General features: G+C 40.4%; 43 protein-coding genes, 11 tRNA genes and 1 pseudogene. 52 read left to right on the plus strand and 3 right to left on the minus strand.

The features are described from left to right. The first annotated feature begins 26 nt into the window (after positions 1-26). The 18 genes from HT679_RS10015 to pcp all read left to right on the plus strand — a co-directional run bounded on the left by HT679_RS10015 (position 27) and on the right by pcp (position 9,122). Positions 27-97: transfer RNA gene (locus tag HT679_RS10015), tRNA-Gly, on the plus strand. A gap of 34 nt (positions 98-131) precedes the next feature. Then, positions 132-205: transfer RNA gene (locus tag HT679_RS10020), tRNA-Ile, on the plus strand. Positions 206-287: 82 nt separating this feature from the next. Continuing rightward, a tRNA-Ser gene (locus HT679_RS10025) sits at positions 288-377 on the plus strand. Between the two features lie 10 nt (positions 378-387). Then, positions 388-461, plus strand: a tRNA-Met gene (locus HT679_RS10030). A 3-nt stretch (positions 462-464) separates the two neighbouring features. Next, positions 465-537: transfer RNA gene (locus HT679_RS10035), tRNA-Phe, on the plus strand. A 12-nt stretch (positions 538-549) separates the two neighbouring features. Further along, positions 550-630: transfer RNA gene (locus HT679_RS10040), tRNA-Tyr, on the plus strand. Positions 631-634: 4 nt separating this feature from the next. Continuing rightward, a tRNA-Trp gene (locus tag HT679_RS10045) sits at positions 635-705 on the plus strand. A gap of 14 nt (positions 706-719) precedes the next feature. After that, positions 720-792, plus strand: a tRNA-His gene (locus HT679_RS10050). Positions 793-805: 13 nt separating this feature from the next. Then, positions 806-877: transfer RNA gene (locus HT679_RS10055), tRNA-Gln, on the plus strand. 9 nt (positions 878-886) lie between these two features. Beyond that, a tRNA-Leu gene (locus HT679_RS10060) sits at positions 887-970 on the plus strand. Between the two features lie 106 nt (positions 971-1,076). Then, positions 1,077-2,354 carry a glutamate-cysteine ligase family protein gene (locus HT679_RS10065; protein ID WP_173214441.1) on the plus strand — a complete coding sequence of 426 codons (1,278 nt, stop codon included), beginning with the start codon at positions 1,077-1,079 and terminating at the stop codon, positions 2,352-2,354. Between the two features lie 75 nt (positions 2,355-2,429). Continuing rightward, positions 2,430-3,914: a threonine synthase gene (gene thrC / locus HT679_RS10070; protein WP_173214443.1), complete on the plus strand. Its 1,485-nt coding sequence runs from the start codon at positions 2,430-2,432 to the stop codon at positions 3,912-3,914. A 60-nt stretch (positions 3,915-3,974) separates the two neighbouring features. Continuing rightward, positions 3,975-5,255 (plus strand): MATE family efflux transporter, encoded by a 1,281-nt coding sequence (locus tag HT679_RS10075; RefSeq protein ID WP_173214445.1) that lies wholly within the window; start codon positions 3,975-3,977, stop codon positions 5,253-5,255. A gap of 3 nt (positions 5,256-5,258) precedes the next feature. Continuing rightward, entirely contained in the window at positions 5,259-5,879 is a 621-nt protein-coding gene (locus tag HT679_RS10080; protein ID WP_173214447.1) for an HAD family hydrolase, read from the plus strand. A gap of 165 nt (positions 5,880-6,044) precedes the next feature. Continuing rightward, on the plus strand, positions 6,045-7,247 hold the full coding sequence (locus HT679_RS10085; protein WP_173214449.1) for a LysM domain-containing protein: 1,203 nt from the start codon (positions 6,045-6,047) through the stop codon (positions 7,245-7,247). A 319-nt stretch (positions 7,248-7,566) separates the two neighbouring features. After that, entirely contained in the window at positions 7,567-7,992 is a 426-nt protein-coding gene (locus HT679_RS10090) for a MarR family winged helix-turn-helix transcriptional regulator (protein WP_172581574.1), read from the plus strand. A 10-nt stretch (positions 7,993-8,002) separates the two neighbouring features. Next, positions 8,003-8,365 (plus strand): DUF1304 domain-containing protein, encoded by a 363-nt coding sequence (locus tag HT679_RS10095; protein WP_120164286.1) that lies wholly within the window; start codon positions 8,003-8,005, stop codon positions 8,363-8,365. Positions 8,366-8,477: 112 nt separating this feature from the next. Further along, positions 8,478-9,122: a pyroglutamyl-peptidase I gene (gene pcp / locus HT679_RS10100; RefSeq protein ID WP_120164285.1), complete on the plus strand. Its 645-nt coding sequence runs from the start codon at positions 8,478-8,480 to the stop codon at positions 9,120-9,122. Between the two features lie 25 nt (positions 9,123-9,147). Here pcp and HT679_RS10105 read toward each other — a convergent pair. Then, positions 9,148-9,246: pseudogene (locus HT679_RS10105) on the minus strand (beta-carotene 15,15'-monooxygenase); the annotation flags it as partial. Beyond that, a complete protein-coding gene (locus HT679_RS10110; protein WP_001108846.1) occupies positions 9,236-10,114 on the minus strand; it encodes a DUF975 family protein in 879 nt (292 codons plus the stop codon). The gene HT679_RS10110 and the pseudogene HT679_RS10105, both read right to left, overlap by 11 nt. A 116-nt stretch (positions 10,115-10,230) precedes the next feature. Here HT679_RS10110 and tgt point away from each other — a divergent pair, with 116 nt between their 5' ends. From tgt to gap, 28 genes are all read left to right on the plus strand, one after another. Beyond that, positions 10,231-11,373, plus strand: coding sequence for a tRNA guanosine(34) transglycosylase Tgt (tgt, locus tag HT679_RS10115; RefSeq protein ID WP_120164284.1), 1,143 nt, complete (start codon positions 10,231-10,233; stop codon positions 11,371-11,373). A 100-nt stretch (positions 11,374-11,473) separates the two neighbouring features. Beyond that, positions 11,474-13,291 carry an acyltransferase family protein gene (locus HT679_RS10120; protein WP_120164283.1) on the plus strand — a complete coding sequence of 606 codons (1,818 nt, stop codon included), beginning with the start codon at positions 11,474-11,476 and terminating at the stop codon, positions 13,289-13,291. Positions 13,292-13,442: 151 nt separating this feature from the next. Further along, positions 13,443-14,594 (plus strand): N-acetylglucosamine-6-phosphate deacetylase, encoded by a 1,152-nt coding sequence (nagA, locus tag HT679_RS10125; RefSeq protein ID WP_173214452.1) that lies wholly within the window; start codon positions 13,443-13,445, stop codon positions 14,592-14,594. A 162-nt stretch (positions 14,595-14,756) separates the two neighbouring features. Further along, positions 14,757-15,815, plus strand: a complete 1,059-nt coding sequence (locus HT679_RS10130) for a zinc-dependent alcohol dehydrogenase family protein (protein ID WP_173214454.1) — start codon at positions 14,757-14,759, stop codon at positions 15,813-15,815. 149 nt (positions 15,816-15,964) lie between these two features. Beyond that, positions 15,965-16,330: a DUF1033 family protein gene (locus HT679_RS10135; RefSeq protein WP_045606653.1), complete on the plus strand. Its 366-nt coding sequence runs from the start codon at positions 15,965-15,967 to the stop codon at positions 16,328-16,330. A gap of 76 nt (positions 16,331-16,406) precedes the next feature. Continuing rightward, the gene (comGA, locus tag HT679_RS10140; RefSeq protein WP_173214456.1) at positions 16,407-17,348 is read left to right on the plus strand and encodes a competence type IV pilus ATPase ComGA; all 942 of its coding nucleotides are present in this window, start codon (positions 16,407-16,409) and stop codon (positions 17,346-17,348) included. Then, positions 17,296-18,312 carry a competence type IV pilus assembly protein ComGB gene (gene comGB, locus HT679_RS10145; RefSeq protein WP_112445357.1) on the plus strand — a complete coding sequence of 339 codons (1,017 nt, stop codon included), beginning with the start codon at positions 17,296-17,298 and terminating at the stop codon, positions 18,310-18,312. The genes comGA and comGB overlap by 53 nt, the downstream gene beginning before the upstream one ends. A gap of 1 nt (position 18,313) precedes the next feature. Then, positions 18,314-18,637, plus strand: a complete 324-nt coding sequence (comGC, locus tag HT679_RS10150) for a comG operon protein ComGC (protein WP_112445359.1) — start codon at positions 18,314-18,316, stop codon at positions 18,635-18,637. Then, positions 18,600-19,034, plus strand: a complete 435-nt coding sequence (gene comGD / locus HT679_RS10155) for a competence type IV pilus minor pilin ComGD (RefSeq protein ID WP_173214457.1) — start codon at positions 18,600-18,602, stop codon at positions 19,032-19,034. Before comGC ends, comGD begins: the two co-directional genes overlap by 38 nt. Beyond that, the gene (gene comGE, locus HT679_RS10160) at positions 18,997-19,299 is read left to right on the plus strand and encodes a competence type IV pilus minor pilin ComGE (RefSeq protein WP_191994109.1); all 303 of its coding nucleotides are present in this window, start codon (positions 18,997-18,999) and stop codon (positions 19,297-19,299) included. The genes comGD and comGE overlap by 38 nt, the downstream gene beginning before the upstream one ends. Then, positions 19,262-19,723: a competence type IV pilus minor pilin ComGF gene (comGF, locus tag HT679_RS10165; protein ID WP_112445365.1), complete on the plus strand. Its 462-nt coding sequence runs from the start codon at positions 19,262-19,264 to the stop codon at positions 19,721-19,723. The genes comGE and comGF overlap by 38 nt, the downstream gene beginning before the upstream one ends. Next, positions 19,701-20,114, plus strand: a complete 414-nt coding sequence (gene comGG, locus HT679_RS10170; protein WP_112445367.1) for a competence type IV pilus minor pilin ComGG — start codon at positions 19,701-19,703, stop codon at positions 20,112-20,114. The genes comGF and comGG overlap by 23 nt, the downstream gene beginning before the upstream one ends. Positions 20,115-20,146: 32 nt before the next feature. After that, positions 20,147-20,734 carry a class I SAM-dependent methyltransferase gene (locus HT679_RS10175; RefSeq protein ID WP_164226417.1) on the plus strand — a complete coding sequence of 196 codons (588 nt, stop codon included), beginning with the start codon at positions 20,147-20,149 and terminating at the stop codon, positions 20,732-20,734. 60 nt (positions 20,735-20,794) lie between these two features. Further along, positions 20,795-21,748 carry a class I SAM-dependent methyltransferase gene (locus HT679_RS10180; protein ID WP_112445369.1) on the plus strand — a complete coding sequence of 318 codons (954 nt, stop codon included), beginning with the start codon at positions 20,795-20,797 and terminating at the stop codon, positions 21,746-21,748. A gap of 49 nt (positions 21,749-21,797) precedes the next feature. Then, entirely contained in the window at positions 21,798-22,988 is a 1,191-nt protein-coding gene (locus tag HT679_RS10185; RefSeq protein WP_173214458.1) for an acetate kinase, read from the plus strand. A 147-nt stretch (positions 22,989-23,135) separates the two neighbouring features. After that, entirely contained in the window at positions 23,136-23,507 is a 372-nt protein-coding gene (gene rnpA / locus HT679_RS10190) for a ribonuclease P protein component (RefSeq protein ID WP_112445373.1), read from the plus strand. Then, positions 23,482-24,306 carry a membrane protein insertase YidC gene (locus HT679_RS10195; RefSeq protein ID WP_262081173.1) on the plus strand — a complete coding sequence of 275 codons (825 nt, stop codon included), beginning with the start codon at positions 23,482-23,484 and terminating at the stop codon, positions 24,304-24,306. Before rnpA ends, HT679_RS10195 begins: the two co-directional genes overlap by 26 nt. 17 nt (positions 24,307-24,323) lie before the next feature. Next, positions 24,324-25,310, plus strand: a complete 987-nt coding sequence (jag, locus tag HT679_RS10200) for an RNA-binding cell elongation regulator Jag/EloR (RefSeq protein WP_050243354.1) — start codon at positions 24,324-24,326, stop codon at positions 25,308-25,310. A 50-nt stretch (positions 25,311-25,360) separates the two neighbouring features. Next, on the plus strand, positions 25,361-25,984 hold the full coding sequence (locus tag HT679_RS10205) for a ribonuclease P (protein ID WP_173214471.1): 624 nt from the start codon (positions 25,361-25,363) through the stop codon (positions 25,982-25,984). Between the two features lie 116 nt (positions 25,985-26,100). Then, positions 26,101-28,077 (plus strand): transketolase, encoded by a 1,977-nt coding sequence (gene tkt / locus HT679_RS10210; RefSeq protein ID WP_173214472.1) that lies wholly within the window; start codon positions 26,101-26,103, stop codon positions 28,075-28,077. Positions 28,078-28,193: 116 nt separating this feature from the next. Continuing rightward, positions 28,194-28,493 carry a preprotein translocase subunit YajC gene (gene yajC, locus HT679_RS10215; RefSeq protein WP_050223346.1) on the plus strand — a complete coding sequence of 100 codons (300 nt, stop codon included), beginning with the start codon at positions 28,194-28,196 and terminating at the stop codon, positions 28,491-28,493. Between the two features lie 46 nt (positions 28,494-28,539). Further along, positions 28,540-28,983, plus strand: coding sequence for a low molecular weight protein-tyrosine-phosphatase (locus tag HT679_RS10220; protein ID WP_112445379.1), 444 nt, complete (start codon positions 28,540-28,542; stop codon positions 28,981-28,983). Beyond that, positions 28,970-29,380, plus strand: a complete 411-nt coding sequence (locus HT679_RS10225; protein ID WP_020902388.1) for an MORN repeat-containing protein — start codon at positions 28,970-28,972, stop codon at positions 29,378-29,380. The genes HT679_RS10220 and HT679_RS10225 overlap by 14 nt, the downstream gene beginning before the upstream one ends. Before the next feature lie 298 nt (positions 29,381-29,678). Beyond that, the gene (adhE, locus tag HT679_RS10230) at positions 29,679-32,330 is read left to right on the plus strand and encodes a bifunctional acetaldehyde-CoA/alcohol dehydrogenase (protein WP_173214473.1); all 2,652 of its coding nucleotides are present in this window, start codon (positions 29,679-29,681) and stop codon (positions 32,328-32,330) included. A gap of 123 nt (positions 32,331-32,453) precedes the next feature. Continuing rightward, positions 32,454-33,374 (plus strand): XRE family transcriptional regulator, encoded by a 921-nt coding sequence (locus HT679_RS10235; protein ID WP_173214474.1) that lies wholly within the window; start codon positions 32,454-32,456, stop codon positions 33,372-33,374. A 315-nt stretch (positions 33,375-33,689) separates the two neighbouring features. Next, complete coding sequence (locus tag HT679_RS10240; protein ID WP_138701941.1) at positions 33,690-34,373, plus strand: ABC transporter ATP-binding protein; 684 nt, start codon at positions 33,690-33,692, stop codon at positions 34,371-34,373. Then, positions 34,342-35,643: an ABC transporter permease gene (locus HT679_RS10245; protein WP_173214475.1), complete on the plus strand. Its 1,302-nt coding sequence runs from the start codon at positions 34,342-34,344 to the stop codon at positions 35,641-35,643. The genes HT679_RS10240 and HT679_RS10245 overlap by 32 nt, the downstream gene beginning before the upstream one ends. Positions 35,644-35,819: 176 nt before the next feature. Next, a complete protein-coding gene (gene gap, locus HT679_RS10250) occupies positions 35,820-36,830 on the plus strand; it encodes a type I glyceraldehyde-3-phosphate dehydrogenase (RefSeq protein WP_000260662.1) in 1,011 nt (336 codons plus the stop codon). Between the two features lie 68 nt (positions 36,831-36,898). On the opposite strand, the gene HT679_RS10255 is transcribed toward gap, so the two are convergent. Continuing rightward, positions 36,899-37,774 (minus strand): RluA family pseudouridine synthase, encoded by an 876-nt coding sequence (locus HT679_RS10255; protein WP_345890111.1) that lies wholly within the window; start codon positions 37,772-37,774, stop codon positions 36,899-36,901. 86 nt (positions 37,775-37,860) lie between these two features. Between HT679_RS10255 and pbp2a the strand changes: the two genes are divergently transcribed. The 6 genes from pbp2a (at position 37,861) to HT679_RS10285 (ending at position 41,801) form a co-directional block, all read left to right on the plus strand. Next, positions 37,861-40,056: a penicillin-binding protein PBP2A gene (gene pbp2a / locus HT679_RS10260; protein WP_173214476.1), complete on the plus strand. Its 2,196-nt coding sequence runs from the start codon at positions 37,861-37,863 to the stop codon at positions 40,054-40,056. A gap of 52 nt (positions 40,057-40,108) precedes the next feature. After that, positions 40,109-40,261 carry a 50S ribosomal protein L33 gene (gene rpmG / locus HT679_RS10265; protein ID WP_001809375.1) on the plus strand — a complete coding sequence of 51 codons (153 nt, stop codon included), beginning with the start codon at positions 40,109-40,111 and terminating at the stop codon, positions 40,259-40,261. 9 nt (positions 40,262-40,270) lie between these two features. After that, positions 40,271-40,447 (plus strand): preprotein translocase subunit SecE, encoded by a 177-nt coding sequence (gene secE / locus HT679_RS10270; protein ID WP_001210991.1) that lies wholly within the window; start codon positions 40,271-40,273, stop codon positions 40,445-40,447. Between the two features lie 54 nt (positions 40,448-40,501). Beyond that, positions 40,502-41,038 carry a transcription termination/antitermination protein NusG gene (gene nusG, locus HT679_RS10275; RefSeq protein WP_000376734.1) on the plus strand — a complete coding sequence of 179 codons (537 nt, stop codon included), beginning with the start codon at positions 40,502-40,504 and terminating at the stop codon, positions 41,036-41,038. A gap of 119 nt (positions 41,039-41,157) precedes the next feature. Continuing rightward, entirely contained in the window at positions 41,158-41,637 is a 480-nt protein-coding gene (locus HT679_RS10280) for a sigma-70 family RNA polymerase sigma factor (protein ID WP_112445386.1), read from the plus strand. A 92-nt stretch (positions 41,638-41,729) separates the two neighbouring features. Further along, positions 41,730-41,801: transfer RNA gene (locus tag HT679_RS10285), tRNA-Glu, on the plus strand. The last annotated feature ends 216 nt before the right edge of the window (positions 41,802-42,017 follow it).

Consider the following 42,017-nt stretch of genomic DNA (forward strand, 5'->3'; position numbering starts at 1 on the left):
GTTCGATCCCGTTAACTCCCATTTTAGCGGGTGTAGTTTAGTGGTAAAACTACAGCCTTCCAAGCTGTTGTCGCGAGTTCGATTCTCGTCACCCGCTTTGAACTTTGTTCTTTGTACCAAGTTTTTGACTTGGGCGCGTAGCTCAGGTGGTTAGAGCGCACGCCTGATAAGCGTGAGGTCGGTGGTTCGAGTCCACTCGTGCCCATAGTGTTTAGTCCATTACTAGAGAATTGTAATATTATCTGTTCGCTAAGAGGACACGGGTTTATTCCCGTATAAACTATTTTGGAGGATTACCCAAGTCCGGCTGAAGGGAACGGTCTTGAAAACCGTCAGGCGTGTAAAAGCGTGCGTGGGTTCGAATCCCACATCCTCCTTTTGTATTAGCGCGGGATGGAGCAGCTCGGTAGCTCGTCGGGCTCATAACCCGAAGGTCGTAGGTTCAAATCCTGCTCCCGCAATAAGGCTCGGTAGCTCAGTTGGTAGAGCAATGGATTGAAGCTCCATGTGTCGGCGGTTCGATTCCGTCTCGCGCCATTTATATATTTTGGAAGGGTAGCGAAGAGGCTAAACGCGGCGGACTGTAAATCCGCTCCTTCGGGTTCGGGGGTTCGAATCCCTCCCCTTCCATTTTACGGGCATAGTTTAAAGGTAGAACTAAGGTCTCCAAAACCTTCAGTGTGGGTTCAATTCCTACTGCCCGTGTTAATAGAATTATGGCGGGTGTGGTGAAGTGGTTAACACACCAGATTGTGGCTCTGGCATGCGTGGGTTCGATCCCCATCACTCGCCTATTTTATATTATTGGGGTATAGCCAAGCGGTAAGGCAAGGGACTTTGACTCCCTCATGCGTTGGTTCGAATCCAGCTACCCCAGTTACTATTTGCCGGCGTGGCGGAATTGGCAGACGCGCTGGACTCAAAATCCAGTGTCCGCAAGGACGTGCCGGTTCGACCCCGGCCGCCGGTATAGTATAGCATTAAGGAACGTTGTAAATCTTCGTTCCTTTTTATATTATTTTTGGTATAATAATAGTTATTCAAAATTTATTTAGATTATGAAAGTGTAGGGAAGTATGTCTCGTTCTATCGATTTATTAAAACATCGATATTTGAAAAATATTAAAGAAAATCCTGAATTGTTTGTCGGGATTGAGCTGGAATATCCTGTTGTAAACTTGGAAGGAGCTGCTACAGATGTTGAAGTTACCAAGCACTTATTCCGATATTTAGTTTCTTCTTTTGATTTTACTATCGAAAAGGTAGATGATTTTGGGAATCCTATCCAGTTAGTAGATCCAGTAAGTCAGGATGCTATTTTATTTGAAGTTTCCTATACTACGATTGAGTTTGCATTTGGCAAGGCTGAAACGATTCAAGAGATCGAAAATCGTTTCAACAATTATATGGATGTAATTCAGAAAAAGTTAGCTGAATCAAACCATGCTATTGTTGGCTGTGGTATTCATCCCAACTGGGATAAAAATGAGAATTGTCCAGTGGCTTCCCCACGTTATCAGATGTTGATGGACTATTTGAATTTGAGTAGAAATGTTACTAAATCAAACTTACATCATTTCCCTGAATATGGTTCTTTTATCTGTGGGAGTCAGGTTCAGCTGGATATTTCAAAGTCTAACTACTTACGAGTGATTAATGCTTTTACCCAAATTGAAGCAGTTAAGGCTTATTTATTTGCTAATTCTGAGTTTACAGGTGCGGATTGGGATACAAAAATCTCAAGAGATATTTTCTGGGAAGAATCGATGCATGGTATATATCCAGAGAATGTTGGTGTCAATGCTAGCCTCTTTAAAGATGAGGATGATTTTTTTGATTATCTAGATCATTCTGCAATTTTTACTGCGGAACGTGATGGACAAACCTATTATTTTTATCCGATTCAGGCTAGGGACTATTTAGCTACACCTGAAATCCAAGCATTTGATCTTAATGGGGAAGAGGTTCTTATTTACCCTCAAGAGAAAGACTTTGAAACTCATCGTAGTTACCAGTACCAAGACTTAACGACTCGAGGAACAGTTGAGTTTCGTAGTGTGTGTACTCAGCCTCTTGATAGAACTTTTGCTTCTGCAGCTTTTCACTTGGGATTATTAGTTAATTTAGAGAAACTTGAATCTTACTTAGAAACAGCACCTTTCTTTAAAGAATTTGGGCGAAATTATAAGTTTTTAAGACGACAATTTTCTAAGAAGAAGCTTACAGATCAGGAAGAGACTGCGATTATTGAAATTTCCAAAGACTTACTTCTGTTAGCTGAGGAAGGTCTGAAGATGAGAAATAAACAAGAAATGATTTATTTAGAGCCTTTGAAGAAAGAATTGGGACTATAATTTCTTTTATAAAGGGAGAATTTTCTGAAAAATCATGATATAATGGAAGAGACTATAGATAAAGGATAGAGAGTAATGACATTAGTTTATCAATCAACGCGTGATGCCAATAATACAGTAACTGCTAGCCAAGCTATTTTGCAAGGTTTGGCGACGGACGGCGGTTTGTTTACACCGCTTACTTATCCAAAGATAGATTTGGACTTTGACAAATTGAAAGATGCTTCTTACCAGGAAGTTGCTAAGATAGTTTTGTCAGCATTTTTAGATGACTTTACAGCTGAGGAGTTGGACTACTGTATCAACAATGCCTACGATAGCAAGTTTGATACTCCAGCTATCGCGCCTTTGGTGAAATTAGACGGCCAATACAACTTGGAACTGTTCCATGGTTCAACGATTGCCTTTAAGGATATGGCCTTGTCTATTTTGCCATACTTTATGACGACTGCTGCTAAGAAACATGGTTTGGAGAACAAGATTGTTATCTTGACAGCGACATCTGGTGATACTGGAAAAGCTGCTATGGCGGGATTTGCGGATGTACCTGGTACTGAGATTATCGTCTTTTATCCAAAGGATGGTGTCAGTAAGGTACAAGAGTTGCAAATGACCACTCAGACTGGCGACAATACTCATGTTATTGCTATTGATGGTAACTTTGACGATGCGCAAACAAATGTGAAGCACATGTTTAACGACGTGGCTCTTCGTGAAAGATTAGCGGCCAACAAGTTGCAATTTTCATCTGCTAACTCTATGAACATTGGTCGTTTGGTGCCACAGATTGTCTACTATGTGTATGCTTACGCTCAGTTGGTCAAGACTGGTGAGATTGTGGCTGGTGATAAGGTCAATTTCACAGTACCAACAGGAAACTTTGGAAATATTTTGGCTGCCTTTTATGCCAAACAAATCGGTCTCCCAGTTGGTAAATTGATCTGTGCTTCAAATGACAACAATGTTTTGACAGACTTCTTTAAAACTCGTGTCTATGATAAGAAACGTGAGTTTAAAGTAACAACTAGTCCATCTATGGATATTTTGGTATCTTCAAACTTGGAGCGTTTGATTTTCCATCTTTTGGGAAATGACGCTGAAAAGACAGCTGAACTCATGAATGCTTTGAATAGCCAAGGTCAATATGAGTTGACAGACTTTGATACAGAGATTCTTAACCTCTTTGCAGCTGAATATGCGACTGAGGAAGAAACAGCGGCAGAAATCAAGCGTATTTATGAGTCAGATTCTTATATCGAGGATCCTCATACAGCGGTTGCTTCGGCAGTTTATAAGAAATACCAAGCGGCTACTGGCGATGTGACTAAGACAGTGATTGCTTCAACAGCGAGTCCATACAAGTTCCCAGTAGTTGCAGTAGAAGCGGTAACAGGAAAAGCAGGCTTGACTGACTTTGAAGCCTTGGCTCAATTACATGAAATCTCAGGAGTGGCTGTGCCACCTGCAGTTGATGGGCTTGAGATAGCTCCTGTTCGTCATAAGACAACAGTGGCAGCTGCTGATATGCAAGTAGCGGTTGAGGCTTATTTAGGACTTTAAGACAGAGGAAGTAAACTCGGTTGGGAAACCAACTGAGTTTCTTTTCATCAGGAGGAAGGATTGTTTAAGAAAAATAAAGACATTCTTAATATTGCCTTGCCGGCTATGGGCGAAAACTTTTTGCAAATGCTCATGGGGATGGTGGATAGTTATTTGGTTGCTCATTTAGGATTGATTGCCATTTCGGGTGTATCAGTAGCTGGCAATATTATCACGATTTATCAGGCTATTTTCATTGCTCTGGGAGCGGCTATTTCTAGTGTTATTTCAAAAAGTTTGGGGCAGAAGGATCAGTCTAAGTTAGCCTATCATGTGACTGAGGCCTTGAAGATTACCTTATTATTAAGTTTCCTTTTAGGAGCTTTGTCCCTCTTCGCTGGTCAAGAGATGATAGGACTTTTGGGGACGGAGAGGGATGTAGCTGAGAGTGGTGGACTCTACCTATCCTTGGTAGGCGGATCGATTGTTCTCTTAGGTTTAATGACTAGTTTTGGTGCCTTGATTCGTGCAACGCATAATCCACGTTTGCCTCTCTATGTGAGTCTTTTATCCAATGCCTTGAATATTCTTTTTTCAAGTATAGCTATTTTTGTTCTGGATATGGGGATAGCTGGTGTTGCTTGGGGGACAATTCTGTCTCGTTTGGTAGGTCTTGTGATTTTATGGTCGAAATTAAAGTTGCATTTTGAGAAACCGACTTTTGGTTTAGATAAGGAACTATTGACCTTGGCTTTACCAGCAGCTGGAGAGCGGCTTATGATGCGGGCTGGTGATGTCGTTATCATTGCCTTGGTCGTTTCTTTTGGGACAGAGGCCGTGGCTGGAAATGCAATCGGAGAAGTCTTGACCCAGTTTAACTACATGCCTGCCTTTGGCGTTGCTACGGCAACGGTCATGCTGGTAGCTCGAGCAGTTGGAGAGGATAATTGGGAAAGAGTCACTAGTTTGAGCAAACAAACCTTTTGGCTTTCTCTGATTCTCATGTTGCCTTTGACGCTTAGTGTCTATGCCTTAGGAATACCACTGACTCATCTCTATACGACTGATCCTCTAGCGGTGGAGGCTAGTGTTCTAGTGACACTTTTTTCACTACTTGGAACTCCTATGACGATAGGAACAGTCATCTATACAGCAGTCTGGCAGGGTTTGGGTAATGCTCGGCTTCCCTTTTATGCGACAAGTATAGGAATGTGGTGTATCCGCATTGGAACAGGATATCTGATGGGGATTGTGCTTGGTTGGGGCTTGCCCGGTATTTGGGCAGGAACCCTTTTGGATAATGGTTTTCGTTGGTTATTTCTACGTTACCGTTACCAGCGTTATATGAGCTTGAAAGGATAGAAAATGCAAAAAACAGCTTTTATTTGGGATTTAGACGGGACTTTATTGGACTCTTACGAAGCTATTTTATTAGGGATTGAGGAAACTTTTGCTCAGTTTTCTATTCCTTATGATAAGGAGAAGGTGAGAGAGTTTATTCTCAAGTATTCGGTGCAGGATTTGCTTGTGCAGGTAGCAGAAGAGCGAAAGCTAGATGTGGAAGTGCTAAATCAGGTGCGTGCCCAGAGTCTGGCTGAAAAAAATTCCCAGGTAGTTTTGATGCCAGGTGCGCGTGATGTGCTAGCTTGGGCAGAGGAATCAAGAATTCAGCAGTTTGTTTACACTCATAAGGGAGACAATGCTCTTACCATTCTAAGAGACTTGGCTTTGGAATCTTATTTTACAGAGATTATAACCAGTCAGAGTGGCTTTGCGCGCAAGCCTAATCCAGAAGCGGCTAACTATCTGATAGACAAGTATCAGTTGAATCCTGATAATACTTATTATATAGGGGATCGGACTCTGGATGTGGAATTCGCCCAGAATAGTGGGATTCGAAGTATCAACTTTTTAGAGTCAACTTATGAAGGCAATCATAGGATTCAAGGGTTAGCAGATATTACTTATATTTTTGAGAGCAAGTAACGAGAAGATTGTGTCAGTTTTGTGACAGAGACCTAACAAACTATTTCAAGTAACTGAGTTTGTTACAAGGAATAGACAGTTCTATTAAATAGGCCCGAGAGGGCTTTTTTTCTGCTCTTTTTGTGTTATCATAGACAGGTACTCATTTGAAAGGAATTTGAAAGAATGAAGAAAAGAATATTATTAGCCTCAACAGTAGCCTTGTCATTTGCCCCAGTATTGGCAACCCAAGCAGAAGAAGTTCTTTGGACTGCACGTAGTGTAGAGCAAATCCAAAACGATTTGACTAAAACGGACAACAAAACAAGTTATACCGTTCAGTATGGTGATACTTTGAGCACCATTGCAGAAGCCTTGGGTGTAGATGTCACAGTTCTTGCGAATTTGAATAAAATAACTAATATGGATCTGATTTTCCCAGAAACTGTTTTGACAACAACTGTCAATGAAGCAGAAGAGGTAACGGAAGTTGAAATCCAAACTCCTCAAGCAGACTCTAGTGAAGAAGTGACAACTGCGACAGCAGATTTGACAACCAATCAAGTGACCGTTGATGATCAAACTGTTCAAGTTGCAGATCTTTCTCAACCAATTTCAGAAGCTCCCAAAGCAGTAGAAACTACAAGTACAAAAGAAGTAGCAACAAGTTCAGAAGTTACAGAGACAGTGACTGCTGCAGAAGAAGTGACAACATCTACAGAGACTTCTGTATCAGAGGAGCAAACAGCCGAAACAAGCAGTGCAGTTGCAGAAGCAGTTTCTCAGGCAACGATTCCAACTGAGAAGCACGAAACACAAGCAAACACTCAAGCTGAATCAGCAGTGGAAGCAACTACAACGCCAGTAGAAGAAAAAGCAATCGAAACAACTGCAACAAGTTTAGAAGTAAAAGAAGTAGCATCATCAAGTGAAGCTACAGCAACAGTTTCTACTTATCAACCAGAAGAGACGAAGATAGTTTCAACAACTTATGTGGCTCCAGCTGCGACCGATTATGCTGGACTGGCAGTAGCGAAATCTGAAAATGCTGGCCTCCAACCACAAACAGCTGCCTTTAAAGGAGAAATTGCCAACTTGTTTGGTATCACATCTTTTAGTGGTTACCGTCCAGGAGACAGTGGAGATCACGGAAAAGGTTTGGCTATCGACTTTATGGTACAAGAAAGCTCAGAACTAGGGGATAAGATTGCGGAGTACGCTATTCAAAACATGGCCAGCCGTGGAATTAGTTACATTATTTGGAAACAACGTTTCTATGCTCCATTCGATAGCAAATATGGACCAGCTAACACTTGGAACCCAATGCCAGACCGTGGTAGCGTGACAGAAAACCACTATGACCACGTTCACGTTTCAATGAATGGATAAATCAGACTTTGTAATATCATTTTGGCGAATGAGATCTAGCTTTCGTGATAGGAAGTAAGTCTCGTTCGTTTTTTTCTTTGTCAGACTCTTCGAAAATCTCTTCAAACCACGTCAGTTTTATCTGCAACCTCAAAGCTGTGCTTTGAGCAACCTACGGATAGCTTCCTAGTTTGCTCTTTGATTTTCATTGAGTATCAATATGAATGGAAAATGGAAGTTACCATTTTGTAATGATTGAAGCAACATTCTTGCAATCTATTTTACTTTGTACTATACTTGATTAATCAACTATTGATGAATCAATAGAAAAGAGAAAGAAATGATAGAGATTCAAGATTTACTGTATCAACTCCGCTTGTCTGAGCAAGCGAGTACGCAATTATTTGAAAAAAGACTTGGGATTAGTTTGACACGGTATCAGATTTTACTGTTTTTACTGGAGAATTCTCCCTGTAATCAAATGGCGGTTCAGGAGCGTTTGAAGATTGATCAGGCTGCTTTGACCCGACATTTCAAAATTCTGGAAAAGGAAGGTTTGGTGGAGCGTCATCGCAATCCTGAAAATCAGCGGGAAGTGTTGGTAGAGACTATGAAATATGCGAAGGAGCAGTTAGTAGTGAATCCCCCTCTGCAACATATCAAGGTTAAAGAAGCGATGGAAAGTATCTTAACAGAGTCTGAAAAAACAGAACTCAGCCGTTTACTAAATAAATTGGTTTTGGGTATTGAAAATATAGAAATTTAAGGAGAAATAGATGTCAATTATGACAATCATTTTAGCAACGATTGTTGCTTTGGAGCATTTTTACATTTTTTATTTGGAAAGTATTGCAACGCAATCAGAAGCGACTAGTCGTGTCTTTAACATGGACAAGGAAGAACTGGCTCGTCCGTCGGTAAGTTCACTGTTTAAAAATCAAGGGATTTATAACGGTCTGCTAGGAGTCTTTCTCCTGTATGGGATTTATTTCTCGCAGAATTTAGAAATTGTGACTATTTTTGTCCTGTTTGTGATAGGTGCTGCGGCTTATGGCTCTCTCACAGCGGATAAGAAAATTATTTTGAAGCAAGGTGGGCCAGCTATTTTAGCCTTGATTAGTATTTTTCTCTTTAAATAAGTTCAAAGGTCAATCTTAGTCTCTCTAGTCCTTTTCACTCCAGAATAAGAGAAATATGTTATACTTGTTTTTAAGAAAAAAGTCTCATTGAATTAGTTTTGAGGAGTTAGAAATGAAAGTATTAGTGACAGGTTTTGAGCCCTTTGGAGGGGAAAAGGTCAATCCAGCTTTGGAGGCTGTTAAAGGTTTACCAGCTGAAATCCATGGTGCTGAGGTTCGTTGGCTAGAAGTGCCGACAGTCTTTCACAAATCGGCCCATGTATTGGAAGAAGAGATGAACCGTTATCAACCTGACTTTGTCCTTTGTATCGGCCAAGCAGGTGGAAGAACCAGCTTGACACCTGAACGAGTGGCCATTAACCAAGACGATGCACGCATTCCTGATAATGAAGGAAATCAACCGATTGACCTTCCTATTCGCCCAGATGGTGCTTCGGCCTACTTTAGTAGTTTGCCGATTAAAGCGATGGTTCAAGCTATAAAAAAAGAGGGATTGCCGGCCTCTGTTTCCAATACGGCAGGTACTTTTGTCTGCAATCATTTGATGTATCAGGTCCTCTATTTGGTAGAAAAGAAATTTCCACATGTTAAGGCGGGTTTTATGCATATTCCTTATATGATGGAACAGGTGGTGAATCGACCGACTACCCCAGCTATGAGTTTAGTGGATATTAGGCGAGGGATAGAAGCGGCAATCGGCGCCATTATCGAACATGGAGATCAGGACCTCAAGTTGGTAGGCGGAGAAACTCATTGATAGAAAAAAGCTTGAGGGAAAACCTTCAAGCTTTTGGACGTTTTCGAGCCAATACTGCTCGGTAAAAAATCATTTTATTGATTTGAATGTAGGGTAGGAGTGAGAAACTAGCCCTACCAGGGGTAGTTTAGTTGGTATTTTTTACTAAGTGCTGCTCTAAGTACTGCTCTATAAAAGCTGATTTTAGTACATTGGATATAAGGTAGGAGTAAAAAACTAGCAATGCCAAAGGTAATCCAATTGAGGAAGTACCAAGGAAGAAGCTGTAAATCTAGGACAAAGTGCTGGAACTTGTAGCCCTTCATAAAGGAACGGCTAGTTTTTAGGATTCGTCTTGGTGAGGCCTGTCCTAGGTCTAGACTATAACAGAGAAGAAATTCCACCTGTGAATAGGCATAATACTGTGGAATATAGAGGATATTTCCTACAATGATCAAGATGAGACTTGCAAGAAAGTAGAGTCCAAAGACCATGAGGAAACGCTCGGTTTCAACTGATGAGAGATCTAGATTTGGAAACTCAGGATGTAGGGTGACGAATTTTTTGGCTAAAAAGCTACTATAAAAGAGGAAGTAAATCCCAAGTAAATTAGGGATACTCCATAAAAAGAGATAGAAACGTTTGAGAAGTAGGGTCAAAAAGGTTTGAGAAAAGCGCTCCTCATCAAAGAGAGCTAGGCTGTTTTTTACAGATGGCTCCGTTTTAGAATCTTTCATGAGTGTCAGTGTTGCATAGACGGAACTGGTCAAAAGAATAGTCCCGATAAAGGAGACTAGTAGAGGAAAAAGGTAGGCTTGAAGTATTTGACCAAGTATGCTGAAAAATGGCTGTTCTAAAACAGTCCCGTGGATCCGAGATAAGGGATTAAGAAAACCAGATAAGATGACCAGCATACTGGGAAGGATATAGAGGAGAAAGAGACGGGGGGTGTCAGCCTGAAAATGTTTTGACTCCTGACGAATTGTTTTTAAATCAATTTTTGGATAGTTCATTCTCTTATTATACCATAGTTCGTGACAGTTCCAGCTTTTTTTGATAAAATCATACAGTATGCCCTTGGGCACAAAGTATGAACTGGGACTGTTTTTCCCAGCTTCGGAGGTAAAAAATGTCAGATTCACCAATCAAATACCGTTTGATTAAGAAAGAAAAACACACAGGAGCTCGTCTGGGAGAAATCATCACTCCCCATGGTACCTTTCCGACACCTATGTTTATGCCAGTTGGGACACAAGCCACTGTCAAAACTCAGTCGCCTGAAGAATTGAAGGAGATGGGTTCGGGAATTATCCTGTCAAACACTTATCATCTCTGGCTTCGCCCTGGAGATGAACTCATTGCTCGCGCAGGTGGTCTCCACAAGTTCATGAATTGGAACCAGCCTATCTTGACAGATAGTGGTGGTTTTCAGGTTTATTCCTTAGCAGATAGCCGTAATATCACAGAAGAAGGTGTAACCTTTAAAAACCATCTCAATGGTTCTAAGATGTTCCTATCGCCAGAAAAAGCCATCTCTATTCAGAATAATTTGGGTTCAGACATCATGATGTCCTTTGACGAATGTCCTCAGTTTTATCAGCCTTATGACTACGTTAAGAAATCAATCGAGCGTACCAGTCGTTGGGCTGAGCGTGGTTTGAAGGCTCATCGTCGTCCGCATGACCAAGGATTGTTTGGGATTGTGCAGGGGGCAGGATTTGAAGATCTTCGCCGCCAATCGGCTCATGACCTTGTCAGCATGGATTTTCCAGGCTACTCTATCGGTGGTTTGGCAGTGGGAGAAACCCATGAAGAGATGAATGCAGTCTTGGACTTTACAACTCAATTGCTACCTGAAAATAAACCTCGCTATTTGATGGGGGTCGGAGCACCAGATAGCTTGATTGATGGTGTGATTCGTGGGGTGGATATGTTTGACTGCGTCCTGCCGACTCGTATTGCTCGTAACGGAACTTGTATGACCAGTCAGGGGCGTTTGGTTGTCAAGAATGCCCAGTTTGCTGAGGACTTTACGCCACTGGATCCTGAGTGTGATTGCTACACATGTAAGAACTATACACGCGCCTACCTTCGTCACCTGCTCAAGGCCGATGAAACCTTTGGTATCCGCTTGACTAGCTACCACAATCTTTACTTCTTACTCAACCTGATGAAGCAAGTGCGACAAGCCATCATGGCTGACAATCTCTTGGAATTTCGTGAGTATTTTGTGGAAAAATATGGCTATAATAAGTCAGGACGCAATTTCTAAAATGGAATTGATATAAGCTAAAAATCCTAAGTTTTCTCTTAGGATTTTTCTTCTTTTTTTGATAGAATAAAGTGTACAATGAAAGGAAGAATAAACTCGTATGCGCATTAAATGGTTTTCCTTGATTAGGATTATAGGTTTACTTTTGGTACTCTTGTATCACTTCTTTCAGACCATCTTTCCTGGAGGTTTTTTCGGGGTAGATGTCTTTTTCACGTTTTCAGGCTTCCTGATTACGGCTCTACTCATCGAAGAATTTTCTAAGAATCACGAGATTGACTTGATTGGATTTTTTAGGAGACGCTTTTATCGGATTGTTCCACCTGTGGTTTTGATGGTCTTGGTAACCATGCCCTTTACTTTCTTAGTTCGACAAGATTATGTAGCTGGAATTGGGGGTCAGATTGCAGGTGTCTTAGGCTTTATGACCAACTTCTATGAACTTCTAACAGGTGGGAGTTATGAATCTCAGTTCATTCCTCATTTGTTTGTTCATAATTGGAGCTTGGCCGTTGAGGTTCACTACTATATTCTTTGGGGATTGGCAGTTTGGTTCTTATCTAAACAGGCTAAATCAAATGGTCAGTTGAAGGGGATGGTTTTTCTTTTATCTGCCACTGCCTTCTTGATCAGCTTCTTCTCCATGTTTATTGGTAGTTTTCTAGTAACCTCTTATTCCTCTGTTTACTTCTCCAGTTTAACTCATGTCTATCCATTCTTTTTGGGAAGTATCCTAGCAACTATTGTAGGCGTTCGTCAGACGACTTCCCTCGTCAAGCAGTTGGATAAAATCTGGGATTTACGAAAGACCCTGTTGATTTTTGCAGGAGGTTTTGCCTTCTTACTCATTTTGACCTTCTTTGTCAAATTTACCTATCTCTTTGCCTATCTTATTGGCTTCTTGCTTGCCAGCCTTGCAGCTCTTGCTATGATTCTGGCGGCGCGTGTCTTACATGAAAAGACTCCTAACGTGCAGGAGCCAAAGATGATCAGCTTTTTAGCGGATACTAGCTATGCGGTTTATCTTTTCCATTGGCCTTTCTATATCATTTTTTCACAGTTGACATCAAATCTTCTTGCTGTATTACTGACTTTGATTTTTTCTTATGGCTTTGCTAGCCTATCATTCTATGTATTGGAGCCGTGGATTGCAGGCAAGAACACACCTATTATACAAACTCTTCGTCCCCTGCCTTATATTCACGCAATTCTTGCAACAAGTACAGGAATCTTGGCCTTCATTGTCTTCTTAGTAACTCTGTTGGCACCACAAGTGGGAGCGTTTGAGACAGATTTAACTGTCAATGGCTTGAAGCAAGCTGCAACAAATATTGCCCAAACAAAAGTGATGGCAGAACGAGCAGAAGCTGATAGTTTGGGGATTGCTGATGGTACTATGTTAATTGGTGACTCAGTGGCTTTAAGGGCAAATACAGCTTTGCAGACAGCCCTTCCAGGAGCACAGATAAATGCTCAGGTCAGCAGAACAACCAAGAATGCCAATGAAATCATGCTAAACAATAGCCAGAATAAATTTTTACCTAAGATGGTGGTCATTGCGACTGGGGTAAATAATCCTGAAAATTACAAGGAAGACTGGGACAGTATCGTGAAAAATCTTCCTAAGGGCCATCATATGGTTTTGGTGACTCCTTATGAGGGAGATAAGACAAAAGAGACCTATGCCATCGTTGAGAAGGCGGCTGCCTATATGAGAGAATTGGCAGAGAAGACACCTTACATTACGATAGCAGATTGGAATCAAGTTGCGAAAGAGCATCCAGAAATCTGGGCAGGAACAGACCAAGTCCATTTCGGAAGTGACACTAGCACTATTGAAGTAGGAGCAAAATTGTATGCAGATACCATTGCTACAGCCTTGCAAACAGCTCAAGACAAACCAGTCAAATCAAAATAACCTGTATTACAGAGAAAAGAGTTGGAGAAATCCAGCTCTTTTAAAATATCTCTAGAAAATAGGTCTATACCATTTACAAATAAAAAAGAAAGGTTTATAATGTAATTGACATAATAAATTGTAGAATCAATCTTTTAAGGAGGTTAACATTATGCCTAACTATATTAAAGCAGATCAATTTTTCTACCCACACGGGGTTCGTCGTGGTGGATACTTGGAACTTGTGGACGGCAAGTTTGGAAAACATGTAGAGCAAATTCCTGAAGGAGCAGAGGTGATTGACTATACAGGTTATAGCATTGCACCAGGTCTTGTGGATACTCATATTCATGGATATGCAGGTGTAGATGTGATGGACAACAACATTGAAGGGACATTGCATACTATGAGTGAAGGACTTCTTAGTACCGGTGTTACCAGTTTCTTGCCCACAACTTTAACAGCCACTTATGAGCAATTGCTTGCAGTCACTGAAAATCTTGGAAACCATTATAAAGAAGCAACAGGTGCTAAGATTCGTGGGATTTATTATGAAGGTCCATATTTCACAGAAACTTTTAAGGGGGCACAAAATCCAACTTATATGAGAGACCCGGGTGTTGAGGAGTTTCATTCTTGGCAGGATGCTGCAAAAGGGATGCTAAATAAGATCGCTATTGCACCAGAACGTGATGGGGTGGAAGATTTTGTACGTACTATTACAGGTGAAGGTGTGACAGTTGCACTTGGACACTCAGATGCGACATTTGAACAAGCTAAGAAGGCAGTTGATGCTGGAGCTAGTGTATGGGTACATGCCTATAATGGGATGCGTGGTTTAACACACCGCGAACTCGGTATGGTAGGAGCTATGTATGAGCTCCCACATACTTACGCAGAATTGATTTGTGATGGTTATCACGTAGATCCAAAAGCTTGTGAGATTTTACTTAAGCAAAAGGGGACAGAAAACATCGCTCTTATTACGGACTGTATGACAGCTGGTGGGCTTGAAGACGGTGACTATATGTTGGGAGAATTCCCTGTTGTAGTAGCAAATGGAACTGCACGTCTCAAATCTACTGGTAATTTGGCAGGTTCTATCCTCAAACTTAAAGATGGTATGAGAAATGTAGTCGAGTGGGGTATTGCAAATCCACACGAAGCGGTCATGATGGCCAGCCTCAACCCAGCAAAATCCGTTCACATCGATGATGTCTGTGGTCAAATCCGTGAAGGCTACGATGCTGACTTTATCGTACTAGATAAAGATTTGGAATTGGTAGCAACCTACCTAGACGGTGTGAAACGTTATCAAGCATAAGAGAGAAGGCAGAAGTTAGAGACTAGCTTCTGCTTTTTTATCTATATTACTTTACCGGTAAATGAAAAAGTTAAAAATATCACAAAAAATCTTGAACAAGCAAATGAAAAGGTTTACAATTATATTATAAATAGTACAAATAAAAAAACGGAGGAGTGCTTTATGAAAGCCTATACTTATGTTAAACCAGGACTTGCTTCTTTTGTTGATGTAGACAAACCAGTTATTCGTAAGCCAACAGACGCTATTGTGCGTATCGTAAAAACCACTATTTGTGGAACAGACCTCCATATTATCAAAGGGGATGTTCCTGCTTGCCAAAGTGGTACCATTCTTGGTCACGAAGGGATTGGGATTGTTGAAGAAGTTGGGGAAGGAGTTTCGAACTTCAAAAAAGGCGACAAGGTCTTGATTTCTTGTGTCTGTGCCTGTGGTAAATGCTACTACTGTAAAAAAGGAATTTATGCCCACTGTGAAGACGAAGGGGGCTGGATTTTCGGTCACTTAATTGATGGTATGCAGGCTGAATATCTACGTGTCCCTCATGCAGATAATACTCTTTACCACACTCCAGAAGACTTGTCAGATGAAGCCTTGGTTATGCTATCAGACATTCTACCTACTGGATATGAAATTGGTGTCTTGAAAGGGGAAGTAGAACCTGGTTGCAGCGTAGCCATTATTGGTTCAGGTCCAGTTGGATTGGCTGCTCTTTTAACAGCTCAATTCTACTCACCAGCTAAATTGATTATGGTGGACTTAGACGATAACCGCTTGGAAACTGCTGTATCATTTGGTGCGACTCACAAGGTTAATTCTTCAGACCCTGAAAAAGCCATTAAAGAAATTTATGATTTGACAGATGGCCGTGGTGTAGATGTCGCTATCGAAGCTGTTGGTATTCCTGCAACATTTGATTTCTGTCAAAAGATTATTGGTGTAGACGGAACAGTTGCCAACTGTGGTGTACATGGTAAACCAGTTGAATTTGATTTAGACAAACTTTGGATTCGCAACATCAATGTAACAACTGGTTTGGTATCTACAAATACAACTCCACAATTGTTGAAAGCACTTGAAAGTCATAAGATTGAACCAGAAAAATTGGTAACTCACTATTTCAAACTCAGTGAAATTGAAAAAGCCTATGAAGTCTTCAGTAAGGCAGCAGACCACCATGCAATTAAGGTCATCATCGAAAACGATATTTCTGAAGCCTAGGTAGTAAAAAGATTTTGGAACACAAGCAAATAGAAATTCAGTCATCCATCAGATGACTGGATTTTTTATCAAAAAATTAAGAATGAGCATATTTCTTTTCTTGTCTGGCGGAATTGGTTATAATATACGGTACAAAGGAATGAATGAATATGTATCGTGTTATAGAAATGTACGGAGATTTTGAACCGTGGTGGTTCTTAGAAGGTTGGGAAGAAGATATTGTAGCTAGTAAGAAATTTGACCAGTATTATGATGCTCTCAAATACTACAAAACTTGCTGGTTTAAATTAGAACAAGAATCCCCTCTTTATAAAAGCAGAAGTGACTTGATGACCATTTTTTGGGATCCAGAAGACCAACGCTGGTGCGATGAATGTGACGAGTATTTACAACAATACCATTCTTTGGCTCTTTTACAGGATGAGCAGGTTATCCCAGATGAAAAACTACGCCCAGGCTATGAAAAACAAACCGGTAAGGAAAGGCACCGTTCTTGCCGTATGAAATTAAAATAGAGAAAAAGTAACTTTTTTGGAGTTGCTTTTTTTATTTTTCCAAATCTTTGCGAATAGTATAGGTGAGGAGGTAAGTATGGTTCAAGAAATTGCACAAGAAATCATTCGTTCAGCTCGGAAAAAAGGAGCGCAAGACATTTATTTTGTCCCCAAGCTAGACGCTTATGAGCTTCATATGAGGGTAGGAGACGAGCGCTGTAAAATCGGTTGTTATGATTTTGAAAAGTTTGCGGCCGTCATCAGTCACTTTAAGTTTGTGGCGGGTATGAATGTGGGAGAAAAGCGACGTAGCCAACTGGGTTCCTGTGATTATGCCTATGACCAGAAGATGGCATCTCTACGTCTATCTACTGTAGGCGATTATAGAGGGCATGAGAGTTTAGTTATTCGCTTGTTGCATGATGAGGCGCAGGATTTGCATTTTTGGTTTCAGGATATTGAAGAACTGGGCAAGCAGTACAGGCAACGGGGACTCTATCTTTTTGCTGGTCCAGTCGGAAGTGGCAAGACAACCTTGATGCACGAATTGGCTAAATCTCTCTTTAAAGGGCAACAAGTCATGTCCATCGAAGACCCTGTAGAAATCAAGCAGGACGACATGCTCCAGTTGCAGTTGAACGAAGCAATCGGGTTGACCTATGAAAATCTAATCAAACTTTCCTTGCGTCATCGACCAGATCTCTTGATTATCGGAGAAATTCGTGACAGCGAGACGGCGCGTGCAGTGGTCAGAGCTAGTTTGACAGGGGCGACAGTCTTTTCAACCATTCACGCCAAGAGTATTCGAGGTGTTTATGAGCGCCTGTTGGAGTTGGGTGTGAGTGAGGAGGAATTGGCAGTCGTTCTGCAAGGAGTCTGCTATCAGAGATTAATCGGGGGAGGAGGAATCGTTGACTTTGCCAACAAAGACTATCAAGAACACCAGCCAACTAGCTGGAATGAACAGATTGACCAGCTTCTTAAAGATGGACATATCACAAGTCTTCAGGCTGAAACGGAAAAAATTAGCTACAGCTAAGCAAAAAAATATCATCACCTTGTTTAACAATCTCTTTTCCAGTGGTTTTCATCTGGTGGAGACCATCTCCTTTTTAGATAGGAGTGCCTTATTGGACAAGCAGTGTGTGACCCAGATGCGCACGGGCTTGTCTCAAGGGAAATCATTCTCAGAAATGATGGAAAGTTTGGGCTTTTCAAGTGCCATTGTCACTCAGTTATCCCTAGCGGAAGTCCATGGAAATCTCCACCTGAGTTTGGGAAAGATAGAAGAATATCTAGACAATCTGGCCAAGGTAAAGAAAAAACTAATTGAAGTAGCGACCTATCCCTTGATTTTGCTGGGTTTTCTTCTCTTAATTATGCTGGGACTACGGAACTATCTACTACCACAACTGGATAGCAGCAATATTGCCACCCAAATTATCGGAAATCTGCCACAAATCTTTCTAGGAATGGTAGGGTTTGTTTCAGTAGGTGTCCTTTTAGCACTCACTTTTTATAAAAGAAGTTCTAAGATGCGTGTCTTTTCTATCTTAGCACGCCTTCCCTTTTTTGGAATCTTTGTGCAGACTTATTTGACAGCCTATTATGCGCGTGAGTGGGGGAATATGATTTCGCAGGGAATGGAGTTGACGCAGATTTTTCAGATGATGCAGGAACAAGGTTCCCAGCTCTTTAAAGAAATCGGTCAAGATTTGGCTCATGCTCTCCAAAATGGTCGAGAATTTTCTCAAACTATAGGAACCTATCCTTTCTTTAGGAAGGAATTGAGTCTCATCATCGAGTATGGGGAAGTCAAGTCCAAGCTGGGTAGTGAGTTGGAAATCTATGCTGAAAAAACTTGGGAAGCCTTTTTTACCCGAGTCAACCGCACCATGAATTTGGTGCAGCCACTGGTCTTTATCTTTGTGGCTCTGATTATCGTTTTACTTTATGCGGCAATGCTCATGCCCATGTATCACAATATGGAGGTAAATTTTTAAAATGAAAAAAATGATGACATTCTTGAAAAAAGTGAAAGTGAAGGCTTTCACACTTGTGGAAATGTTGGTGGTCTTGCTCATCATCAGCGTGCTTCTCTTGCTCTTTGTACCTAATCTGACCAAACAAAAAGAAGCAGTCAACGACAAAGGAAAAGCTGCTGTTGTTAAGGTGGTGGAAAGCCAGGCAGAGCTTTATAGCTTGGATAAAAATGAAGATGCTAGCCTAAGCAAGTTACAAGCAGATGGGCGAATCACAGAAGAACAGGCTAAAGCTTATAAAGAATACCATGCTAAACAAAATACCAGTCAAACCGTTGCAGATTAAGGCCTTTACCATGCTGGAAAGTCTCTTGGTTTTGGGACTTGTGAGTATCGTAGCCTTGGGCTTGTCAGGCTCTGTTCAGTCCACTTTTGCAGCGGTAGAGGAGCAGATTTTCTTTATGGAGTTTGAAGAACTCTATCGGGAAACCCAAAAACGCAGTGTAGCTAGTCAGCAAAAGACTAGTCTAAACTTAGATGGGCAGACAATCAGTAATGGCAGTCAAAAGTTGACAGTTCCTAAAGGAATTCAGGCACCATCGGGACAAAGTATCACATTTGACCGAGCTGGGGGCAATTCGTCCCTGGCTAAGGTTGAATTTCAGACCAGTAAAGGAGCGATTCGCTATCAATTATATCTAGGAAATGGAAAAATTAAACGCATTAAGGAAACAAAAAATTAGGGCAGTGATTTTACTGGAAGCAGTGGTCGCTCTAGCTATCTTTGCCAGCATTGCGACCCTCCTTTTGGGACAAATTCAGAAAAATAGGCAAGAGGAAGCAAAAATCTTGCAAAAGGAAGAAGTTGTGCGTGTCGCTAAGATGGCCTTGCAGACAGGTCAAAATCAGGTAAACATAAATGGAGTTGAGATTCAGGTGTTTTCTAGCGAAAAGGGATTGGAGGTTTATCATGGTTCAGAACAGTTGTTGGCTATCAGAGAGCCATAAGGTTAAGGCTTTTACCTTATTAGAATCCCTGATTGCCCTCATTGTCATCAGTGGAAGCTTACTCCTCTTTCGAGCCATGAGTCAGCTCCTCATTTCAGAAGTCCGCTACCAGCAACAAAGCGAACAAAAAGAGTGGCTCTTGTTTGTGGACCAGCTGGAGGCAGAATTAGACCGTTCGCAGTTTGAAAAAGTGGAAGACAATCGCATTTATATGAAGCAGGATGGCAAGGACATCGCCATCGGTAAGTCAAAGTCAGACGATTTTCGGAAAACCGATGCCAGTGGACGGGGTTATCAGCCTATGGTTTATGGTCTCAAATCTGCGCAGATTACAGAGGACAATCAACTGGTGCGCTTTCGTTTTCAATTCCAAAAAGGCTTAGAAAGGGAGTTCATCTATCGTGTGGAAAAAGAAAAAAGTTAAGGCAGGTGTTCTCCTCTATGCAGTCAGCATGGCAGCCATTTTTAGTCTTTTGTTACAATTTTACTTGAACCGACAAGTCGCCCACTATCAAGACTATGCTTTGAATAAAGAAAAACTGATTGCTTTTGCCATGGCTAAACGAACCAAGGATAAAGCCGAGCAAGAAAGCGGGGAACAGGTCTTTAATCTGGGTCAGGTAAGCTATCAAAACAAGAAAACAAACTTGGTGACAAGGGTTCGTACGCCTAAGAGACAATATGAATTCATCTTTCCTTCAGTCAAAATCAAAGAAGAGAAAAAGGATAAAAAGGAAGAGGTAGCGACCGATTCAAGCGAAAAAGCGGAGAAGAAAAAATCAGAAGAGAAGCCTGAAAAGAAAGAGAATTCCTAGCTAATCAAGCTACTTTGTGCTAAACTAAAAATATGAAACATGATTTTAACCACAAAGCAGAAACTTTCGATTCCCCTAAAAATATCTTTCTTGCAAACTTGGTTTGTCAAGCAGTCGAGAAACAGATTGATCTTCTATCAGACAAAGAAATTTTGGATTTCGGTGGAGGGACGGGGCTATTAGCCTTGCCTCTGGCCAAACAAGCAAAGTCTGTAACATTGGTGGATATTTCAGAGAAAATGCTGGAGCAAGCTCGTTTGAAAGCGGAGCGACAAGACATCAAGAATATCCAGTTTTTGGAGCAAGATTTATTGAAAAATCCCTTGGAGCAGCAATTTGACCTCATTGTTGTTTGTCGGGTTCTTCATCATATGCCTGATTTGGATGCGGCTCTCTCACTGTTTCATCAACATTTGAAGGAAGATGGACAACTCCTCGTTGCTGATTTTATCAAGACAGAAGCTAACCATCATGGATTTGATTTAGCTGAACTGGAAAACAGGCTAATTGAGCATGGTTTTTCATCTGTGCATAGTCAGATCCTCTATAGCGCTGAAGACCTGTTTCAAGGAAATTATTCAGAACTCTTTTTTACAGTAGCCCAAAAATCACTCGCCTAGTCAGGGAGTGATTTTTCTATAAGGATGGAAAAAAGAAGGGAAATTTGATAAGATAGGAATATGGATTTTGAAAAAATTGAACAAGCTTATACGTATTTACTAGAGAATGTCCAAGTCATTCAAAGTGATTTGGCGACCAACTTTTATGACGCCTTGGTGGAGCAAAATAGCATCTATCTGGACGGTGAAACTGAGCTAGAGCAGGTCAAAGGGAACAATCAAGCTCTTAAGCGTTTAGCGCTTCGCAAAGAAGAATGGCTCAAGACCTACCAATTTCTCTTGATGAAGGCTGGGCAAACAGAACCCTTGCAGGCAAATCACCAGTTTACACCAGATGCTATGGCTTTACTTTTGGTGTTTATTGTGGAAGAGTTGTTTAAAGAGGAAGAAATCACTATCCTCGAAATGGGTTCTGGCATGGGAATTCTGGGCGCTACTTTCTTGACCTCGCTTGATAAAAAGGTGGATTACTTGGGAATGGAAGTGGATGATTTGCTGATTGATTTGGCAGCAAGCATGGCAGATGTAATTGGTTTGCAGGCTGGCTTTGTCCAAGGAGATGCCGTTCGTCCACAAATGCTCAAAGAAAGTGATGTGGTCATCAGCGACTTGCCTGTTGGCTATTATCCTGATGATGCCGTTGCGTCGCGCCATCAAGTTGCTTCTAGTCAAGAACATACTTACGCCCATCACTTGCTCATGGAACAAGGGCTTAAGTACCTCAAGTCAGATGGATATGCTATTTTTCTCGCTCCGAGTGATTTGTTGACCAGCCCTCAAAGTGATTTGTTGAAAGGCTGGTTGAAAGAGGAGGCAAGTCTGGTTGCTATCATCAGTCTGCCTGAAAATCTCTTTGCTAATGCCAACCAATCTAAGACTATTTTTATCTTACAGAAGAAAAATGAAATAGCAGTAGAGCCTTTTGTTTATCCACTTGCTAGCTTGCAAGATGCAAGTGTTTTAATGAAATTTAAAGAAAATTTTCAAAAATGGACTCAAGGTACTGAAATATAAAATAGATTTTGTTATAATAGTTGAAAACGCTTAAAAGAGGTAATTGATAATGACAAAAACAATCGCAATCAATGCAGGAAGTTCAAGTTTGAAATGGCAATTATACTTAATGCCAGAAGAAAAAGTATTGGCGAAAGGTTTGATTGAACGTATCGGTTTGAAAGATTCAATTTCAACTGTAAAATTTGATGGCCGTTCTGAACAACAAATTTTGGATATCGAAAATCACACACAAGCTGTTAAAATCTTATTGGATGACTTGATTCGTTTCGATATTATCAAGGCTTATGACGAGATTACAGGTGTTGGTCACCGTGTTGTTGCAGGTGGAGAATATTTCAAAGAATCAACAGTCGTTGAAGGAGATGTTTTAGAAAAAGTTGAAGAGTTGAGCTTGTTGGCTCCTCTTCACAATCCAGCCAATGCGGCAGGTGTTCGTGCCTTCAAGGAATTGTTGCCAGACATTACGAGTGTAGTTGTTTTTGATACTTCCTTCCACACAAGTATGCCAGAGAAAGCTTATCGCTACCCTCTACCAACAAAATATTACACAGAAAACAAGGTGCGTAAATATGGTGCCCACGGTACAAGTCACCAGTTTGTAGCAGGAGAAGCAGCAAAACTCTTGGGCCGTCCATTAGAGGACTTGAAATTGATTACTTGCCACATCGGTAATGGTGCTTCTATTACAGCTGTTAAGGATGGTCAATCTGTCGATACTTCAATGGGCTTCACTCCACTTGGTGGTGTGATGATGGGTACTCGTACAGGAGATATTGACCCAGCTATCATTCCTTATTTAATGCAATATACAGAGGATTTTAACACGCCTGAAGACATTAGTCGCGTCCTTAATCGTGAATCAGGTCTTTTGGGAGTTTCTGCTAATTCTAGTGATATGCGTGATGTGATTGCTGCGAAAGAAGCAGGAGATCATGATGCTAGCTTGGCTTATGAAATGTATGTTGACCGTATCCAAAAACATATCGGTCAATACCTCGCAGTCCTAAACGGAGCAGATGCTATTATCTTTACAGCGGGTGTAGGAGAAAATGCTGCAAATGTACGTGAAGATGTTATCTCAGGTATCTCTTGGTTTGGCTGTGATGTTGATCCAGAAAAGAATGTCTTTGGTGTGACAGGAGACATCTCAACAGATGCAGCGAAGATCCGTGTATTGGTTATTCCAACAGATGAAGAATTGGTCATTGCCCGTGATGTTGAACGCTTGAAAAAATAACTAAAATCAGAAAAATATTCCGTACAAGGAGTTGGGAAAGAGATTTTCCGGCTCCTTTTTCTGATGAAATTGTCCAAAACCTTGCTATGATTGGCTTTTTTGAAAAATATGGTATAATAGTAGTAATTTAATAGATGGAGTTGAGTTTTGAAGAAAAACTTTCGTGTAAAAAGAGAGAAAGATTTTAAGGCAATTTTCAAGGAAGGGACAAGTTTTGCTAATCGCAAATTTGTTGTCTACCAATTAGAAAACCAGAAAAACCATTTTCGAGTAGGTCTATCAGTTAGCAAAAAGCTGGGGAATGCCGTCACTAGAAATCAAATCAAGCGACGAATTAGACATATTATCCAGAATGCAAAAGGGAGTCTGGTAGAAGATGTAGACTTTGTTGTCATTGCTCGAAAAGGGGTTGAAACCTTGGAATACGCAGAGATGGAGAAAAATCTACTCCATGTATTAAAATTATCAAAGATTTACCGGGAAGGAAATGGGAGTGAAAAAGAAACTAAAGTTGACTAGTTTGCTAGGACTGTCTCTGTTAATCATGACAGCCTGTGCGACTAATGGGGCAACTAGTGATATTACAGCCGATTCGGCTGATTTTTGGAGTAAATTTGTTTACTCCTTTGCGGAAATCATTCGCTTTTTATCGTTTGATATCAGTATCGGAGTGGGGATTATTCTCTTTACGGTCTTGATTCGTACAGTGCTCTTGCCAGTCTTCCAAGTGCAAATGGTGGCTTCTAGGAAAATGCAGGAAGCTCAGCCACGCATTAAGGCGCTTCGAGAACAATATCCAGGTCGAGATATGGAAAGCAGAACCAAGCTAGAGCAGGAAATGCGTAAAGTCTTTAAAGAAATGGGTGTCAGACAGTCAGATTCTCTTTGGCCGATTTTGATTCAGATGCCGGTTATTTTAGCCTTGTTCCAAGCTCTATCAAGAGTTGACTTTTTGAAGACAGGTCATTTCTTATGGATTAACCTTGGTGGTGTAGATACAACCCTTGTTCTTCCGATTTTAGCAGCAGTATTCACCTTTTTAAGTACTTGGTTGTCCAACAAAGCCTTGTCTGAGCGTAATGGGGCTACGACTGCGATGATGTATGGGATTCCAGTCTTGATTTTTATCTTTGCAGTTTATGCACCAGGTGGAGTCGCCCTCTACTGGACAGTGTCCAATGCTTACCAAGTCTTGCAAACCTATTTCTTGAATAATCCATTCAAGATTATCGCAGAGCGAGAGGCGGTAGTTCAGGCACAAAAAGATTTGGAAAATAGAAAAAGAAAAGCCAAGAAAAAGGCTCAGAAAACGAAATAATAAGGAGGAATCTGGTAATGGTAGTATTTACAGGTTCAACTGTTGAAGAAGCAATTCAAAAAGGATTAAAAGAATTAGATATTCCAAGGAAGAAGGCACATATTAAAGTCATTTCTCGTGAGAAAAAAGGCTTTCTTGGTTTATTTGGTAAAAAACCAGCCCAAGTGGATATTGAAGCGATTAGTGAAACGACTGTTGTAAAAGCAAACCAACAAGCTGTAAAGGGAGTTCCAAAACAAATCAATGATTTGAATGAGCCTGTTAAAACAGTCAGTGAAGCAACTGTTGACTTGGGTCATGTTGTAGAAGCAATTAAAAAGATTGAAGAGGAAGGTCAAGGTATTTCTGATGAAGTCAAGGCCGAAATCTTAAAACATGAAAGACATGCCAGCACTATCTTAGAAGAAACTGGTCACATTGAGATTTTAAATGAACTTCAAATCGAGGAAGCGATGAGGGAAGAAGCGGGCGCTGATGACCTTGAAACTGAGCAAGACCAAACTGAAAATCAAGACTTGACAGAGATGGGCTTGAAAGTTGAGCCGAGCTTTGATATTGCCCAGGTGGCTACGGATGTGACTGCCTATGTTCAAGCGATTGTGGATGACATGGATGTTGAAGCCACGCTTTCAAATGATTATAACCGTCGTAGTATCAATTTGCAAATTGACACTAACGAACCAGGTCGTATTATCGGCTACCACGGTAAAGTCTTGAAAGCCTTGCAACTATTGGCTCAAAATTATCTTTATAACCGCTATTCAAGAACCTTCTACATTACAATCAATGTCAATGATTATGTTGAACACCGTGCAGAAGTCTTGCAGACCTATGCTCAAAAATTGGCGACTCGTGTTTTAGAAGAAGGACGTAGTCATCAAACAGATCCTATGTCAAATAGTGAACGCAAGATTATCCACCGTATTATTTCACGTATGGATGGCGTGACCAGTTACTCTGAAGGTGACGAGCCAAATCGCTATGTCGTTGTAGATACAGAATAAGTAAAATCAGGCTTGACCTGATTTTTTGCTAGCTAGAGGAGATGAAACGGATGTTGAATAAGATAAGAGATTATTTAGACTTTGCAGGGATCCAGTACCGTAATCCTGATAAAGCGGGAGCAGAGCGAGAGAAGATGCTGGCATTGCGCCACAAAGGTCAAGAGGCACGAAAGGCTTTTACAGAACTGGCTAAAGCCTTTCAAGCAAGCCATCCAGAATGGCAACTTCAACAGACTAGCCAGTGGATGAACCAAGCGCAGCGTTTGCGACCACATTTTTGGGTTTATCTACAGAGAGACGGACAAGTGACAGAGCCTATGTTGGCTCTTCGTTTGTATGGAAGCTCTTCTGATTTTGGAGTGTCATTTGAAGTTAGTTTTATCGAACGTAAGAAGGATGAGCAAACTTTGGAGAAACAAGCCAAGGTTTTAGACATTCCAACCGTTAAAGGAATTTATTATCTAGCCTACTCTGATGGCCAAAGTCAACGGTGGGAGGCGAACGAAGAAAATCGTCAAATTTTAAGAAATAAACTATCCAATCAGGAAATCCGAAAAGTTTTAGTTAAGGCAGATGTTTCTTTTATAGAAAATCAATCATTAGAAGTGATTTTAGAAAAATTAGAAGAAGCTTATGAACGCTTGCTTCTCTATTATCAGGCGACCAGAGAGTAGAAAATAGGAGACTTATCTAGCGTCGAATTGTTTAATTGCTATTCTATGTATTTTTTCATATAATAGTAAGATAGAATGTGTGATTCAATAATCACCTCAAATAGAAAGGAAATTCTATGTCAAATCTATCTGTTAATGCAATTCGTTTCCTAGGTATTGACGCTATCAACAAAGCCAACTCAGGTCACCCAGGTGTGGTTATGGGAGCGGCTCCGATGGCTTACAGCCTCTTTACAAAACAACTTCGTATCAATCCAGCTCAACCAAACTGGATTAACCGCGACCGCTTTATTCTTTCAGCTGGTCATGGTTCAATGCTTCTTTATGCTCTTCTTCACCTTTCTGGTTTTGAAGATGTTAGTATGGATGAGATCAAGAGCTTCCGTCAATGGGGTTCAAAAACACCTGGTCACCCAGAATTTGGCCATACAGCAGGGATTGATGCTACCACAGGTCCTCTAGGGCAAGGGATTTCAACTGCCACTGGTTTTGCCCAAGCAGAACGTTTCTTGGCAGCCAAATATAATCGTGAAGGCTACAATATCTTTGACCACTATACTTATGTTATCTGTGGAGACGGAGACTTGATGGAAGGTGTCTCAAGCGAGGCGGCTTCATACGCAGGCTTGCAAAAACTAGACAAGTTGGTTGTTCTTTATGATTCAAATGACATCAACTTGGATGGTGAGACAAAAGATTCCTTTACAGAAAGTGTTCGTGACCGTTACAATGCCTACGGTTGGCATACTGCCTTGGTTGAAGATGGAACAGACTTGGAAGCAATCCATGCTGCTATCGAAACAGCTAAAGCTTCAGGCAAACCATCTTTGATTGAAGTGAAGACTGTTATTGGATACGGTTCTCCAAACAAACAAGGAACTAATGCCGTACACGGTGCTCCTCTTGGAGCAGATGAAACTGCAGCTACTCGTCAAGCTCTCGGTTGGGACTACGAGCCGTTTGAAATCCCAGAACAAGTATATGCTGATTTCAAAGAACATGTTGCAGACCGTGGTGCATCAGCTTATGAAGCATGGGCAAAACTAGTCGCAGATTACAAAGAAGCGCATCCAGAATTGGCTGCAGAAGTGGAAGCAATTATCGAAGGGCGCGATCCAGTTGAAGTGACTCCAGCAGACTTCCCATCCTTAGAAAATGGCTTCTCTCAAGCAACTCGTAACTCGAGTCAGGATGCTTTGAACGTTGTGGCAGCTAAGTTACCAACCTTCCTAGGTGGATCAGCTGACCTAGCTCACTCAAACATGACTTATATCAAGACTGACGGACTTCAAGACGATGCCAATCGCTTGAACCGTAACATTCAGTTTGGTGTTCGTGAATTTGCAATGGGAACAATTTTGAACGGGATGGCTCTTCATGGTGGACTTCGTGTATACGGTGGAACTTTCTTCGTCTTCTCTGACTATGTGAAGGCAGCTGTTCGCTTGTCAGCCTTACAAGGACTTCCTGTGACTTATGTCTTTACCCACGATTCAATCGCGGTTGGGGAAGACGGCCCAACGCACGAACCAGTTGAGCATTTAGCAGGTCTTCGTGCCATGCCAAATCTAAATGTTTTCCGTCCAGCAGATGCGCGTGAAACGCAAGCAGCTTGGTACCTTGCAGTGACAAGTGAGAAAACACCAACTGCCCTTGTATTGACACGTCAAAATTTGACTGTTGAAGAGGGAACAGACTTCGACAAAGTTGCAAAAGGTGCCTATGTTGTCTATGAAAATGCAGCAGACTTTGATACAATCTTGATTGCGACAGGCTCAGAGGTCAATCTTGCTGTCTCAGCTGCCAAAGAATTGGCTAGTCAAGGCGAAAAAGTCCGCGTAGTCAGCATGCCATCTACAGATGTCTTTGATAAACAAGATGCAGCATACAAGGAAGAAATTCTTCCAGATGCAGTTCGCCGTCGTGTTGCAGTCGAGATGGGTGCAACTCAAAACTGGTACAAATACGTTGGTCTTGATGGCGCCGTTCTCGGTATTGATACCTTCGGAGCCTCTGCCCCAGCACCAAAAGTATTGGCAGAATATGGATTTACTGTAGAAAATCTAGTAAAAGTCGTTCAAAACTTGAAATAATTCTAAAAATCAGGGTGCAAGCTCTGGTTTTTCTTACTAGAAAAGCAAGGTACAATCTTGTAAAAGTAGCTGAAATTTGATATAGTAGTCCTATGTAAAAGACAAAGGAGAAGACAATGAATCCAAATTATACATTTTTAATCATGCTAGCCCTTATGGTAGGTTTGATGTTCTTTACGCAACGCTCTCAAAAGAAACAAGCACAAAAACGTATGGAAAGCTTGAATAAACTACAAAAAGGCTATGAAGTGATTACAATCGGTGGACTTTATGGAACAGTCGATGAAGTAGATACGGAGAAGAAAACAATTGTTCTTGATGTAGATGGAGTTTACTTGACTTTTGAACTAGCTGCTATCAAGACCGTATTACCACTTAAAGAAACAGCTTCACTCGAAGGTGCAATTGAAAAATAAGACGGGATTACGAACTCCCGTTTTTCTATAAAAGAAAGGAAATGGGATGAAAAAATTAGTCTTTGTCTGTCTAGGAAATATTTGCCGCAGCCCTATGGCCGAGTTTGTGATGAAATCAATGACAGATAATTATGAAATCCAAAGTCGAGCGACTTCTTCTTGGGAACATGGCAATCCGATTCATAAGGGAACTCAAGGGATTTTTCAAGAGTATGAGATTCCTTATAACAAAGCCAAAACATCGCTTCAGATTAGTAAGGAAGATTTTGAAGCCTTTGATTATATTATCGGCATGGATGCTTCAAATGTTTCTGACTTACGTCAGATGTGTCCAGTAGACTGTCAAGATAAGATTTACTCATTTGCATCTGAAAGTGTTCCAGATCCTTGGTATACAGGAGATTTTGAGGAAACCTATCAGCGTGTTCAGGAGGGTTGTCAAGCTTGGTTAAAACGTTTAGAAAAGGAGAGTGAAGGTGGAAAATCTTAAGAATTTTTACGAAAAGTATCGTGTCTATCTGACTCGTCCACGTTTAGAGCTTTTGGCAGTAGTTACCATTGTTTTCTGTGCTGTACTCGTCTTTTTTCTAAATATTCCCGGAAAAGGTGTTCTAAAGCTTGATAATGGAACGATTGTTTACGATGGCAGTCTTGTCCGTGGTAAAATGAATGGGCAAGGTACCATTACCTTCCAAAATGGAGACCAATATACAGGTGGTTTCAACAATGGAGCCTTCAACGGAAAAGGCACCTTTCAATCCAAAGAAGGCTGGACCTACGAAGGTGATTTTGTAAATGGTCAGGCTGAAGGAAAAGGAAAACTAACAACAGAACAAGAAGTCGTTTATGAAGGGACTTTTAAACAAGGCGTTTTTCAACAAAAATAAAGCCTCCTTATCAAAGGAGGTATTGTTAGAATGTTCAGGTAAGCGCTTACCTGTAAATCCCTATCTTTCCAAGTCCCTCTTCCAAGCAAGTTTGTGAAATAAAAAATATTTGAAATAAACTTCACAAACTTTAAAGAAAAAGCTTGCTAAGAAAAGAAAATAACAAACATTTCACAAGGTGCTAAAAATTCTTTGTGAAATGTTTATGAAACTGTTTACAAAGTTGAAATAATGCGTTATAATAAACTTGTGAAAAAATTAACAAAGGATTAAATCCTTGAAAGCTATGGAGGAAAATATGGCTGATAAAAAAACTGTGACACCAGAGGAAAAGAAACTCGCTGCTGAAAAACACGTAGATGAGTTGGTTCAAAAAGCTCTAGTTGCTCTTGAGGAAATGCGTAAACTCGACCAAGAACAGGTTGACTACATCGTAGCTAAAGCGTCAGTGGCAGCTTTGGATGCCCACGGAGAATTGGCTTTACATGCCTTTGAAGAAACAGGACGTGGTGTATTTGAAGATAAAGCAACGAAGAACTTGTTTGCTTGTGAACACGTAGTAAACAACATGCGCCACACTAAAACAGTTGGTGTTATTGAAGAAGACGATGTAACAGGTTTGACTCTTATCGCTGAACCAGTTGGTGTTGTTTGTGGTATCACTCCTACAACAAACCCAACATCAACAGCAATCTTCAAATCATTGATTTCATTGAAGACACGTAACCCAATCGTCTTTGCCTTCCACCCATCAGCACAAGAATCATCAGCTCACGCAGCTCAAATCGTTCGTGATGCTGCGATTAAAGCAGGAGCTCCTGAAAACTGCGTACAGTGGATCACTGAACCATCTATGGAAGCAACTAGTGCTCTTATGAACCACGAAGGTGTTGCGACAATCCTTGCAACTGGTGGTAATGCCATGGTTAAGGCGGCTTACTCATGTGGTAAACCAGCTCTTGGGGTAGGTGCCGGTAACGTTCCAGCTTATGTTGAAAAATCAGCTAACATCCGCCAAGCTGCACACGATATCGTCATGTCTAAATCATTTGATAACGGTATGGTCTGTGCCTCAGAGCAAGCGGTTATCATTGATAAAGAAATTTACGATGAATTTGTAGCAGAGTTCAAATCTTATCACACTTACTTTGTAAACAAGAAAGAAAAGGCTCTTCTTGAAGAGTTCTGCTTCGGCGTGAAAGCAAACAGCAAAAACTGTGCTGGTGCGAAATTGAACGCTGACATCGTTGGTAAACCAGCAACTTGGATTGCAGAACAAGCAGGATTTACAGTTCCAGAAGGAACAAACATTCTTGCTGCAGAATGTAAAGAAGTTGGTGAAAATGAGCCATTGACTCGTGAAAAATTGTCACCAGTTATCGCAGTTTTGAAATCTGAAAGCCGTGAAGATGGTATTACCAAAGCTCGTCAAATGGTTGAATTTAACGGTCTTGGACACTCAGCAGCTATCCACACAGCTGACGAGGAATTAACTAAAGAATTTGGTAAAGCTGTTAAAGCTATTCGTGTTATCTGTAACTCACCTTCTACTTTCGGTGGTATCGGGGACGTTTACAATGCCTTCTTGCCATCATTGACACTCGGATGTGGTTCTTACGGACGCAACTCAGTTGGGGATAACGTTAGTGCCATTAACCTCTTGAATATCAAAAAAGTCGGAAGACGGAGAAATAACATGCAATGGATGAAACTTCCTTCAAAAACATACTTTGAACGTGATTCAATTCAATACCTTCAAAAATGTCGTGACGTTGAACGTGTCATGATCGTTACTGACCATGCCATGGTAGAGCTTGGTTTCCTTGATCGTATCATCGAACAACTTGACCTTCGTCGCAATAAGGTTGTTTACCAAATCTTTGCTGATGTAGAACCAGATCCAGATATCACAACTGTAAACCGTGGTACTGAGATTATGCGTGCCTTCAAACCAGATACAATCATCGCTCTCGGTGGTGGATCTCCAATGGATGCTGCTAAAGTAATGTGGCTCTTCTACGAACAACCAGAAGTGGACTTCCGTGACCTTGTTCAAAAATTCATGGATATCCGTAAACGTGCCTTCAAGTTCCCATTGCTTGGTAAGAAGACTAAATTCATCGCAATCCCAACTACATCTGGTACAGGATCTGAAGTAACACCATTTGCCGTTATCTCTGATAAAGCAAACAACCGTAAATACCCAATCGCGGACTACTCATTGACACCAACTGTGGCAATTGTAGACCCTGCTTTGGTATTGACAGTGCCTGGATTTGTTGCTGCGGACACTGGTATGGACGTATTGACTCACGCGACTGAAGCTTATGTATCACAAATGGCTAGCGACTACACTGACGGTCTTGCACTTCAAGCCATCAAGCTTGTATTTGAAAACCTTGAAAGCTCAGTTAAGAATGCAGACTTCCATTCACGCGAGAAAATGCATAACGCTTCAACAATCGCTGGTATGGCCTTTGCCAATGCCTTCCTAGGTATTTCTCACTCAATGGCCCATAAGATTGGTGCGCAATTCCACACAATCCACGGTCGTACAAATGCAATCTTGCTTCCATACGTCATCCGCTATAACGGTACACGTCCAGCTAAGACAGCAACATGGCCTAAGTATAACTACTACCGTGCAGATGAAAAATACCAAGATATCGCACGCATGCTTGGCCTTCCAGCTTCTACTCCAGAAGAAGGTGTGGAATCTTATGCAAAAGCTGTTTACGAACTTGGTGAGCGCGTAGGTATCCAAATGAACTTCAAAGCACAAGGAATTGATGAAAAAGAATGGAAAGAACATTCTCGTGAATTGGCCTTCCTTGCTTATGAAGATCAATGTTCGCCAGCTAACCCACGTCTTCCAATGGTTGACCATATGCAAGAAATCATCGAAGATTCTTACTATGGCTACAAAGAAAGACCAGGACGCCGTAAATAATTGTTATCAGCCTAGAGGCGGGAGAAATCCTGTCTCTTTTTTTGTAATTCTATTTGAAAAATGGTATAATCATCGCATATATTTATTTGAAAATCAAATCTTTAATAATCATGCGAGGGGCAAATGAACAAGATAAATGAGTTAGGGGATAAAGTGCGACTTTTAAGAGAGGAGAAAGGACTTAGTCGTCCAGTTTTTTGCGGGGATGAGTCTGAATTATCAGTGCGTCAGTTGGTGCGGATTGAAAAAGGAGAATTTCGCCCGACGATAAAAACACTAGAATATATTGCAGAACGATTAGAAATTCCGTCCTACGTCTTGATGCCAGATTATAAGGAATTACCCAAGCGTTACCAAGAATTAAAGTACTTTCTTTTACATCATCCTGACTATGGAGACGAGGAGTTGCAGGAACAAAAGGAAGAATATTTTGATGAGATTTTTGAGTGTTTTTATGATGACCTGCCCCGTGATGAGAAAGTGCTAGTGGATTGTCTTCAAGCTATAGATGCAGTGAGAGCGACTAGTAATTCCTTATACGGAAGTGGTGTGATTGAAGACGGTCTTCAAGATTTACTATCCAGAGATGTATATAAAGCCGAGGACTTGTTGAAACTGAGACTGTATTTTCTTTGTCAGTTAATGGATGGTTTAAACGAGGGTGAGATAAAAAAGTCTGAGCATGAAACAATTCTTTATTTTCATGACAAATTAAGTTCTCAGGTTGATAAGATAGAGTTCGATTGTTTGGACTTACTTAGAGACTCCTTGTTAGCTTCTTTAACTTGTATAGAGATTATGGGGTTGCTTCATTATTTTAAGAGGGCAGTCGAGACCTTAAATAAAATAGGGCAAAAAACACGAGATTTCCAAAAGCAACCGATTGTCTTGATGGTGGAGTGGAAATATTATATTCATACCGATTATGATACAGCCAAACAAAAGTATGAAGAAGCAAAAATGATGGCGAGGATGTTTGGTAATGAGAAGTTACTCGTTAGTTTAGATAAGGAATGGAGCGAAGACTTAGAAAGGTATTATTAAATGATTTATAGGAGTGACATTTCTGTCATTGGGGAAATGTCGCTTTTTTGTTACAATGAATTTTATACTCAATGAAAATCAAAGAGCAAATTAGGAAACTAGCCGCAGGCTGTACTTGAGTACGGCAAGGCGACGTTGACGTGGTTTGAAGAGATTTTCGAAGAGTATTACTTGATATACATCCAGAAGCAAACTAGGCAATAGAGAAAAAATTCTAAGCAGTAGGTTCATAGTGGCAATCAGTGCTGATGTCGCTTGAAGGCTTTTCTATAATTATGATGTATGACGATAACAGTTTTAAATAAGGGGGAAAGAATGTCCATTTTATCCATTAAAAATATTTCAAAGTTTTACACTTTGGACGGTAAACATCAAGAGCAGGCTCTAAGAAATATAAACCTGCAGATTGCAAAAGGTAAAATTACAGCGATTTATGGTCCGTCAGGCTGTGGCAAAACCAGTCTACTAAACATCATCAGTGGTCTAGATAGACAATATGAAGGAGTTTTAGAATTTAAAGGGGAATCCCTCCGTGACTTATCAGAGATTGAACTAACTCAATTTCGTAAAAACAAGATTGGATTTGTGTTTCAAAACTTTAACCTTATTCCTCATCAGTCTGTCTTGGACAATGTCAAGCTACCTCTCTATGTCAAAGATTTATCTGACAGGGAGATGACAATGATTGCAAAGGAGCAATTAAGTAACTTGGGCATGGAGCCTTTTATGGCTAAAAATGTTAAACAGCTTTCTGGCGGGCAAAAGCAACGTGTAGCAATCGCGCGTGCCTTGGTAAATCAACCAGATATGATTGTAGCCGATGAGCCAACGGGTTCGCTGGATTCTCAATCCCAAGAAATGGTATTGGAAGTGTTTAAAAAATTAGCCCAAACAGGGAAAACAGTATTGATTGTAACCCATAATCCAGAGGTTGCTGAATATGCAGATGTGATTATCAAAATGAAGGATGGTGAAGTCGTTGAAGAAGTCAAAAAATAAAGGATTATCATTGAAAAATAAATTCAAACTTTCTTTAAATAACTTTCTGGAAAGAAAGTGGCGTAACCTATTGATTGCGATAGCAACCTCAATCGGTTTTGTAGGAGTCTTAATTTCTTTTGGCTTGGGAAATGCTTTGATTTCGATGATTGATGAAAATACGAATGGAGGTCAAATCCCTTCACAAGTTCAGATTGCTTTAAACACAAAAAATGTTGGACGAGGCTTTTTGAACCAAGATGATAAGAACTATATCACGGATACAGTTGGCAAAGAAACTATTAAATATTTGGAGAGTCCTTTTGGGATGATCATGTCAAATATTACTATAGATGGTCAAGAAATGGATCTGAGTCAAACGATGCCTTCTTATGCTCAAGTGGTGAGTCTCTATGAGGATACAAGTATCTCTGTTAGTAGTAATGAAGTGGACAAAGTATTAGCCGGTTCCCTCTATACTGATTCAAATGAACAGGGATTGACGATTCCAAGCAGTTTACTAAAAAATTGGAATGAACAGACAGGAAACAATCTGACAGCTAGTGATATTATTGGCAAATCAGTCTCAGCCAGCATTGTAGAAAATGATGCTGAAGCTAGCAAGACTGCTCAATTTCAAACAAAGATTGTACGTGTAATCAATGATGAAGATGACTTGGAGGACAGCAACAGTTTCATGCCGTCTCATCAAATGGAAACGATTTTGAAAGAGGCTGGATTTACAAAAGCTGTATCTTATTTTATCTTGGAACTCAAAGATCCATCACAAACAAAAGCGATAACAGAAGAATTGCAGAAAAACAAGAAGTATACTGTTCTTTCTCAACAGAAGGTTCTTGATATTGTGATTACTTTTATTCGTGTCATTCAGGGATTGTTGATTGTACTTTCATCACAAGCTATTGTAGTAGCAGCGGTCATGATTGGTATCATCATTTACATCAATATCATGCAACGTTCTAAGGAAATAGGTGTCATGAAGGCAGTTGGTTATCAGAATCGTGATGTCAAAGGAATTTTTATTTACGAGGCTATCTGGATTGTAGGAATCGCCTTGCTGCTGGCATTTTTGGTTGCACAAGGGGTGGGAAGTTTGGCGAATGCGATTGTAAGTCACTTTTACCCATCCATCACTAAGGTTTTTGAATTAAATCTTTTATCTGTTTTAGGAACTCTAGTTTTCGCTCTATTACTTGGTTATGTCTCAGCCTACTTCCCAGCGCGTAAAATTAGTAAAATGGATCCTGTAGAATCGCTACGATATGAATAGTAAGGGATTCCTTGATTTACAGTTTAAAAAAGAAACTAACATAGAAAAACAATGCCCGTACTTGCAATTCAACTCAAATAGTTATATAATAGGTTTGTTGAAAGGTGATTTGTAGTGATTCAAGTTACTCTTTTCACAATAAAAATTTCATGATTTTCATAAGGAGGAAATCACTAATGGTAGTTAAAGTTGGTATTAACGGTTTCGGACGTATCGGTCGTCTTGCTTTCCGTCGTATCCAAAACGTAGAAGGTGTTGAAGTTACTCGTATCAACGACCTTACAGATCCAGTCATGCTTGCACACTTGTTGAAATACGACACAACTCAAGGTCGTTTCGACGGTACTGTTGAAGTTAAAGAAGGCGGATTTGAAGTTAACGGTAAATTCATCAAAGTTTCTGCTGAACGTGATCCAGAACAAATCGACTGGGCTAACGACGGTGTAGAAATCGTTCTTGAAGCTACTGGTTTCTTTGCTAAGAAAGCAGCTGCTGAAAAACACTTGCACGCTGGTGGAGCTAAAAAAGTTGTTATCACTGCTCCTGGTGGAAACGACGTTAAAACAGTTGTATTCAACACTAACCACGACGTTCTTGACGGTACTGAAACAGTTATCTCAGGTGCTTCATGTACTACAAACTGCTTGGCTCCTATGGCTAAAGCTCTTCAAGATAACTTTGGTGTTGTAGAAGGATTGATGACTACTATCCACGCTTACACTGGTGACCAAATGATCCTTGACGGACCACACCGTGGTGGTGACCTTCGCCGTGCTCGCGCTGGTGCTGTAAACATTGTTCCTAACTCAACTGGTGCTGCAAAAGCTATCGGTCTTGTAATCCCAGAATTGAACGGTAAATTGGACGGAGCTGCTCAACGTGTTCCTGTTCCAGCAGGTTCTGTAACTGAGTTGGTAGCAGTTCTTGAAAAGAACGTTACTGTTGACGAAGTGAACGCAGCTATGAAAGCAGCTTCAAACGAATCATACGGATACACTGAAGATCCAATCGTATCTTCAGATATCCTAGGTATGTCTTACGGTTCATTGTTTGACGCAACTCAAACTAAAGTTCTTGACGTTGACGGTAAACAATTGGTTAAAGTTGTATCATGGTACGACAACGAAATGTCATACACTGCACAACTTGTTCGTACTCTTGAATACTTCGCAAAAATCGCTAAATAATTCTTGAGTCGATAGAAAAGCAAGGCCTCTGGTCTTGCTTTTTAAATATTTAAAAATGGATGACACAATCATCCATTCTTTTTTATTTCTCTTTCGAAAGTATCTGAAAGGGCAGTGAAGCTTAATTTTTCTAATGTAAGTGGATGGGTAAAGGAAAGTCGAAAGGCATGAAGCATAAGTCGATTTGATTTTCCTTTACTATTATAGAGAGGGTCGCCTAAAATAGGGAAGTTATGATGCGAAAGGTGCACACGAATCTGATGGGTTCGCCCGGTCTTTAGTTTGCAACGAACCAAGGAAGTTTTGTTTGGGAATTGCTTTAATCTGCTTACATTTGTTTCAGCATATTGCCCATTTTTTGTATCAACTACTCGTTTTCTGCGGTCATGGCGATCACGTCCGATTTTGTCCCTGAAAACAAGCTCTTTGCTGCTGATATTTCCATCAACTAGTGCCCAGTATTCCCTAGAAATCTCTTTTTTCTCCAGTAAGCGATTGAGAATAGGCAGGATAAAAGGATTTTTGGCAAAGAGAACCAAACCACTGGTTTCCATGTCCAGACGATGAACGACATAGCAGGTTTGGCCAACATAGGCACTGACATGGTTAAGAAGGGCGATTTCGCTTGGCTGATTACCATGCGTTTTCATCCCCTCTGGTTTGTTTACAATAACTAAGTGTTGATCTTGATAAACTTCCTGAATGAGGTTTGGGTTGCCCCAAGGAATTTCTTTTTCGGGATAATCTTCCTCGTCAAAAGTTAACTGGCAAATATCTCCAGGATTCACCACCTCGTTCCAGCGAACTTCTTCTTGATTTATCAAAATGTGTTTCTTGATTCTCAAAAAATGACGGATTTTTCTAGGGATGAGGAGTTGTTCCTCCAGTAATTGCTTAACCGTCATTTGAGGTAGAGAGTCTGGTAATGTAAATGTGAATTTCATACAGATATTGTAACAAAAAAAGCCCTATTTGGATAGGAAATAGCTAAATTCTTGTCTTCCTATGATGAAGATGATAAAATAAACGCATGAAATTAGATAAATTATTCGAGAAATTTCTTTCTCTTTTTAAAAAAGAAACAAGTGAACTAGAAGATTCTGATTCTACTAGCTTACGTCGTTCTCGCAGTGATAGAAAAAAATTGGCCCAAGTGGGTCCAATTCGAAAATTCTGGCGTCGTTATCATCTAACAAAGATTGTCCTTATACTAGGTTTGAGTGCAGGCTTGCTAGTTGGAACCTATTTGTTTGCTGTAGCTAAGTCAACCAATGTTAACGATTTGCAAAACGCCTTGAAAACTCGGACTATCATTTTTGACCGTGAAGAAAAAGAGGCTGGTGCCTTGTCTGGTCAAAAAGGAACTTATGTTGAATTGACTGATATCAGTAAAAACTTGCAGAATGCTGTTATTGCGACAGAAGACCGTTCTTTCTATAAAAACGACGGGATTAACTATGGTCGCTTCTTCTTGGCGATTGTCACTGCTGGTCGTTCAGGTGGTGGTTCTACTATTACCCAACAGCTGGCTAAAAACGCCTATCTATCACAGGATCAGACTGTTGAGAGAAAAGCGAAAGAATTTTTCCTGGCCTTAGAATTAACAAAAAAATATAGTAAGGATCAAATTCTAACCATGTACCTTAACAATGCCTATTTTGGAAATGGTGTGTGGGGTGTAGAAGATGCGAGTAAGAAATACTTTGGAGTTTCTTCATCAGAGGTGAGTCTGGATCAAGCTGCGACTCTGGCAGGGATGCTCAAAGGACCGGAATTGTATAATCCTTTGAATTCTGTAGAAGATTCGACTAATCGTCGCGACACTGTCTTACAAAATATGGTTGCAGCAGGATATATTGATAAAAACCAAGAAACCGAAGCTGCAGAAGTTGATATGACTTTGCAATTGCACGATAAGTATGAAGGGAAAATCTCAGATTACCGCTATCCTTCTTACTTTGATGCGGTGGTTAATGAAGCTGTTTCCAAGTATAATCTAACAGAGGAAGAAATTGTCAATAATGGCTACCGCATTTACACAGAGCTGGATCAAAACTACCAAGCAAATATGCAGGTTGTCTATGAAAATACAGTGCTATTTCCGAGGGCAGAGGATGGAACATTTGCTCAATCAGGAAGTGTCGCTCTCGAACCGAAAACAGGGGGAGTTCGTGGAGTTGTCGGTCAAGTTGCTGGCAATGATAAAACGGGATTCCGGAATTTCAACTATGCAACCCAATCGAAACGTAGCCCTGGTTCTACAATTAAGCCTTTAGTTGTTTATACGCCAGCAGTTGAAGCAGGCTGGGCTTTGAATAAGCTCTTGGATAACCATACCATGCAGTATGACAGCTATAAGGTTGATAACTATGCAGGGATCAAAACGAGTCGAGAAGTTCCCATGTATCAAGCCTTGGCAGAATCGCTTAATCTACCTGCTGTTGCCACTGTTAATGATTTGGGCCTTGATAAGGCTTTTGAGGCGGGCGAAAAATTTGGACTCAACATGGAAAAGGTCGACCGTGTTCTTGGTATTGCCTTGGGAAGTGGTGTCGAAACCAACCCACTTCAAATGGCTCAAGCATATGCTGTTTTTGCCAATGAAGGTTTAATGCCGGAAGCTCATTTTATTAGTAGAATTGAAAATGCTAGTGGTCAGGTTATTGCGAGCCATAAAAATTCACAAAAACGGGTGATTGATAAGTCTGTAGCTGATAAGATGACCAGTATGATGTTGGGGACTTTCACCAACGGTACTGGTATTAGTTCATCGCCTGCAGATTATGTCATGGCAGGGAAAACTGGTACAACCGAAGCAGTTTTTAATCCAGAATACACAAGTGACCAGTGGGTAATTGGTTATACTCCGGATGTGGTGATTAGTCACTGGCTTGGTTTTCCGACCACTGATGAAAATCACTATCTAGCAGGATCTACTTCAAACGGTGCAGCCCATGTCTTCAGAAATATTGCAAATACCATTTTACCTTATACCCCAGGAAGTACCTTTACAGTTGAAAATGCATATAAGAAAAATGGAATTGCACCAGCTAACACAAAAAGACAAGTACAAACCAATGATAATAGCCAGACAGATGATAATTTGTCTGATATTCGAGGACGTGCGCAAAGTCTAGTAGATGAGGCTAGTCGGGCTATCTCGGATGCTAAGATTAAGGAAAAGGCTCAAACAATATGGGATTCGGTAGTCAATCTATTTCGCTAAGATGCTTGTCAAAGCCTAGCTTTCTTGTTATAATAGATAGGATGGAGGTGTTATGGCACTAAAAAAAGCAAGCCTAGCTTGTGCGGTTTGTGGTTCGAGAAACTATTCAATCAAGATTAGTGGAAACCCCAAGCCTACACGACTAGAAGTAAATAAATTTTGTAAGCATTGTGGTAAGTACACTACACACAGAGAAACGAGATAGGAGAGAGCGATGCGTTTTATTGGAGATATTTTTAGACTTCTTAAAGACACAACATGGCCAACTCGCAAGGAAAGCTGGAGAGATTTTCGTTCTATCATGGAATACACAGCTTTCTTTGTAGTAATTATTTACATTTTTGACCAGTTGATTGTTTCAGGTTTGATTCGATTTATTAACATTTTTTAGAAGGCTAGTGGAGTTATTTACACTAGAAATCTTCTATTTATGAAAGGAAATATCATGGATAGTTTTGATAAAGGATGGTTTGTTTTACAAACTTATTCTGGTTATGAAAATAAGGTAAAAGAAAATCTATTACAACGTGCACAAACCTACAATATGTTGGATAATATTCTACGTGTTGAAATTCCAACACAAACAGTGCAAGTTGAAAAAAATGGAAAGAGAAAAGAAGTAGAAGAAAATCGCTTTCCAGGTTATGTTCTTGTAGAAATGGTCATGACAGATGAAGCTTGGTTTGTTGTTCGAAACACACCAAATGTTACAGGATTTGTCGGATCACACGGGAACAGATCAAAACCAACTCCATTATTGGAACAAGAAATTCGTGACATTTTGATATCTATGGGACAAACTGTTCAAGAATTTGATTTCGATGTTGAGGTTGGTCAAACTGTACGTATTATTGATGGTGCTTTTGCAGACTACACTGGTAAGATTACAGAAATTGATAATAACAAAGTAAAAATGATTATCTCTATGTTTGGGAATGACACAGTTGCAGAAGTAAACCTAAACCAAATCGCAGAATTATGACCCAAAGAGAGGCAAGACCTCTCTTTTTGTGCAGTTGAGGAGCTAAAGGGTGCAGAATGGATGAAATGTGCCAAAAGTGTTTCTGAATCTGTTAGACTGTATCTAGAAAGGGGAAGATTATGCTTAAAAAAATGTATGAAGAAGTCCAAGGAATTGTATACAAGTGTAGAAATGAATATTACCTTCATTTGTGGGAGCTATCGGATTGGAACCAAGAGGGTATGATTTGCTTACATGAATTGATTAGTAGAGAAGAAGGACTAGTAGACGATATTCCACGTTTAAGGAAATATTTCAAAACCAAGTTTCGAAATCGAATTTTAGACTATATCCGTAAACAAGAAAGCTACAAACGAAGATATAATAAAGAACTTTATGAAGAAGTGGGTGATATAAGTCATCGTATAAGTGAGGGCGGTCTGTGGCTAGATGATTATTATCTCTTTCATGAAACACTAAGAGATTATAGAAACAAACAAAGTAAAGAGAAACAAGAAGAACTAGAACGCGTCTTAAGAGATGAACGCTTCCGAGGGCGTCAAAGAGTGCTAAAGGACTTACGCATTGTGTTTAAAGAGTTTGACATCCGTACTCATTAGGAATTCATGCAAAAAAATAAAAAAAGTTTAAAAAAGGTGTTGACAAAGTTTAAAAAGCCTGTATAATAGTAAGAGTTGAAAATAACAACTCTGGTCCGTTGGTCAAGGGGTTAAGACACCGCCTTTTCACGGCGGTAACACGGGTTCGAATCCCGTACGGACTATGGTATGTTGCGGTTGAAACACTTGATGAAAAAAAGATTAAAAAAGTTTCAAAAAAGTGTTGACAAGCGAAAGCAGCTGTGATATACTAATATAGTTGTCGCTTGAGAGAAGTGAGCGACAAAGACCTTTGAAAACTGAACAAGACGAACCAATGTGCAGGGCACTACAACTAAGGTTGTAGTACTGAACAATGAAAAAAACAATAAATCTGTCAG

The sequence above is a fragment of the Streptococcus sp. 4886 genome, from assembly GCF_013276485.1.
GTDB lineage: Bacteria > Bacillota > Bacilli > Lactobacillales > Streptococcaceae > Streptococcus.

What these genes read in the sequence shown, in the direction of transcription:
- HT679_RS10065 (WP_173214441.1), top strand. Translation starts at nt 1,077, where the DNA reads ATGTCTCGTTCTATCGATTTATTAAAACATCGATATTTGAAAAATATT.
- thrC (WP_173214443.1), top strand. Translation starts at nt 2,430, where the DNA reads ATGACATTAGTTTATCAATCAACGCGTGATGCCAATAATACAGTAACT.
- HT679_RS10080 (WP_173214447.1), top strand. Translation starts at nt 5,259, where the DNA reads ATGCAAAAAACAGCTTTTATTTGGGATTTAGACGGGACTTTATTGGAC.
- HT679_RS10085 (WP_173214449.1), top strand. Translation starts at nt 6,045, where the DNA reads ATGAAGAAAAGAATATTATTAGCCTCAACAGTAGCCTTGTCATTTGCC.
- HT679_RS10090 (WP_172581574.1), top strand. Translation starts at nt 7,567, where the DNA reads ATGATAGAGATTCAAGATTTACTGTATCAACTCCGCTTGTCTGAGCAA.
- HT679_RS10095 (WP_120164286.1), top strand. Translation starts at nt 8,003, where the DNA reads ATGTCAATTATGACAATCATTTTAGCAACGATTGTTGCTTTGGAGCAT.
- pcp (WP_120164285.1), top strand. Translation starts at nt 8,478, where the DNA reads ATGAAAGTATTAGTGACAGGTTTTGAGCCCTTTGGAGGGGAAAAGGTC.
- HT679_RS10110 (WP_001108846.1), bottom strand. Translation starts at nt 10,114, where the DNA reads ATGAACTATCCAAAAATTGATTTAAAAACAATTCGTCAGGAGTCAAAA.
- tgt (WP_120164284.1), top strand. Translation starts at nt 10,231, where the DNA reads ATGTCAGATTCACCAATCAAATACCGTTTGATTAAGAAAGAAAAACAC.
- HT679_RS10120 (WP_120164283.1), top strand. Translation starts at nt 11,474, where the DNA reads ATGCGCATTAAATGGTTTTCCTTGATTAGGATTATAGGTTTACTTTTG.
- nagA (WP_173214452.1), top strand. Translation starts at nt 13,443, where the DNA reads ATGCCTAACTATATTAAAGCAGATCAATTTTTCTACCCACACGGGGTT.
- HT679_RS10130 (WP_173214454.1), top strand. Translation starts at nt 14,757, where the DNA reads ATGAAAGCCTATACTTATGTTAAACCAGGACTTGCTTCTTTTGTTGAT.
- HT679_RS10135 (WP_045606653.1), top strand. Translation starts at nt 15,965, where the DNA reads ATGTATCGTGTTATAGAAATGTACGGAGATTTTGAACCGTGGTGGTTC.
- comGA (WP_173214456.1), top strand. Translation starts at nt 16,407, where the DNA reads ATGGTTCAAGAAATTGCACAAGAAATCATTCGTTCAGCTCGGAAAAAA.
- comGB (WP_112445357.1), top strand. Translation starts at nt 17,296, where the DNA reads ATGGACATATCACAAGTCTTCAGGCTGAAACGGAAAAAATTAGCTACA.
- comGC (WP_112445359.1), top strand. Translation starts at nt 18,314, where the DNA reads ATGAAAAAAATGATGACATTCTTGAAAAAAGTGAAAGTGAAGGCTTTC.
- comGD (WP_173214457.1), top strand. Translation starts at nt 18,600, where the DNA reads ATGCTAAACAAAATACCAGTCAAACCGTTGCAGATTAAGGCCTTTACC.
- comGE (WP_191994109.1), top strand. Translation starts at nt 18,997, where the DNA reads ATGGAAAAATTAAACGCATTAAGGAAACAAAAAATTAGGGCAGTGATT.
- comGF (WP_112445365.1), top strand. Translation starts at nt 19,262, where the DNA reads ATGGTTCAGAACAGTTGTTGGCTATCAGAGAGCCATAAGGTTAAGGCT.
- HT679_RS10175 (WP_164226417.1), top strand. Translation starts at nt 20,147, where the DNA reads ATGAAACATGATTTTAACCACAAAGCAGAAACTTTCGATTCCCCTAAA.
- HT679_RS10180 (WP_112445369.1), top strand. Translation starts at nt 20,795, where the DNA reads ATGGATTTTGAAAAAATTGAACAAGCTTATACGTATTTACTAGAGAAT.
- HT679_RS10185 (WP_173214458.1), top strand. Translation starts at nt 21,798, where the DNA reads ATGACAAAAACAATCGCAATCAATGCAGGAAGTTCAAGTTTGAAATGG.
- jag (WP_050243354.1), top strand. Translation starts at nt 24,324, where the DNA reads ATGGTAGTATTTACAGGTTCAACTGTTGAAGAAGCAATTCAAAAAGGA.
- HT679_RS10205 (WP_173214471.1), top strand. Translation starts at nt 25,361, where the DNA reads ATGTTGAATAAGATAAGAGATTATTTAGACTTTGCAGGGATCCAGTAC.
- tkt (WP_173214472.1), top strand. Translation starts at nt 26,101, where the DNA reads ATGTCAAATCTATCTGTTAATGCAATTCGTTTCCTAGGTATTGACGCT.
- yajC (WP_050223346.1), top strand. Translation starts at nt 28,194, where the DNA reads ATGAATCCAAATTATACATTTTTAATCATGCTAGCCCTTATGGTAGGT.
- HT679_RS10220 (WP_112445379.1), top strand. Translation starts at nt 28,540, where the DNA reads ATGAAAAAATTAGTCTTTGTCTGTCTAGGAAATATTTGCCGCAGCCCT.
- adhE (WP_173214473.1), top strand. Translation starts at nt 29,679, where the DNA reads ATGGCTGATAAAAAAACTGTGACACCAGAGGAAAAGAAACTCGCTGCT.
- HT679_RS10235 (WP_173214474.1), top strand. Translation starts at nt 32,454, where the DNA reads ATGAACAAGATAAATGAGTTAGGGGATAAAGTGCGACTTTTAAGAGAG.
- HT679_RS10240 (WP_138701941.1), top strand. Translation starts at nt 33,690, where the DNA reads ATGTCCATTTTATCCATTAAAAATATTTCAAAGTTTTACACTTTGGAC.
- HT679_RS10245 (WP_173214475.1), top strand. Translation starts at nt 34,342, where the DNA reads ATGGTGAAGTCGTTGAAGAAGTCAAAAAATAAAGGATTATCATTGAAA.
- gap (WP_000260662.1), top strand. Translation starts at nt 35,820, where the DNA reads ATGGTAGTTAAAGTTGGTATTAACGGTTTCGGACGTATCGGTCGTCTT.
- HT679_RS10255 (WP_345890111.1), bottom strand. Translation starts at nt 37,774, where the DNA reads ATGAAATTCACATTTACATTACCAGACTCTCTACCTCAAATGACGGTT.
- pbp2a (WP_173214476.1), top strand. Translation starts at nt 37,861, where the DNA reads ATGAAATTAGATAAATTATTCGAGAAATTTCTTTCTCTTTTTAAAAAA.
- rpmG (WP_001809375.1), top strand. Translation starts at nt 40,109, where the DNA reads ATGGCACTAAAAAAAGCAAGCCTAGCTTGTGCGGTTTGTGGTTCGAGA.
- secE (WP_001210991.1), top strand. Translation starts at nt 40,271, where the DNA reads ATGCGTTTTATTGGAGATATTTTTAGACTTCTTAAAGACACAACATGG.
- nusG (WP_000376734.1), top strand. Translation starts at nt 40,502, where the DNA reads ATGGATAGTTTTGATAAAGGATGGTTTGTTTTACAAACTTATTCTGGT.
- HT679_RS10280 (WP_112445386.1), top strand. Translation starts at nt 41,158, where the DNA reads ATGCTTAAAAAAATGTATGAAGAAGTCCAAGGAATTGTATACAAGTGT.